General features: G+C 64.2%; 48 protein-coding genes, 1 tRNA gene and 1 other RNA gene (1 of these 50 running past the window's edge). 23 read left to right on the top strand and 27 right to left on the bottom strand.

Features of this window, described 5'->3' with window-relative positions:
- Window positions 1-82 precede the first annotated feature (82 nt).
- The 8 genes from NFJ07_RS16900 (at window position 83) to NFJ07_RS16935 (ending at window position 7156) form a co-directional block, all read left to right on the top strand.
- Complete coding sequence (locus NFJ07_RS16900; protein WP_269996029.1) at window positions 83-1267, top strand: Gfo/Idh/MocA family protein; 1185 nt, start codon at window positions 83-85, stop codon at window positions 1265-1267.
- 71 nt (window positions 1268-1338) lie between these two features.
- The gene (locus NFJ07_RS16905; protein WP_269996030.1) at window positions 1339-2337 is read left to right on the top strand and encodes a sugar phosphate isomerase/epimerase family protein; all 999 of its coding nucleotides are present in this window, start codon (window positions 1339-1341) and stop codon (window positions 2335-2337) included.
- Between the two features lie 163 nt (window positions 2338-2500).
- Window positions 2501-3376, top strand: a complete 876-nt coding sequence (locus NFJ07_RS16910; protein WP_269996031.1) for a TolB family protein — start codon at window positions 2501-2503, stop codon at window positions 3374-3376.
- Window positions 3373-3681 (top strand): Dabb family protein, encoded by a 309-nt coding sequence (locus NFJ07_RS16915; protein ID WP_269996032.1) that lies wholly within the window; start codon window positions 3373-3375, stop codon window positions 3679-3681. Before NFJ07_RS16910 ends, NFJ07_RS16915 begins: the two co-directional genes overlap by 4 nt.
- 8 nt (window positions 3682-3689) lie before the next feature.
- Window positions 3690-4163 carry a heme-degrading domain-containing protein gene (locus NFJ07_RS16920; RefSeq protein ID WP_269996033.1) on the top strand — a complete coding sequence of 158 codons (474 nt, stop codon included), beginning with the start codon at window positions 3690-3692 and terminating at the stop codon, window positions 4161-4163.
- Between the two features lie 115 nt (window positions 4164-4278).
- The gene (locus NFJ07_RS16925) at window positions 4279-5613 is read left to right on the top strand and encodes an MFS transporter (protein WP_269996035.1); all 1335 of its coding nucleotides are present in this window, start codon (window positions 4279-4281) and stop codon (window positions 5611-5613) included.
- A 122-nt stretch (window positions 5614-5735) separates the two neighbouring features.
- Entirely contained in the window at window positions 5736-6266 is a 531-nt protein-coding gene (locus tag NFJ07_RS16930; RefSeq protein WP_269996036.1) for a GNAT family N-acetyltransferase, read from the top strand.
- Window positions 6267-6457: 191 nt separating this feature from the next.
- Window positions 6458-7156: a DsbA family oxidoreductase gene (locus NFJ07_RS16935; RefSeq protein ID WP_269996037.1), complete on the top strand. Its 699-nt coding sequence runs from the start codon at window positions 6458-6460 to the stop codon at window positions 7154-7156.
- Window positions 7157-7251: 95 nt separating this feature from the next.
- On the opposite strand, the gene NFJ07_RS16940 is transcribed toward NFJ07_RS16935, so the two are convergent.
- The 4 genes from NFJ07_RS16940 to NFJ07_RS16955 form a co-directional block, all read right to left on the bottom strand.
- Window positions 7252-9063: a glycoside hydrolase family 3 protein gene (locus NFJ07_RS16940; RefSeq protein ID WP_269996038.1), complete on the bottom strand. Its 1812-nt coding sequence runs from the start codon at window positions 9061-9063 to the stop codon at window positions 7252-7254.
- Between the two features lie 90 nt (window positions 9064-9153).
- The gene (locus NFJ07_RS16945) at window positions 9154-10662 is read right to left on the bottom strand and encodes a carboxylesterase/lipase family protein (RefSeq protein ID WP_269996039.1); all 1509 of its coding nucleotides are present in this window, start codon (window positions 10660-10662) and stop codon (window positions 9154-9156) included.
- 10 nt (window positions 10663-10672) lie between these two features.
- Window positions 10673-11992, bottom strand: coding sequence for an MFS transporter (locus NFJ07_RS16950; protein ID WP_269996040.1), 1320 nt, complete (start codon window positions 11990-11992; stop codon window positions 10673-10675).
- A 111-nt stretch (window positions 11993-12103) separates the two neighbouring features.
- Window positions 12104-13345, bottom strand: a complete 1242-nt coding sequence (locus NFJ07_RS16955; protein WP_269996041.1) for an ROK family transcriptional regulator — start codon at window positions 13343-13345, stop codon at window positions 12104-12106.
- 55 nt (window positions 13346-13400) lie between these two features.
- On the opposite strand from NFJ07_RS16955, the gene NFJ07_RS16960 reads away from it, so the two are divergent.
- Entirely contained in the window at window positions 13401-14042 is a 642-nt protein-coding gene (locus NFJ07_RS16960) for a TetR/AcrR family transcriptional regulator (RefSeq protein WP_269996042.1), read from the top strand.
- A 59-nt stretch (window positions 14043-14101) separates the two neighbouring features.
- Here the strand turns inward: NFJ07_RS16960 and NFJ07_RS16965 are convergent, their stop codons facing one another.
- Window positions 14102-14743: a LytR C-terminal domain-containing protein gene (locus NFJ07_RS16965; protein ID WP_269996165.1), complete on the bottom strand. Its 642-nt coding sequence runs from the start codon at window positions 14741-14743 to the stop codon at window positions 14102-14104.
- Between the two features lie 76 nt (window positions 14744-14819).
- Window positions 14820-15119 (bottom strand): type II toxin-antitoxin system VapB family antitoxin, encoded by a 300-nt coding sequence (locus NFJ07_RS16970; protein ID WP_184741705.1) that lies wholly within the window; start codon window positions 15117-15119, stop codon window positions 14820-14822.
- 210 nt (window positions 15120-15329) lie between these two features.
- Here NFJ07_RS16970 and NFJ07_RS16975 point away from each other — a divergent pair, with 210 nt between their 5' ends.
- Both NFJ07_RS16975 and NFJ07_RS16980 read left to right on the top strand, forming a co-directional pair.
- Window positions 15330-16238 carry a hypothetical protein gene (locus NFJ07_RS16975; protein WP_269996043.1) on the top strand — a complete coding sequence of 303 codons (909 nt, stop codon included), beginning with the start codon at window positions 15330-15332 and terminating at the stop codon, window positions 16236-16238.
- A 52-nt stretch (window positions 16239-16290) separates the two neighbouring features.
- Window positions 16291-17874, top strand: a complete 1584-nt coding sequence (locus tag NFJ07_RS16980; protein ID WP_269996044.1) for a stealth family protein — start codon at window positions 16291-16293, stop codon at window positions 17872-17874.
- A gap of 4 nt (window positions 17875-17878) precedes the next feature.
- On the opposite strand, the gene NFJ07_RS16985 is transcribed toward NFJ07_RS16980, so the two are convergent.
- The 8 genes from NFJ07_RS16985 to NFJ07_RS17020 form a co-directional block, all read right to left on the bottom strand.
- On the bottom strand, window positions 17879-18820 hold the full coding sequence (locus NFJ07_RS16985; protein WP_269996166.1) for a phosphodiesterase: 942 nt from the start codon (window positions 18818-18820) through the stop codon (window positions 17879-17881).
- A 366-nt stretch (window positions 18821-19186) separates the two neighbouring features.
- Window positions 19187-21706: a histidinol-phosphate transaminase gene (locus NFJ07_RS16990; RefSeq protein ID WP_269996045.1), complete on the bottom strand. Its 2520-nt coding sequence runs from the start codon at window positions 21704-21706 to the stop codon at window positions 19187-19189.
- On the bottom strand, window positions 21703-22470 hold the full coding sequence (locus NFJ07_RS16995; protein ID WP_269996046.1) for an amino acid ABC transporter ATP-binding protein: 768 nt from the start codon (window positions 22468-22470) through the stop codon (window positions 21703-21705). Before NFJ07_RS16995 ends, NFJ07_RS16990 begins: the two co-directional genes overlap by 4 nt.
- Window positions 22467-23447, bottom strand: coding sequence for an amino acid ABC transporter permease (locus NFJ07_RS17000; RefSeq protein WP_269996047.1), 981 nt, complete (start codon window positions 23445-23447; stop codon window positions 22467-22469). Before NFJ07_RS17000 ends, NFJ07_RS16995 begins: the two co-directional genes overlap by 4 nt.
- Window positions 23444-24352, bottom strand: coding sequence for an ABC transporter substrate-binding protein (locus tag NFJ07_RS17005; protein ID WP_269996048.1), 909 nt, complete (start codon window positions 24350-24352; stop codon window positions 23444-23446). Before NFJ07_RS17005 ends, NFJ07_RS17000 begins: the two co-directional genes overlap by 4 nt.
- 324 nt (window positions 24353-24676) lie before the next feature.
- Window positions 24677-25762: a PDR/VanB family oxidoreductase gene (locus NFJ07_RS17010; RefSeq protein ID WP_269996049.1), complete on the bottom strand. Its 1086-nt coding sequence runs from the start codon at window positions 25760-25762 to the stop codon at window positions 24677-24679.
- Window positions 25743-27443 carry an HAL/PAL/TAL family ammonia-lyase gene (locus NFJ07_RS17015; protein WP_269996050.1) on the bottom strand — a complete coding sequence of 567 codons (1701 nt, stop codon included), beginning with the start codon at window positions 27441-27443 and terminating at the stop codon, window positions 25743-25745. Before NFJ07_RS17015 ends, NFJ07_RS17010 begins: the two co-directional genes overlap by 20 nt.
- Entirely contained in the window at window positions 27421-28212 is a 792-nt protein-coding gene (locus tag NFJ07_RS17020; RefSeq protein WP_269996051.1) for an IclR family transcriptional regulator, read from the bottom strand. Before NFJ07_RS17020 ends, NFJ07_RS17015 begins: the two co-directional genes overlap by 23 nt.
- Before the next feature lie 224 nt (window positions 28213-28436).
- Between NFJ07_RS17020 and NFJ07_RS17025 the strand changes: the two genes are divergently transcribed.
- Entirely contained in the window at window positions 28437-29654 is a 1218-nt protein-coding gene (locus tag NFJ07_RS17025; RefSeq protein ID WP_269996052.1) for a cytochrome P450, read from the top strand.
- Window positions 29655-30080: 426 nt separating this feature from the next.
- On the opposite strand, the gene NFJ07_RS17030 is transcribed toward NFJ07_RS17025, so the two are convergent.
- Genes NFJ07_RS17030 through NFJ07_RS17060 form a run of 7 tightly spaced genes read right to left on the bottom strand, consistent with a single transcriptional unit; the run spans window position 30081 to window position 36445 of the window.
- Window positions 30081-31163 (bottom strand): C45 family autoproteolytic acyltransferase/hydolase, encoded by a 1083-nt coding sequence (locus NFJ07_RS17030; RefSeq protein WP_269996053.1) that lies wholly within the window; start codon window positions 31161-31163, stop codon window positions 30081-30083.
- Window positions 31164-31169: 6 nt separating this feature from the next.
- Window positions 31170-31997 (bottom strand): ABC transporter ATP-binding protein, encoded by an 828-nt coding sequence (locus tag NFJ07_RS17035; RefSeq protein WP_269996054.1) that lies wholly within the window; start codon window positions 31995-31997, stop codon window positions 31170-31172.
- Window positions 31997-32959: an ABC transporter ATP-binding protein gene (locus NFJ07_RS17040; protein ID WP_269996055.1), complete on the bottom strand. Its 963-nt coding sequence runs from the start codon at window positions 32957-32959 to the stop codon at window positions 31997-31999. The genes NFJ07_RS17035 and NFJ07_RS17040 overlap by 1 nt, the downstream gene beginning before the upstream one ends.
- Window positions 32956-33846 carry an ABC transporter permease gene (locus tag NFJ07_RS17045; RefSeq protein ID WP_269996056.1) on the bottom strand — a complete coding sequence of 297 codons (891 nt, stop codon included), beginning with the start codon at window positions 33844-33846 and terminating at the stop codon, window positions 32956-32958. The genes NFJ07_RS17040 and NFJ07_RS17045 overlap by 4 nt, the downstream gene beginning before the upstream one ends.
- 5 nt (window positions 33847-33851) lie before the next feature.
- The gene (locus NFJ07_RS17050) at window positions 33852-34271 is read right to left on the bottom strand and encodes an ABC transporter permease (protein WP_269996057.1); all 420 of its coding nucleotides are present in this window, start codon (window positions 34269-34271) and stop codon (window positions 33852-33854) included.
- Window positions 34163-34798: an ABC transporter permease gene (locus NFJ07_RS17055; protein ID WP_269996058.1), complete on the bottom strand. Its 636-nt coding sequence runs from the start codon at window positions 34796-34798 to the stop codon at window positions 34163-34165. Before NFJ07_RS17055 ends, NFJ07_RS17050 begins: the two co-directional genes overlap by 109 nt.
- 9 nt (window positions 34799-34807) lie before the next feature.
- A complete protein-coding gene (locus NFJ07_RS17060) occupies window positions 34808-36445 on the bottom strand; it encodes an ABC transporter substrate-binding protein (RefSeq protein WP_269996059.1) in 1638 nt (545 codons plus the stop codon).
- A 153-nt stretch (window positions 36446-36598) separates the two neighbouring features.
- Here NFJ07_RS17060 and NFJ07_RS17065 point away from each other — a divergent pair, with 153 nt between their 5' ends.
- The 4 genes from NFJ07_RS17065 to NFJ07_RS17080 all read left to right on the top strand — a co-directional run bounded on the left by NFJ07_RS17065 (window position 36599) and on the right by NFJ07_RS17080 (window position 41821).
- Window positions 36599-37621, top strand: coding sequence for a LacI family DNA-binding transcriptional regulator (locus NFJ07_RS17065; protein ID WP_269996060.1), 1023 nt, complete (start codon window positions 36599-36601; stop codon window positions 37619-37621).
- 301 nt (window positions 37622-37922) lie between these two features.
- A complete protein-coding gene (locus NFJ07_RS17070) occupies window positions 37923-39395 on the top strand; it encodes an APC family permease (protein WP_269996062.1) in 1473 nt (490 codons plus the stop codon).
- A 22-nt stretch (window positions 39396-39417) separates the two neighbouring features.
- The gene (locus tag NFJ07_RS17075; protein WP_269996063.1) at window positions 39418-40056 is read left to right on the top strand and encodes a TetR/AcrR family transcriptional regulator; all 639 of its coding nucleotides are present in this window, start codon (window positions 39418-39420) and stop codon (window positions 40054-40056) included.
- A 49-nt stretch (window positions 40057-40105) separates the two neighbouring features.
- Window positions 40106-41821 (top strand): amidohydrolase, encoded by a 1716-nt coding sequence (locus NFJ07_RS17080; RefSeq protein ID WP_269996064.1) that lies wholly within the window; start codon window positions 40106-40108, stop codon window positions 41819-41821.
- Here the strand turns inward: NFJ07_RS17080 and NFJ07_RS17085 are convergent.
- From NFJ07_RS17085 to NFJ07_RS17095, 3 genes are all read right to left on the bottom strand, one after another.
- Complete coding sequence (locus tag NFJ07_RS17085; protein ID WP_269996066.1) at window positions 41818-42303, bottom strand: glutathione peroxidase; 486 nt, start codon at window positions 42301-42303, stop codon at window positions 41818-41820. The two genes, NFJ07_RS17080 and NFJ07_RS17085, sit on opposite strands and share 4 nt — an antisense overlap.
- A gap of 97 nt (window positions 42304-42400) precedes the next feature.
- Complete coding sequence (locus NFJ07_RS17090; RefSeq protein WP_269996068.1) at window positions 42401-43837, bottom strand: M23 family metallopeptidase; 1437 nt, start codon at window positions 43835-43837, stop codon at window positions 42401-42403.
- A 131-nt stretch (window positions 43838-43968) separates the two neighbouring features.
- A complete protein-coding gene (locus NFJ07_RS17095) occupies window positions 43969-44349 on the bottom strand; it encodes a MarR family winged helix-turn-helix transcriptional regulator (RefSeq protein WP_265980997.1) in 381 nt (126 codons plus the stop codon).
- A 96-nt stretch (window positions 44350-44445) separates the two neighbouring features.
- On the opposite strand from NFJ07_RS17095, the gene NFJ07_RS17100 reads away from it, so the two are divergent.
- Together NFJ07_RS17100 and NFJ07_RS17105 are read left to right on the top strand one after the other, a co-directional pair.
- Window positions 44446-45912 (top strand): MFS transporter, encoded by a 1467-nt coding sequence (locus NFJ07_RS17100; RefSeq protein WP_269996070.1) that lies wholly within the window; start codon window positions 44446-44448, stop codon window positions 45910-45912.
- A 107-nt stretch (window positions 45913-46019) separates the two neighbouring features.
- The gene (locus tag NFJ07_RS17105; protein ID WP_269996072.1) at window positions 46020-46931 is read left to right on the top strand and encodes an oxygenase MpaB family protein; all 912 of its coding nucleotides are present in this window, start codon (window positions 46020-46022) and stop codon (window positions 46929-46931) included.
- A gap of 60 nt (window positions 46932-46991) precedes the next feature.
- Here the strand turns inward: NFJ07_RS17105 and NFJ07_RS17110 are convergent, their stop codons facing one another.
- On the bottom strand, window positions 46992-50483 hold the full coding sequence (locus NFJ07_RS17110; protein ID WP_269996074.1) for a bifunctional proline dehydrogenase/L-glutamate gamma-semialdehyde dehydrogenase: 3492 nt from the start codon (window positions 50481-50483) through the stop codon (window positions 46992-46994).
- A 125-nt stretch (window positions 50484-50608) separates the two neighbouring features.
- Here NFJ07_RS17110 and NFJ07_RS17115 point away from each other — a divergent pair, with 125 nt between their 5' ends.
- Window positions 50609-51508 carry a LysR substrate-binding domain-containing protein gene (locus NFJ07_RS17115; protein WP_269996076.1) on the top strand — a complete coding sequence of 300 codons (900 nt, stop codon included), beginning with the start codon at window positions 50609-50611 and terminating at the stop codon, window positions 51506-51508.
- Between the two features lie 214 nt (window positions 51509-51722).
- On the opposite strand, the gene NFJ07_RS17120 is transcribed toward NFJ07_RS17115, so the two are convergent.
- Window positions 51723-51807 (bottom strand) — tRNA-Ser (locus NFJ07_RS17120).
- 334 nt (window positions 51808-52141) lie between these two features.
- Here NFJ07_RS17120 and NFJ07_RS17125 point away from each other — a divergent pair.
- Window positions 52142-52465 carry a hypothetical protein gene (locus NFJ07_RS17125; protein ID WP_269996078.1) on the top strand — a complete coding sequence of 108 codons (324 nt, stop codon included), beginning with the start codon at window positions 52142-52144 and terminating at the stop codon, window positions 52463-52465.
- A gap of 10 nt (window positions 52466-52475) precedes the next feature.
- Here NFJ07_RS17125 and NFJ07_RS17130 read toward each other — a convergent pair whose 3' ends face one another.
- Window positions 52476-53522 (bottom strand): virulence RhuM family protein, encoded by a 1047-nt coding sequence (locus NFJ07_RS17130; RefSeq protein ID WP_269996079.1) that lies wholly within the window; start codon window positions 53520-53522, stop codon window positions 52476-52478.
- Window positions 53523-53901: 379 nt separating this feature from the next.
- Between NFJ07_RS17130 and ffs the strand changes: the two genes are divergently transcribed.
- The 3 genes from ffs to recR form a co-directional block, all read left to right on the top strand.
- Window positions 53902-53998: signal recognition particle sRNA small type (gene ffs / locus NFJ07_RS17135), an RNA gene on the top strand.
- A 33-nt stretch (window positions 53999-54031) separates the two neighbouring features.
- The gene (locus tag NFJ07_RS17140; protein ID WP_269996080.1) at window positions 54032-57376 is read left to right on the top strand and encodes a DNA polymerase III subunit gamma and tau; all 3345 of its coding nucleotides are present in this window, start codon (window positions 54032-54034) and stop codon (window positions 57374-57376) included.
- Between the two features lie 160 nt (window positions 57377-57536).
- Window positions 57537-57671, top strand: partial view of a recombination mediator RecR gene (recR, locus tag NFJ07_RS17145; protein WP_028265726.1) — the 5' end (the start) only. The gene runs 465 nt beyond the window's last position; the window shows 135 of its 600 coding nt (coding positions 1-135); it begins with the start codon at window positions 57537-57539; its stop codon lies beyond the right edge, outside the window.

The raw sequence follows: 57671 nt of genomic DNA on the forward strand, positions 1-57671 counted from the left end.
AGGCGTCGACAGCTCCGCCGCGATCTCCCAGGCCCTCCCCGAGGACTGGGACCCGATGGCCGCCACCCTCTAGGAATAACTCATGACCAGCTCCTCCCCTACCCCCACCAATCCTCAGAACAACCAGCCCGGGAACATGACCCTTGGTGTTGCCGCGATCGGCTACGCGTTCATGGGCAAAGCCCATTCGAACGCGTGGCGGAACGTGGCCAGCTTCTTCGACGTTCCGGCCTTCGAGCAGAAAGTGCTCGTGGGCCGGGACCCGGAACAGGTTGCCGAGGCCGCGGCGAAGTACGGGTGGAGCGAGTCCGCCACGGACTGGCGCGCCGTCCTGGAACGCGATGACATCCACATCGTGGATATCTGCGCCCCGGGCTGGATGCACGCCGAAATCGCCATCGCGGCGCTGGAAGCGGGCAAGCACGTGCTCGTGGAAAAGCCGCTCGCGAACACCCTGGCCGAGGCCGAAGCCATGACGGAAGCCGCGCGCGCCGCCCGTGCGCGCGGCATCCAGTCCATGATTGGCTTCAACTACCGCCGCGTACCGGCACTCGCCCTGGCCCGCGAGCTCATCGCGGAAGGCAGGCTCGGCACGGTCCGGCACGTCCGGGCCGCCTACCTGCAGGACTGGCTCGTGGACGCCGATTCCCCCATGACCTGGCGGCTGCGCAAGGAAACCGCCGGATCCGGGGCCCTGGGCGACATCGCCTCCCACGCCATCGACCAGGTCCTGTTCCTGCTCGGGGACACCGTCACCGAGGTCTCAGGCCGGCTGCACACCTTCGTGGACAGCCGCCCCGGCAAGGACGGACCGGAACAAGTAACGGTCGACGACGCCGCCTGGGCCACCCTGACCCTCGCCTCCGGGGCCGTCGCCTCCGTGGAAGTCTCCCGCATGGCCACCGGGAAGAAGAACTCACTCACCATGGAAATCTACGGCGACAAGGGCTCGCTGCTGTTCGACCTGGAATCCATCAACGAGCTCGGTTTCCTGGACGCCACAGTGCCGGTCCGGGAGCAGGGCTTCCGCCGGATCCTCGTCAACGAACCCGAACACCCCTACATGGACGCCTGGTGGCCGCAGGGCCACGTGATCGGCTGGGAACACACCTTCACCCACGAAATCCGCGACTTCCTCTTGGCTGTGGCGGACGGGACCCCGCCCTCGCCCTCGTTCGAAGAAGGCCTCGCTGTCCAGCAGGTCCTGGCCGCCATCGAGGAATCCGCCGACGCCAAGTCCGCCATCATCCAGGTCGCCGGCCACTGATCAACCCGGCCACTGAAAACCGCCGGCCCTCCGGCCTTCCCCTCCCCTGAAACTTTTCCCAAGGAGAACCAATGCCCCGCCCGTACACCCTGTTCACCGGCCAGTGGGCCGACCTGCCCTTCGAGGAAGTCGCGCGCCTGGCCTCCGGCTGGGGCTATGACGGCCTGGAAATCGCCGTGTCCGGGGACCACCTGGACGCCTGGCGCTGGGACGAACCCGGCTACGTCGAGTCCAAACTCGCCATCCTGGAAAAGTACAACCTGAAGGTCTGGGCGATCTCCAACCACCTCAAGGGCCAGGCCGTCTGCGATGACCCCATCGACTTCCGCCACCAGGCCATCGTCGGGGCCAAGGTCTGGGGCGACGGGGATCCCGAAGGCGTCCGCCAACGCGCCGCCGAGGAAATGAAACACACCGCCCGCCTCGCCAAGGCGCTCGGGGTGGACACCGTCGTCGGGTTCACCGGCTCCTCCATCTGGCAATACGTCGCCATGTTCCCGCCCGTCCCCGAAAAAGTCATCGAGGCCGGCTACCAGGACTTCGCGGACCGCTGGAACCCCATCCTGGACGTCTTCGACGAGTGCGGGGTCCGCTTCGCCCACGAAGTCCACCCCTCCGAGATCGCCTACGACTACTGGACCACCGTCCGTACCCTGGAAGCCATCGGGCACCGCGAGGCGTTCGGGCTGAACTGGGACCCCTCGCACTTCATGTGGCAAGGCATCGACCCCGTCTCCTTCATCTGGGACTTCAAGGACCGGATCTACCACGTGGACTGCAAGGACACCAAGCTGCGCCCCACCGGCCGCAACACGGTCATGGGCTCCCACCTGCCCTGGGGCGACCCGCGCCGCGGCTGGGACTTCGTCTCCGCCGGACGCGGCGACGTGCCTTGGGAATCAAGCTTCCGGGCCCTCACCGCGATCGGCTACACCGGACCCATCTCCGTGGAATGGGAAGACGCCGGCATGGACCGCCTCCACGGCGCCCCCGAAGCCCTCGCCGCCCTCAAAAAATACGACTTCCCGCCCTCCCAGACCAGCTTCGACGCCGCCTTCAGCCAGGACTAAGCGTCCACTACAGTTCGCGCGAACTGGCAGCAGATGACCTCAAAATTCGATTTTGCGGGCATCTGCTGCCAGCTCGCGCCCCGGTTTCTCCCACACGACGAAAGGACATCCGCATGTCTCGGACCACAGCACCTGACGAGGGCGGATTCGTCGAGGAAGCGCAGTGATACGGACACTTCGGCCTGGCCAGCGCTGCGAGGTATGGATCGTCTCCCCCACCGGCACTTCGGAACTGGCCTTCACCACGGACAACATCCTGCTGGAGGCGCCGAACTGGACGCTCGACGGCGGTGCCCTCATCCTCAACGGGGACGGCGCCCTGTGGAGATTGGATCTTTCCGGAGGAGGACTCGAAAGGGTAGCCATCAACGGCATCCCGGACCTCAATAACGACCACGTCCTCGCACCCGACGGCGCCAACATCTACCTCTCGGCGAATGACGGCCACATCTACCACGCAGCCCTCGACGGCGGAGAAGCCACGAAGATCACGTCGGATGATGGGTGGTTTCACTTCCTGCACGGCGTCAGCCCGGACGGACAGACGCTCGCCTATGTGGGAATAGAAGCCGGGGATTTCACCCAGCCGGGCCGGCTGATGACGATTCCGGCAGGGGCCGGCCCAGCTACCGCAATCGACGTCGACGGGCACTGCGATGGCCCCGAGTATTCGCCCGACGGCGAATGGCTGTACTTCAATACCGAGGCCTTCACGGACCGGCCGGGCCACGCACAACTCGTCAGGGTGCGGGCCAGCAAGGAAAGCACGGCAGAACGCCTGCTCCAAAGCGACACCGTCGACTGGTTCCCGCACCTCTCGCCCGACGGGCGCCTGGCCAGCTACATCCGCTTCCCCAGCGGCACGGTAGGCCACCCCGCGGACCTGCCGGTCGACGTCGTCGTTGTTTCCACTAGCGATTGGGCTACGCCGCTCCATACGTGGCCCCTCTTCGGCGGCCAGGGAACCCTCAATGTCAACAGCTGGTCCCCCGACTCCACCCGCTTCGCGTTTGTCGCCTATCCAGAAAGAACGCCATGATCCGTCACACGGTTACCTTCTCCCTCATCCACGAGCCCGGATCCTCCGGGGAAAGGGAATTCCTGGACGCAGCAGTCGCCACGTTGACTGCAATACCAGTGGTGCAGGACTTCCGGGTATCCCGCCAGATTTCAATGAAGAGCCCGCTCAATTTTCAGTTTGAAATGACGTTCGACGGCGCGGAGGCCTTCAACTCCTACAATGACCATCCTGCCCACGTCGGATTCGTGGAGACCCGATGGGCGAACGAAGTGTCCGATTTTCAGGAGTTCGATTTCGAACCCTACGGCCGGGAAGAACGGTAGGAGGCTTCATGGCTGACATCGCCGCTCTTGAAGCATTGGAAGCGCTTAAGCGACAGGAAGAGGAGCTGATCTTCACCTCCTTCGACCACGGAGACGCGTGGAGGCTCGGCTCGCGGCTGACCGGCATGGCACAGGCGGCCGGTCACGCGATCGGCATCGACATCCGGCGCCCCGGGCTCATCCTTTTCCGCGCTGCGCTGCCCGGCATCACCCCGGATCAGGAATCGTGGATCGCACGGAAATCCGCACTCGTTTTGCGGATGGAAGCAAGCAGCGCACTTGTCGAAGCCCGGCTGTCCTCGGCCGGTATCGATCCGGTGGCCACAGGGTGGCTCGGCGCCGACTATGCCGTGACAGGGGGCTCGTTTCCCGTGCGGGTCCGTGGCGTCGGCGTCGTCGCGGCCGTCACGACGTCGGGCCTTTCATCGAAGGAGGACCATGACCTCATTGTCGAAGGGATCCGTCAACATCTCACAGCCTAAGCAAGAACTCCCGCCAAAAAATTGTTGAACAATTCCTCCATGTGATGCATCATTGGGTGTAGGCCCCGATTGAGATCGGGATCACAAAGCCCGCCCAACGTTCCATGGAGGAACCATGTCCGCGACCACTTCGCCAAGTTCAACAAGGCGCAGCAAACCCTCGGCAGGCGCCATCAAGGCCTTCATTGCCAGCGTCACAGGCACCTCCTTGGAGTACTACGACTTCGCCATCTACTCCGTCGCCTCCGCGCTCGTCTTCCCCAAGATCTTCTTCCCCACGAACGACGAAACCACGGGCCTCCTGCTCTCCTTCTCGGCCTTCGCGGTGGGTTACCTCGCCCGGCCCATTGGCGGCGTTGTCTTTGGCCGGCTCGGGGACAAGATCGGACGCAAGAACGTCCTGGTCATCACCCTCATCCTCATTGGCGCGGCCACGGTTCTCATCGGCGCCTTGCCGGACTACCACACCATCGGCATTGGAGCCACGATCATCCTGGTCCTCCTTCGCTTGGCCCAGGGCATCGGGGTAGGCGGCGAATGGGGCGGCGCCGTACTGCTGTCCAGCGAGTACGCCAATCCCAACAAGCGCGGATTCTGGTCCTCCGCAGCCCAAATCGGGCCGCCCGCCGGGAACCTGTTGGCCAACGGCGCACTTGCCGTCCTCGCCGCCGTCATGAGCAACGAAGCCTTCATCGCATGGGGTTGGCGCGTGGCCTTCCTCAGTTCGGCCATCCTGGTTGCCTTCGGGCTCGTTATCCGGCTCAAGCTCGAGGAAACCCCGGTATTCAAGGCGATCGAGGCCACCGGCGAACGGCCCAAGGCTCCCATCAAGGAAGTCCTCACCACCCAGGTCCGCCCCCTGCTCGCCGCCGCATTGTGCCGGATCTGCCCAGACGTCTTGTACGCCTTGTTCACCGTCTTTATCGCGGTCTACGCCACCAAGGAACTGGGGATGACCACCGGCAACGTCCTAGGCGCAGTCCTGGTCGGATCAGCTTTCCAACTGTTCCTGATCCCGGCCGCGGGAGCCGTCACCGACCGGTTCAACCGCCGGCTGGTCTACGGCATCACCGCCGCGGCCACGGCCGTTTACATCCCGCTGTTCTTCCTCATGATCCAGTCCCGCTCCGTCCTGGTTCTGACTGTCGGCGTCGTGATCGGCCTCGGACTGCACGCCTTCATGTACGGCCCGCAGGCGGCCTTCATCACCGAACAGTTCCCGGCCCGGCTCCGTTATGCCGGCAGTTCCGTGGCCTACACGGTGGCGGGCGTCGTGGGTGGAGCAGTGGCACCGTTGATCTTCACGGCCCTCTACGCCGCCACCGGGAACTGGCTCCTGATCGCCGCATACTTGCTCGCCACGGCGGTGGTCACCATCATCGGCCTTGTCCTGGGCAGGGATCCCGAGCCGGATGAGGATCTTCGCCTGCTTGAGGGAGCCCGCGCTTAAGCAGCCCCGCGGCACCGCAGCCGGAACCCTCCGGCAGGCCACCGCCGTCGCTACCTTCCTGAAATGCCCCTTAAGATCAATCTTGAGGGGCATTTTTGCGCCCGCTTGCCAGAGAGGACCGCATGAGCCAGACAATCCGTGAAGCAACAGCGGACGACGCCGGACGGCTGGCCGAGCTTGCCGCCGTCACCTTTCCGCTCGCCTGCCCCCCGGACTCCTCGCCCGAAGACATCGCGGAGCACCTGCGCAGGACGCTCAGCGCGGAGAAGTTCACGGAATACCTTGCCGATCCGGACGTCACCATCCTGGCCATCGACGCCGCCGGGGAACTCCGCGGCTACAGCATGCTCGTGGCCCGCCCGGCCACCGATACCGACGTCGCTTCGGCCCTGACGCTGCTACCTTCGGCGGAACTGAGCAAGTGCTATGTGCATCCGGAACACCACGGCCTGGGTGCTGCCGCGGAGCTCATGAAGGCCACCTTGGACCGCGCTGCCGGCTCGGGTGCGGCTGGCGTGTGGCTTGGCGTCAACAGCCAGAATGCCAAGGCCATCCGCTTCTATGAGAAGAGTGGATTCAGGAAGGTCGGGACCAAGTCGTTCCGGCTGGGCGATGCCGTGGAGCACGATTTTGTGATGGAGCGGGCGGTCTAGGACGCCTAGACGCGCATTCGCGACGCGGAAATGGACCCGCGACGCGCAAACAGTTTCACGCGGCGTGGATTCGGGTAGCGCCTGCCAGTTTCTGCGTCGCACACCATTTTGCGCGTCGTGAACGCCGGGCTGTGACCAGTCCAACAGGCCGTTCCGGGAATGACCGACCTCCACTTCCGGTTGTCGCCATCATGAAGATTGAGATCTGGTCAGACGTCGCTTGCCCGTGGTGCTACATCGGAAAGCGCCGGTTCGAAACGGCCCTCGCCGAATTCCCGCACCGCGACTCGGTCGAGATCCAGTGGCGCAGCTACCAGTTGGACCCGAGCATCCCGGAACACTACGACGGCACAGAGCTCGATTACCTCAGCAAGCGCAAGGGTATGGACCCCGCACAGGTCAGCCAGATGTTCGAGCACGTGGCGTTGCAAGCAAAGGGCGAGGGCCTCAACTACCGTTTCGACGACGTCGTGGTGGCCAACAGCTTCACGGCACACCGCCTCATCCACTTGGCCGCCGCCCACGGCAAGCAGGACAAAGCCAAAGAGCAGCTCCTGAGCGGCCATTTTGAACACGGCAAGGACATCGGAAACCAGGAATACCTGGCCAAGCTCGGCAGCGACTTGGGCCTGCCGGAAGCCGAAATCGCCGAGTTGTTCAGCACGGACAAGTACGCAGAGGACGTCCGCGGCGACATCGCCGAAGCCCGGATGCTCGGCGTCACCGGCGTGCCCTTCTTCGTCATCGACCGCAAGTATGGCCTCTCCGGCGCGCAGCCCTCCGAGGTCTTCACCCAGGCCCTCACGCAGGCATGGCAAGAAGCGAATCCACTGGTCGCCGTCGGCAGCCCCGACGCCGAAGCCTGCGGCCCGGACGGCTGCGCGATCTAAGATTTCCGGGCGAACTGGCAGCAGATGACCCCAAAATCGCCTCCAGGGGTCATCTGCTGCCAGCTCGTGCCGGGCACGGGCGGTGCCGTAGCGCTTTATCGTCCTGCACTCCTTTCGTAGCGGAGACCGTGCCCAAACCGGAAGAGCGGCGCGGCGGTGTCAAAGGGCACATCGGGGCGGCTTGCCTCGATTGCTGCCATGCTTGAGGGGAGCTCGATCGGAAGCGATCCCTGTGGCTGCACTTCGCCAAAGAGCACATCGAGCAGGGCACTGCCACTCGCGCCGAAGTTCACGACGGCGGCTGCAACTTCGTCGATAAAAGGTGTGAGGATCGCCGGCCGGTCGAGGAAGACGTCCACAACCGTCGGCACAGTCGCGGCGAGAGCACGCAGTCGATCCACTTGCTCGGCCGGGAAGTCCAATGAACCCGAGTGGAAGAAGTTCTCGAACGTTGTAGCGCGCGGTTCAAACGGCGCCTGCAAGCGCAAAATCGCAACGTCGGCCTCCTGAGGGGTCTCGACAACCGTCCCGTACGGGGCGGCAATAGCCGGGTCGACGCCCTCAAGATAGAGTTTCATTCCCCGGGCCAGTGGGAGCGTGGGGGTCTCCCCCGTGTTCGTGAGCAGTGTGATCGCCGCCCGCTGCGCGGCCTCACCCGCTGCGCGGAACCCTGCGTTTCCGACGACGGATTCCGCCCGTTCAACGTCAACAAGCGGCGCATCGAACAGGCCGAGGACAAACTTTTCGCGCAACAGCCTGCGAGCAGAGACGTCGATGCGCTCTTCGCTCACGTCGCCGCTGAGCACCAGCTCGACCAGCAGCTCCGGGATGGCCTCGCCGCCGAACTGGTCTGCGCCTGCCTCCAGGACCTTGAGCATGCGCTCACGCGTCGAAAGATGCTCCACGCCCCACGCCCGTGCGGGGAATGGCTCGCCCATGATCGCCGCATCGCTGAGCAGGCCCCAGTCGGTGCAGACAATGCCATCAAAGCCGTAGCGCCCACGCAGCAGGCCGGTGATGACGCTCTTGTTGAAACCGAAGCCCACCTCCTCATGTTCAGTACCGACGGGCATACCGTAGTACGGCATGATCTGGCTCGTTCCTGCCTCGAATGCGGCCTCGAACGGCTTCAGGTGGTGGTCAAAATTGTCCCCGGGGTAGACCTGTTCCCGGCCATAGGCGAAATGTGGATCCTCCCCGTCCTTTTGGGGGCCACCGCCGGGAAAATGCTTGGTCATGGTGGCAACGGATTCAGGGCCGAGCCGTTCCCCCTGGAACCCTCGGATGTATGCCGCGCCGAGTCGTCCGGCGAGGTCCGCGTCTTCGCCGAAGGTGCCGATCTGGCGCGACCAGCGCGGTTCGGTCGCGAGGTCGATCTGCGGGTGCAGCGCGACACGAAGCCCGACGGCGGTGTATTCCTGGCGGGCGATGTCGCCGAATCGCTCCACGAGCCCCTCATCACCGATCGCGCCCAGCCCGAGCGGCTCTGGCCATCGCGAGAACGGACCGGCCATCATCGCCGTCCCCGGATTGTCGGTGAACGAATGCCGCGGGTCTGTCGAGAGCGTCACGGGAATGCCCAGACGCGTGGAGGCCGCGAGTTCCTGCAGGCGGTTGTGCCACTCGGCCATCTGCCGGGCCGTCGGCGCTGCACCCAGCACATTGAAGTGCGTCATTTGTTTGCCGAGCACGTACTCCTGGGTCGACGGTAAGCCAAACATCGGATCCGCGCCGGCAAGCTCCCCATCTTCGCCAATCGTGATCATGGTCTGAAAGAAGAGCCCGGCTTTCTCCTCAAGGGTCATCTGCCGGAGGAGACGCTCAACGCGCTCTTCCACCGGGACGGACGCGTCACGGAAACTCGTGTCGACGTCGTTCGAACTCAGTTTGGCTGTGGTGTCGTTCATAATTCGGTTCATTCCTTTGGTGCTGTGGGCTGGTGCGACGCGCGAAGGGGCGTCGAGCTGCCTGAAAGGGGTATCGGTAGCCAGCAGGGGTTATCCAGCGATGGGGGCGGTTTGGAACGTCCGCACGTCCGCATATCCGTCGGCGATGTTGGAAGACGGAACGTCATACATCCGCGTCTCGCGAGTATCTGGATCCCATGCTTCCCAGCCGGGCTGCCCGTCGCGGATAAACGAGACGGCGGCGCCGTGCACATCGGCGGCCAGGCTTTGGGGAGGTTCGGATCCGGTGATCGCGTGGACGCGCTCGGCTGCGAGCACATCGAAGAAGAACGGCACGTCGAGGCAGTGGCCAGCGTCGCCGGTGATCGGGGATCGCCAGCCGAAGCGGTAGAGCCAGGTCGGCGCGGTGGACCCCGCGCGCGCTTCGGCCAGGTGTAGCGCCGGTGCGCGGAACATCCGGTCCGTGACGAACTGGCCGAGCATCTGCGCGGTGCCAAGACCGGGGTGTCCTGCGTTGTAGCTTTCCGCAGCCTCTGGGGAGACTCCCAGCCTGAGGAGGATGGCAGGCTCCGCCACCGACGGCAAATGGTCCTTGGCACCAGCGAGCATCATGTTGAACTCGTGGTCCGTGGCGCCGAGCAGGAGCGCCTTGTCGGCGCCTTGACCTGCACGCAGGGCGTCCATGGTTGATCGCGGAACGAGGTCACCGTCAATCACCGGGCCAAGTACAAGGCCGTCACCGAGAAGCGCAGTGAGCCCTGAGAGCGGGTCCGCGCTTTCCTGCTCCTGACCCACCGAAGAGACCTGCGCCTGCAGTTCAAGCACACGCTCTTCGGCGAGTGCGGCAAGACCAGCCCTTGTCGCCTGGACCCCGCCGAGCCAGGCCAGGCGGCGGCCGGTTGCCTCCGACTGGTCTAGAGACATCTCAGTGGGAGGACCGGAGAGCGAGATGACCTGACTAAACAATGCCTGTGCGCGTGGAACGGAGAGCAGCGTGAGTACTGCACCGCCGCCTGCGGACTGGCCCGCGATAGTGACCCGGGACGGGTCGCCGCCGAAGGCCCTGATGTTGTCGCGCACCCACTCCAGCGCGAGGATCCAGTCAAGGACGCCGCGGTTGTGCGGGGCATCGGAAATCCAACCGAATCCGTCGAATCCCAGGCGGTAGGAAATGCTGACCGTCACGACGCCGTCGCGGTTGAACGCCGCGCCGTCATACCAAGGGCTTGCAGGCGATCCGGCAACATATCCGCCGCCGTGGATCCACACGAGCACGGGAAGCCCTCCGTCCGCGGGCTCGGCTGGGCTCGGTGTGAAGACGTTGACGTTCAGGGTCGACTCACCCGGGATGGAGGGTTCGGGGATGATCGTCACTTCGGAGAGGGCAACACGCTGCGGCGTCGCTGCGAACTCCAAGGCGTCGCGCACACCGTCCCACGGCCGGTGCGGTACCGGCGGAGCGAAGCGCAGATCGCCGACGGGCGGCTCAGCGAAGGGGACGCCGAGGAAGGCAGCAGAGCCTTCCCGCCAGCGGCCGCGAACGGCGCCCGCCGTCGTCGTAATTTCAATGGTCTGCAGGGTATCAGAGGTGTTTGTCACGGTAAGTCTCCTAGCGGACGCTCTTGATCGGGACGATCACGAATGCGGCAATGGCGACGGCGACCATGCCGAAGATGAACAATGCGGGGTATCCACCCAAGGATCCGATCAGCACGGCCGCGATGGCTGGGCTGAGTGCCTGAGGGATGTTGGTGGCCACGTTGAGGATGCCTAGATCCTTGGCAGCCGCCGTTCCCCCGCCGGGAAGGACCTCGGTCATGAGCGCGGTGTCGCATGCCATGTAGAGGCCGAAACCGAAGCCGTTCACGGCGGACATAATGATCATTCCGGTGAGCGTGGGCATGACGAGCGGGATGACGAGGCTGGCAATCATGATGGCCGAAGCAACGTAGATGAAGATCTTCCGCCTGCCGAGCTTGTCGCTGAGCCAGCCGGCGAGCCATACCGAGACGAGGGTGGTGACAAGCGACGCGATACTCAGCAGGCCGATGGCGCCGTTGGCCTCGTCCATGCTCATCCCCACGTAGTCGGTAAGAATGAACAGCTGGTAGGTGAAGGTCACGAAGTAGCCGAGGATGAACAAGAAGCGCGCGGCGAATGCCCAGGCGAAGTCCGGGTGCCGGCGTGGGCTGATCCAGAATCCGGTAAAGAAGTCCTTCCAGCTGAACTTCGGGTGCACCGTGTTCTTGCTGGAGAAGTCCCGGTTGAAGAGCACAAACAGCAGCGCGCTGATGAGGACGGCAGCTCCGAAGACGGTGTATCCCAGACCAACGTTGTTGGCCAGCTGCCCGGCCAGGATCACGCCGGCCGTGCCACCAATAGTTGTACCAATTCCGACCATGGCGGACGCCACACCACGTCGGCTGCGCGGAAACCGGTCGGGTGTTATGGCCGAGAGCGGTCCCTGGAGTGCGTTGAGCGAGACCTGGATGATGACCCAGAGGATCGCGATCCACAGGATCGACTGCAAACCACCGAGCCCGGCAAGGAAGATGGCGCCGATGGCCGCTCCGATAATCATCCAAGGTGCCCGGCGGCCCATCCGGCTGCGCGTGCGGTCGCTGAATGCGCCGACCACTGGCTGGGCAAAGAGTGTGAAAACAAACGATACGGTCGTCACGATCGCGAGATTGCTGACCTTGTTTGCCGGGTCGATCGCGGTTACTTGATTGGGCAAGAGGACCACGATGAGCCCCGAGTATGCGGCGAACAGCGCGAGCGAAGTGATGGCGATTGAGGGCAGCAGCGTGCGCGACGGTGGCGGGCTGGTGGCTGCCGATGTTGCGACGGCAAACGGCTCGGTACTTGGGTAGGCGGCTGCGGTTGTGGACGGATCGGCGGAACCGGTCCTGGTTGATGGAGTGGGCACAACTCTCCTCTTCATTGAGAAAGTTACGGCGTGGGGGGTCGTGCTGCACGAGAACCGATTAGCACTTGGGAATGAGTATGCGCCGCTCCCACATATAATTCAAGGGTTAAATTATGTATTCATATGAAGGGGATCCTGTAGCAGCCTGTCGCGTGCGGCCCATACCGCCCCGAGGAGCGCCGCATCATCGCCCAGCTGGCCCGACACAATCTCCGGCTCATCCCAGGGCTGGGTGCCCGCAATGATTGGACGGTTGCCGGCAAAGGCCTTCCTGACCGGCCCGGTCAAACCGGCCCAATACCCTCCGAGCATGACCACCTGGGGATCAAGGGACATGGTGAGTATGTGCAGAGTGCGGGCGACCCAAATCGCTGCTTCCTCCCACGCGGCGGTGGCCTGCTCATCAGCGCTTGCGATGCGACGCGTCAACTCCGCCAGGGCACTGGTCAAGCCGTTCTTTTCCAATTCCCCGCCGAGACCAGCCGCTTCGAGCACAACGTCGGGACCGGCAACCGTGACAAGGCAACCGCGCTGGCCACAGGGGCACTGGGCGCCGTCGTGATCCACGGGTAGGTGCCCAAACGCGCCGGCGAGACCATGGGCTCCTTCGACGAGCCGCCCGTCGACGATCATTGCCCCACCGATACCTGAATTGCTCTTCAGATAGAGCATGTCCCCCACACCGGTCAGCCTGCTGTGTTCCGCCAGTGCCGCGACAGGGGCGTCCGCGCTAAGCCGGGCAATGTCCGGCATTCCGGGGACACGCTTCCCGAGCCCGCCAAGCACATCGACCGTCCCCCAAGCGAGATCGGTGTCCGCGATCACCTGGGCAGGGTCCCCTCCCACAGGGGCAAACACGACGACGGTCAGGTCGGCAATCCGACGGCCGGCTCCGGCTGCCGCCGCCAGCGCGCGATCAAGCACCCTCGCAAGCACATCGAGCACAGGCTCAGGATCACCCATCGGCCTGCCGTGGTGTTCAGCAAACCGGAACAGGGTGTCGCCCGCGAGGGAGACCAGCAAAGCGGTGGCTTGATCGGCGTCGAGCTGCAGCGCAAGGATCGCAATGTCAGCCGCGGCGAGTTCGAGGAGGGTGAGTGGCCGGCCCTTTCCACCGTCGGCTACCGTCTCCGTCGCACGCAGGACGCCTGCATCTGTGAGCAACTTAGCCAGTGCGGTGACCGCCCCGCGCGTCAGCCCCGTGCCGTCCGCGATCTGGCTACGGGAGCTCGGCCCGTTCGAGACGAGGTAGCTGGCCACAATGCCGAGATTGTGACGGCGCACGTCACCACTGACGAGCGAGTTTGCGGAGTCAATGGCCGGGCCACTGGAGCCTGATGTTTGGGTGCTCATGTGGCTAGCTTCGCACACACCCAACTTTGCTGACAGATCCCTGTAAAGTGTCTGTATGCCTAGGATTACGGCCGCCACCAACGCGGCGCAACGCGCTGAAACCCGACGCCGGGTCCTGACAGCTTTCGGCGAACTGCTCTTCACCCACGGCCTCCCCGGCTTGACCATGACCGACGTCGCGCGGCATGCTGGCGTCGGCCGGACTGCGGTGTACAACTACTACGCCGACATGGAACAGCTCCTCATCGCGTACGCCTTGGACGAGACCGAGCGATTCTTGGGCGACCTGCGCGAATCCCTCGCCGCACTACAGAACCCGGTGGACCGTCTGGCCCTTTACGTGCGCGCACAGGTGGAAGACCTGAGCCGACGGCACCTCCCGCCGGGCCCTGCGATGGCGGCTGTCCTCTCCCCCGCATCCTTTGCGAAATTGGCCGATCACGTCGGCGAACTCAACCTGCTGCTCCAGGACATCCTGCGCGACGGAATCGCCGCCGGCTACCTCCCGCCCACCGACGTCGGCCAGCTCGCCAGGCTCATCCACGGAACTCTTTCCTCCAGCGCGGCACGCGGCAATGCCGCGAACGGAGCGGAGCTGGACGAGCTTGAGGAGCGGCTGGTCCAGACCGTGCGGTTCATCCAGTTGGGCGCGGGAGCAAGGTTCGACGACGACGGCCGGCCCGCGCGCTTGGCGTGACTCTGCCGCCGGGGGCTGGCGCAGTTCGCGGGGGCTGGCGCAGTTCGCGGAAGCCGGGGCTAAGGCGTCGGAATCACCGGAAGCTTCGCATTGTCGGCAATCCGCTGCTCCTCGCGGGGACAACTGAGCTTGCCCGGGGTATTGTCCACGAGTTCCGGTGGAACCAGTGCCGAGAAGCCGGGGGCGAGGATGACGTCCACGGACGCATCCGTGCGTTGGTCCTGGAAGTAGTCGGTGCCGGCGAGGTTCCTCTGGATGTTGAACGCTGCCGCTTGCCCGCTGGATCCCGAAACCACTACGGCCGGGCCGGTGTAGCTGGTGGTGGAGTTATCGACGCTGCCCACGTTGTATCCCCGGGCCTTCAACTGGTCTGCCACGCTCTTGGCCAGGCCGGCCCTGCCGGCGGCGTTGTAGACATTGACGCTGACCTTGTTGTTGGGCGTGTAATCGAAAACAGTCGTCGGACACACGGCCGCCGGCGCCTTGCTGGCAACGGCGGAGGGGAATCGGATCACGCCGTTCATGACCGCCCAGGCGCCCACGAGCCCGGCAACGATCACTCCGACGAGCAGCGCGAGAACGATCCCGTGCAAGAGGCGGCGGCTGAACCACCCCGGATGGCTCTCCGGTCCAGGAGCATCGGCAAAAGTTGCCCGGAGTTCCGGCCCCGTGACAACGCGATGACCGTGCAGGCTCGTCACATCTTTGGGACGTTTCCGGCGCTTCCTCGGATCCGCGTTCTCGGGCACTGCCACCTGCTCTTCCGGGATTGTTTCGTTAACCATCTATCACCAGGACCCGGGCGTGGATGGCCGTCCGCTGGTGGAGCGCAGTCCGGACGGCACGGTGCAGCCCGTCTTCGAGATACAACACACCTTGATACTGCACCACATGCGGGAAAAGGTCGCCGAAAAAGGTCGAATCCTCAGCCAGCAGCGCTTCCAGGTCAAGGGTGCGCTTGGTAGTGACAAGTTCATCAAGCCGGACCGGACGCGGGGGCAGCGAAGCCCAGTCCTTGGGCGTGGAAAAACCATGGTCAGGGTACGGGCGTCCCTCGCCCACAGCTTTGAATATCACTGTGCAAGCCTAAAGAAGTAAGGCGTCCAAGGGAACTTGTGAGAAGTCGGCCACCAAGGTTGTGGCCAAAAGGTAACCGTTGGCGAACGGTACGCGCTGAAACGGTGCCGCCTACCGCCGTCGGCCGCCGCCTGCCGCCGCCTGGTGCCGCCTACCGCCGTCGGCCGTCACACCGCTGCCGCCATGACGCCGGACTGACAGAATGGGATCATGACTGCTTCAACGCCAGGCACGCACCCGGCTGCTCCCGCCCTCGCACTTCTCCTCGACGTCGACGGCCCTGTCGCGAGTCCAGTGACGCGCGATGTGAAGCCGGAAATCATCGCCGACCTTGTGGGCTTGGCATCCGCAGGCATCCCCGTCATTTTCAACACCGGCCGCTCAGACGCTTTCATCCGCGAGCAGGTCATGGTGCCCATGATCGCCGCCGGAATGCCTGCGGGAACGGTGGTCCACGCGATCTGCGAGAAGGGCGCTGTGTGGTTCAGCTACACTTCGGGCGGCCCGGGACCCATCCATGTGGACCATGACCTTGCTGTTCCGAAGGCCTACGGCGACGACGTCCGCCGCATGGTGGCAGAGGACTATGCGACGCACATGTTCTTCGATGAGACAAAGCGCGCCATGGTGTCGGTGGAGCAGCATCTGGACGTCTCAAGTGACGACTACCTGGCCGAGCAGAAGCTCTTTGACGCCGATGCTTTGGAACTCATGGGCAGGCACGGGCTCTCCGCCGCGCTCCTGGATCACCACGCACCAGGATCCGACGACGCCGCCGACTACCGCCTGGATCCCACCATCATCTCCACGGACATCGAGTCCATCCGGCTCGGTAAGGATCTCGGCGCAAGCCGCGCGGTGGAGCTCCTTGCCGCCCAAGGCATCACCCCGCAGGCCTGGCGGACTGTGGGCGATTCGCGCACAGACTACGCCATGGCGGATTGGCTCCACCACAATGACCACAGCGTCAAGCACGTCGACGTCCGGCCCGCGGACGGCGTGCCCAACAAGCCCTACGATGTTCTTACAGCCACAGACCTCGGCTTGGGCGAGGACGTCATTCACGACGACGCCGGAGGCGCATTCCTGCGCAGTTGGCGTGAAGCCTTGGTGGGCTAAGTTCACTGAGGCCGCGCCAACCACAACCTTTCGGAGAAAAGCCATCACAGACATGGACCAGCAAGCAATCTACTTCGGTAGCCCCGCCTCCGACGACGATGCGGTCGTTCCTGAACCGACGTCGCCCGCAGTCGAAGCGCGCCTCAAGCACCGCGCCGACGTCGTCCGCCATCGCGGCCGTTATAGCTTGCTGAACCAGAACCGTACCCCGCAGGAGGTGATGGTCGAAGACCTTCTCGTTATTCGCGCTGCACTGGACGCGGCCGGGCTGGACGTCATCCTGGTCCGCGGCAACGATCACCGGCCTGTGATCGCCGTCGACTGGAAGCTCCGGAAGAAACTGCGCCAGGCTTTGGTCAACGCTTTCCGGAACGAACCGTTCTACTCCATGACCGTGGATGCGCGGAAGAAATCCACGTTGCTGGTGGCCGACGGCGAGCTCTCCAGCAACCGGAAGGCCCGGATTTTCCGGCTCTTCCGTCCGCGCGTGGAACCCGGGGGCGGGTTGACCTACGGTCCATCGCTGGGCGTGCAACTGGAATTGTGGGAGTTCGACGGCGAACAACTCGTGTTGCCGGTGGAAAACTCCCTGACGCGGCGAACCATGCTGCGCCAGGACGCTGTCCGGGGCACGGTGGAACGCCACGGGCTGAGCTGGCCGACCATCGAGAACATGTTCGCGGACCACGCGAGCGACATCGACTTCGACGTCGACATCGTCTTTTCATGGGTGGACGGCAACGATCCCGCGTACATCGCGGCCCGCCGCGAGCAGATGAAAGACGCAGTCGTGGGCGAGGGCGATGCCCACGAGGCCCGTTTCCGGCAGATCAACGAGCTCAAATATGCCCTGCGCTCGGTCTACATGTATGCGCCCTGGATTCGCCGGATCTACATCGCCACGGACTCCCCCGCGCCAGAGTGGCTGGCCGAGCACCCGAGCGTCAAGATCATGCGCAGCGAGGAGTTCTTCAAGGACCCCACGGTGCTGCCCACCCACAATTCCCAGGCCGTGGAATCCCAGTTGCACCATATTGAGGGCCTCTCCGAGCACTTCCTGTATTCCAACGACGACATGTTCTTCGGCCGGCCCGTAGCACCGGACATGTTCTTCACTCCCGGCGGAATCACCAAGTTCATCGAAGCTTCCACACGGATCGGACTGGGAGAGAACGACGCCGAACGCAGCGGCTTCGAGAACGCTGCCCGCGTCAATAGGAAGCTCCTCTGGGAGCGCTTCGGGCGGATCACCACACGCCACTTGGAGCACACCGCCGCACCCCTTCGCCGCAGCGTGATCTCCGAGATGGAGCGTGAGTTTCCGGCCGAGTTCGCCAAGACGGCGGGCAGCAGGTTCCGTGCGGCGGACAACATCTCCGTGACCAACTCGTTCTACCACTACTACTCGTTGCTCACGGGCCGGGCAGTGACGCAGACGGCAGCCAAGGTCAAGTATGTGGACACCACCCTGTGGTCCGGGCTGCACTATCTGCCCACGTTGCTCGCCAAGCGCAACGTGGACTTCTTCTGCCTCAACGATGGCAGCTTCCCCGAGGTGGCTGCCGACGAACGGGCCGGGCTCGTGACGGACTTCATGGAGAAGTACTTCCCGGTCAAGGCACCGTGGGAGAAGTAGCCCTCTAGCGGCGGGTCATCTCCGGGCGCTTCGCGTCGGCCCTGGCACCGCGTTCGTGCGTGGGCCGCTGGGGAATCCGGACGCCTGCTTCAGCGAGCCGGCGCCTGGTGGCTTCCGGGCTGACGTACTCACCGACAGTCGGCGACTTGCCCAACGGCACCACTGAATGCACGATCGTTTGCTCGTAAACGTGCACCAGGTTGAATGCCTGGGCGCCATCCCGGCCGCGGGTACCTCCCTGCGGAACGTTGAGGTCCTGCGTGTAGCAGCTCGCGGAGGCAACCGATACCGGGACGCCGGCGAAAGTGGCCGTGGTGGAGTAGTGCAGGTGACCGCCCAGGATGGAGCGGACATCCGAATTGCGTACGACGTCGGCCAGCGCCGCTTGGCCGCGTAGCTCCACGAGGATGGCGAGGTCGAGGACGCTCGGGACCGGCGGGTGGTGGAGGGCAAGGATTGTGCCGTCCGGAGCTGGTGTTGAAAGCTCCGATCCCAACCAGTCGAGCTGGCTCTGGCTCAGCTCGCCATGATGGAAGCCGGGCACGGAGGTATCCAGCGTGATGATCCGCAACCCGTTGACGAAGTAGCTGTGATCCACCGGGGCGTCATTGTCGCTCTGGTCGAAGAGGCCCGCACGGAAATTCGCCCGGTCGTCGTGGTTTCCCATCGCCCAGATCACCCGCGCTCCCATCTCGCGACAGGCAGGCTCGACGATCGACCGGAGTTTGGCGTAAGCACCCGGCTCGCCTTGGTCGGCGAGGTCACCAGTGAAGATCACGGCGTCGGGGCGGACCTTTGACGCGTGCACTTCCGAAAAGAGTTGTCTGAGATGGGCTTCGCTGTCTACCGCGCCGTAAAGGGGTTCCGACCCTCCCACCAGATGGGAGTCGCTAAGGTGCAGAAGTACGTGTCCTGGCCGCGGGTGCTCGGCCTCGATGAGCTCCATTACTACCTTCGGGTCGGTAGGAGACGGCGCCTCCAGTTTCAGTCCCAATAGACCCAATCCAACCAGACAAAAGGCTAACGCAGGGTAACTTACGGACGGAATGTTGGAAAATTACTCGCCCACCCCGGCGATCCTCGCTCACTTTTAGGGCACTTTTCCCCGACGCTCGCTCACTTTTGGCTTATTTTTCCCCGACGCTCGCTCACCAAAGGTGAGCGAGCGAGCGTCCGCCCAAAAGGCGACAAAGGTGAGCGAGCGTCCGCCCAAAAGGCGACAAAGGTGAGCGAGCGTCCGCCCAAAAGGCGACAAAGGTGAGCGAGCGTCCGCCCCAAAAGGGGCCAAAGGTGAGCGAGCGTCCGCCCCGCTTCAACGCCGGAGATGCGAGTCCACCGCTGCCAGCACGGCCCGCGAGGCCTCACGTCCGCCGATGGTCACACGCACCCCCTCGCCGTCGAACGCCCGGACGGAAACGCCGTGGCGCACACAGGCTTGCTCCAACTCCGCTGCCCGCTCCACCCGAATCCACACGAAGTTCGCGCCACTTTCCGGCACCTGAAAGCCGCGGCTCCGCAGTTCCCCGGCCAGGAATTCCCGTTCCGCCACGATTGCCGAGACAGTCGCGTGCAGAAGATCTTCTTCGGCCCAGGCTGCAACAGCCCCTGCCTCGGCTACCCTGCTTAGGCCGAACGGCGGGGCCGATCTCCGCAAGTTGCCAACAATTTCCGGGGCCGCTGCCAGGTATCCAACCCGCGCGCCGGCGAGCCCGTAGGCCTTGGAGAAGGTCCGAAGGACCACCAAATTAGGGAACATTGCCAACAGGGCTACTTCGTCCTCTTCCGGCTGGGTGAATTCACGATAGGCCTCATCGAGCACCACCAGCACGTTTCCGGGCACCTGGCTCAGGAAGCGAACCAGTTCATCGTGCTGGATCACGGTTCCCGTGGGGTTGTTCGGGTTGCAGACAATCACCGCTTTCGTGCGCTCTGTGACCGCGCCCGCCATCGCGTCCAGCCGATGCCCGAGCCCGGCGTCGAGCGCCACCCGAACGCTTGACGCCCCTGCCACGGTCACCAGAATGGGATATGCCTCGTAACTGCGCCAGGCATGAACTACCTCGGAGCCGGGCCCGGTGTATGCCGTGAGCAACTGCTGGAGAAGGGACAAGGAGCCTGCCCCCACCATCACTTGCTCATCCGCGAGCCCCAAGCGCCTTGCGATTGCTGCCACCAGCTCGTCGCCAAAGAGGCTCGGGTAGCGGTTCAGCCCGGCGGCGGCCGCCGCGATGGCGTTCCGGACAGCGGACGACGGCGGCACGGAAGACTCGTTGGAAGACGCCACCCAGGTGACGCTGCCCTGGCCTGAAGCCCGAGAATAGCTCGGAAGCGCCGCGATTTCGGACCGCGGCACTGGGAACGACGGCTGGCCAACGAAAGCCACCGAATCTTCCCTGGAAGCACCACCGGGTACCAGGACCTTGCCCGGGTTCATCAGGTTGTCCGGGTCCAAGGCTGCCTTAATGGCGGCCATGACGCCCACCCCGGCAGGATGTTCGGCGCGGAGTGAGTCCATTTTGCCGGCACCGATGCCGTGCTCGCCCGTGCAGGTGCCTCCCATCGAGAGAGCACGGGCCACGAGCCGTCGATTCAGGGCCGAGGCCTCTGCCAAGGCGTCGTCGTCCCCGGGTTTGAGGACAATCGCAAGATGGAAATTTCCGTCGCCCGCATGCCCGGCGATCGGGGCCACCACTCCCGAGGCGACGATGTCTTCCTTGGTGGCGGCGATGCATTCGGCCAGCCGTGAGATGGGCACGCACACATCCGTCGACCAGGTGTGCGCGCCGTCTACGAGGGCCTGGCAAGCCGGCAGGACATCGTGCCGGGCCCGCCACAACCGCTCTCGGTCCGTCGCCTCCGTGGCGAATTCGAAGCCGCTGCCACCGTGCCTGACGGCGATCGCTTGGATTTGCCCCGTCTGCTCCTCCACTGCGCGTGGAGTCCCATGGAACTCGAACAGCAAGCTGGCAGTTCCGGGCAATTCCAGCGCGGAGTAGGCGTTGACGGCGGCGATGGTGGTGTCGTCCAGCAACTCCACGCGAGCCACCGGAATCCCCGCTTGGATGGCTTCCTGCACCACCAGGGAAGCCGCCTCGATCGAAGGGAAGCCGCAGACGGCGGCGGAGATCGCTTGCGGTTGGCCGTAGACGCGGAGCGTCACCTCGGTAATGATCCCCAGCGTGCCCTCGGCGCCGACGAAGAGATGCGTGAGGTCGTAGCCAGCCGCCGACTTCCTCGCCCGGCCGCCCGTACGCACAATTTCGCCACTCGCAAGAACCACCGTCAAGCCCAGGACACTTTCCCGCATCGTCCCATAGCGGACGGCCGTGGTGCCACTGGCCCGGGTGGAGCACATGCCACCGACGCTCGCGTCCACGCCCGGGCCCACCGGGAAGAACAGGCCAAAGGGATCCAGCTCAGTGTTGAGGGCGCTCTTCATCACTCCGGCCTGGACCGTAACGTCCAGATCCGCCGGGCTGAGGCGCAGGATGCCGGTCATGCCGGAAAGATCGATCGTGACCACCCCGGCCCGGGCGTTGGCACCTCCTTCGAGTCCCGTTCCGGCCCCGATCGGCACCACCGGCACGCCGTGCGCGGCGCAAATCCGCACCGCCGACGCAACGTCTTCCGTGGAGGACGGACGCACGACGGCGTCCGGCAGGCCTGACGGAAGATGCGAACGGTCACGTGAACGGGCAGTGCGGGCGGCAGTATCGACGGCGACCTTGCCGCCCAGCGTCCGCTGGAGTTCGACGACGACGGCGGGGACCGTCGTCGGGCGCTCGGCTTCACTGCCTTCCAGCAACGCACCCAACTGTGCCGGATTGCTCATGCAAGGACCTTGGACAGGAATGCCTGCGTCCGCGGCTCACGCGGGTCTTCGAGGACCTGGTGCGGATCGCCGCTCTCCACGAGCTGCCCGTCGGCCATGAAGTGGACCACGTTGCCGACTTCCTTGGCGAAGCCCATCTCATGGGTGACCACAATCATCGTCATCCCTGAGTCCGCCAGCGAGCGCATCACGTCCAACACCTCACCCACGAGCTCGGGGTCCAGCGCCGACGTGGGTTCGTCAAAAAGCATGACCGAGGGCTTGAGCGCGAGCGAGCGCGCGATCGCCACCCGCTGCTGCTGGCCGCCCGAGAGCTGGCCCGGGTAATGGTCCGCCTTGTCCGCCAGTCCTACGCGTGCCAACAACTGCCGGCCTTCCTCGACGGCCTGCTCCTTGGGGATGCGCTGGACCACTGTGGGACCCTCGATCACGTTTTCCAGTGCGGTGCGGTGTGGAAAGAGATTGAACTGCTGGAAGACCATTCCGATCGAAGCGCGTTGCTTCGCGGTCTCATGCTCCTTGAGTTCGTGGAGCTTGTTGCCGGAGCGCCGGTACCCGATCCGTTCACCCTGGACCCAAAGCTGGCCGCCGTCGATCTTTTCCAAGTGGTTCATACAACGGAGGAAGGTGCTCTTTCCCGAGCCTGACGGTCCCAGCAGGCACGCGACCTCGCCCGCATTGATATCCAGGCTGATGCCTTTGAGGACCTCCAGATGACCGAAGGACTTGCGGATGTCCCGGGCCCGAACGATTGGTTCCTTCACTTGGCCTTCTCCAGTTCTTCTGCGGGTCCGCTGACCGTCGCCAAAGAGGCACTCGACGCCGGCGGGAGACCGGACTTCGAGAGGGCGTTCGCTGCGGTTTTGGGGAGTGCTTTGGCGGCTTTCATCGGGGTGAAGCCCCGTTCAAAATGCCGTTCCACGTAGTATTGGCCCACGGATAGGACCGCCGTGACAGCCAGGTACCAAAGGGCCGCGACGATCAGCAGCGGAATGGTCTGGAACGTGCGCGAGTAGATGATCGAAACCGACGTCAAGAGCTCGCTGTAGCCGATGACGATCACCAGCGAGGTGTACTTCAGCATGCCGATGGTCTCGTTGCCGGTGGGCGGGATGATGACGCGCATGGCCTGCGGGAGGATGACGCGGCGCATGGTCTGCAGCCGCGTCATTCCCATGGCCTTCGCTGCCTCGGTCTGCCCCACCGGGATGGCCCGGATACCGGAGCGGACAATCTCACCCATGTACGCGCCTTCGTTGAGGCTCAGGCCCAGGATGGCCGCGGTGAACGGGGAGATCAGCGTGTTGGTGGAGATCTCGAAGAAGCTGGGGCCGAACGGAACGCCCAGCACCAGCTTCGGGATCAGCGCCGCCATGAAGAACCAGAACAGGAGTTGGACCATGAGCGGGGTGCCGCGGAAAAACCAGGAGTAGGCCCACGCGGCGGAGGAAAGTATGGGGTTCGGGGAAAGGCGGCACACGGCCACAGCGATTCCCAGGACGATGCCGATGGCCATCGAAACGGCGGTCAGCATCAGTGTGTTGCCCAGGCCGGCCAGCACCGGAGCCGCGAACAGGTACTCTCCCACCGTGCCCCACTGGAACCGTTGGTTGGTGACCATGCCATAGGCCATGAGCGCTACGCCGAGTACCACCACTCCTGCCATGACCCAGCGCCCGCGGTAGCGGGCAGGGACGATTGAGAGATTCTGTTCCTCCTCCGTCGCCGTGTACAGGGTCATTTGGTGGCTCCGTTGATGGTGAACTTCTCGATGACGTGGTCATCCATCTTGTACTTGGTGAGGATCGACTCATAGGTACCGTCTGCCTTGATCTGCTCCATGGCCTTCTGCACCACGTTGATCAGGTCCGTGCTGTCCTTGGGGAACACGATTCCGAAGAATCCCTCCTGGTACGGCTTACCCATCGCCAAGTCACCGTTGCTCTCGGCGGCAACCACGGAACCTGACGTCGTATCAAGCAGGAAGGCGTCCACCCGCCCGCTCTGCAGCGCCAGTACTGCCTGGTTCTGCCCGGCATAGATGGTGATGGCGAGGGGTTCCTTTCCCGCGGCCTGGCATTTGCCGGATTGGGCCGATGCGTCGGCATCTTCGGTTGTGCCCTTGACGATGCCCACCTTTGCCCCGCACAAATCGTCGAGCGACTTCACATTGCGCGGGTTCGCCTTGGTGGTCATGATGCCCGCACCTGCCGAGAAGTAGTCCAGGAAGCTGACCTGCTTCTGGCGCTCGGGAGTGTCCGACATCGCGGACATGCCCATGTCATAGCGGCCGGACGCCAGGCCCGGGATGATCGCGTCAAAAGCGATGTTGTCGAAGGCGAGGGTAACGCCGAGCTTCTTCTCGAGGGCGTCCGCGAGCTCACGGTCGATCCCGACGATGGTCTTCCCGTCCTTGTCGATGGACTCGAACGGAGGGTACTCGACGTTGCTGGCCACCTTGATGGTGCCTGCGCCTTGGATCTCTTTGGGCAACTGGCTGAAGAGCGGCGCCTTTGCCGCATTTGCCGCCGCGCTTGCGTCGCCACCTGCACTGGCCGGGCCGCCACAAGCGGTCAGTCCGACGACGGCGGCGAGTGCAATGGCCGCGAGGGCCGGCTTACGGAGTGAGAATGCAGAAATACTCAATGTGTGCTCCTTGGGTTATTACGGCCCCATGCGAACTACGGGACAACTGCTGCCGGAATGGAAATTCAGAAAGAGTCTGTGCGATCTTGGATCAGCATAGGGATTAATTGCGCACACCACAATAGTAATTCAACATGAATTCAAAAGTGCCATTAAATGAAAAATGCCGGACCCGAAGGGCATCGGACCCGGCATTTAAAAATGGGCAAACTAAATCGCAAAACGTTAAAATCCCGGCCCCCAGGCGGGCACATGGACCCTCGATAGCGAGCAGATACGGCCCGCCCGGCCCGCAATCAAAGGGGAAGAACGCCACCGCTCCACCTAGAGTTCCAGCACCAGCCTCTCCCCGCGGCAGCGTGAAACACAAATCATCATCGTTTCGTTTGCAGCCCGTTCTTCGTCACTGAGAATTTCATCTCGATGATCGGGAATTCCAGCTAGAACCACCGTTTCACACGTCCCACACGTTCCCTTTCGACAGGAATTCAACGCGGGAACTCCTGATCGCTGCAGGGCATCGAGAATTGTCTCGTTTTCCGCAACATCAATTTCAATTCCGTCAACGGTTTCCACCACGAAAGGCGAGTTATCGCGAACAGCGTTCCCGATTTCCTGCCCCATCCCTGCTTCCCACCTGGAACCGGCGGGGGCAGAACCGCCCGGGCCGGCCCCGGCGTCGGACTCGTCGTGACCGAAGTCCTCAAAGAGCAGCTGCGGAACCACTCCGGTCCTGTTGGCCGAGCGGAGCTCACTGAGCAACCGCCGCGGGCCGCATGCGTAGACCGTTGAGTCCGCGTTGAGCCCTTCTTCCCGGAGGTAGCCGATCAAGTCCAGGGCGCCGGATTCCTCTTTGGCATGGAGCCTGCTCTTGGCCCCTGCGGGGTCGAGGCCGGCGATCTCGTCCAGGAAGGCCATGGAATGGACGTTGGACCCGAGATACAGCAGTCGCCACGGCTCACCGTTCATCTGCGCTGCACGGATCATCGGCAGGAGGGGCGTGATTCCGATCCCGCCGGCGATGAAAACCTTCTTCCCGGAACCCGCCGTTCCGCGGAAATTATTCTTGGGGCCTCGGACATGGAGGACATCCCCGGCCCGCAACACCTCATGGACAAAGCTCGAGCCGCCCCGGCCGGGTTGCTCGCGCAACACCGCGATACGCCACGCGGATCGATCAGCAGGCTCCGAGCACAGGGAGTACTGGCGCAGTATTCCGTTGGAAAGCAGCACATCGACGTGGGCGCCCGGCTCCCATACCGGCAGCGCACCGCCGTCGGGATCTCTGAGAATTACCGAAACGACGCCGTCCGCCTCCCTCCGCAGCTCGCTGACGGCTAGCTGGAAAAAGCCTTTTGCGGCGAGCACCGCAGTGCCCGGCGTGGCGGCGTCAGTGGCCTGGAGAGTCATCGCTGCCTCCGCCGATCGCGGCGTTCACCGCGGCCACCACGGCCCCGGCGTGGACCAGTTCCCCGGCTTTGCGTAGCCGCGGATACAGGACAACGTCCTGCTTGATATGGTCGATTACCCGGCCGTCAGCCGCGGCAGTGGAACGCAGGAGGGCCAGTGCGGCCAGGCTCGCTGCGGCAGGCTTTGCACCTGCCGTGGCGGACATGTCCATTCGCAGTTCCAAGGCCTGCGCAGCCATCAGCAGCTCCACGGCCACTACAGACTCGATGTTGGCAACAATCTGGCGCGCGTGCCGCCCGGCGTTGTTGGCCATGGACACGTGATCTTCCTGGTTGGCGCACGTCGGGATTGAGTCCACGCTGTCCGGGTGCGCGAGGGTCTTGCAGTCGGATACCAAGGCTGCGGCAAGATACTGGGGCAGCATGTAGCCGCAGTCCATACCGATCTGCTTGCTGGCAACGAGCATGTCCGGAAGGCCCCGGTTGAGGGTGCCGTCGTCGAGCCTGAAGAGCCTGCGCTCCGTGATGCTGCCGATTTCGGTCACCACAATCGAGATGAAGTCTGCCGCGAATGCCACATACTCGGCGTGGAAGTTCCCGCCCGAGACCGCCTTGAGCGTGCGGGTGGAAGGCAGCGACGGGAAGATCAGGGGGTTGTCGGTGGCGGCATTGATCTCGTTGTCGATGATGCCGGCGGCGAACTCCAAAGTGTCCTTGACGGGACCGAAAACCTGCGGAATGCAGCGCAGCGAGTATGCGTCTTGGGGCGGCTGGCGCACAGGGTCCCGCCCGGCGTCGCCGTCCACCAAACCACTGCCGGAGAGGAGCTCGCGCAGCCGAGCAGCCACCTCGATCTGGCCGCGCTGGCCACGGGCCTGGTGGAGCTCGTCAATGAAGGCATCTCCAAAGCCCAGGAGTGCCTCGATGGTCATGGCCGCGGTGATCTGGGCGGTTTCGAGGAGGTTCTGAGCGTCGTACAGGGCCAACGCGGCCTGGGCACAGGAGAAAGAGGTGCCATTCAAAAGCGCCAGGCCGTCCTTGGCACCCAGCGGCAGCCGCTCGATTCCCGCATGGGCCATGGCCGCGATCCCGGACACCACCGTACCGTCCACAAAAGCCTCGCCGGAGTCGAGATCCTCGTCATCGCCGATGTGGGAGCGCGACATGACAATCGCCACGTGGGCCAGCGGGATGAGGTCGCCGGAAGCGCCCAGGGAACCATATTCCGGGATCGCCGGGTACACGCCGCGGTTGAGCATCTCGGCCAACGTCTTCACGATGTCTGCCCGAACGCCGGAATAGCCCTGCGTGAGGCTGACGATGCGGATGAACATGGTCGCCCGCACCACTTCTTCGTCGACGTAGCGGCCGACACCGGCGGCGTTGGAGAGGACCAGGCGTCGTGAGAGCTCGGCGGCGTCGGACGGTTCATCGAAGGCCTTGCGGCCGGCGAGGGAACCGAAGCCGGTGTTGATGCTGTAGATCGGCGCGGTTTCCTTCCCGGCCCGCATGTCATCCATGATGCCGTTGAGCCAGTCCTCGCTGGGCTTCATCCGGGCCAGGGCTGCCGGATCCACCACGACGGGACGCCGGTAGCGCGCAACCTGGATCAGATCCTGCAGGGTTGCACGGTGAGTCCCCAGCACCACTGGTGCTGTATCAAGCAGAGTTTCGAGCGTCATCGCTTACCTCTCGGGTTGTTCTGCGGCTTGCGAGGGAACCAAGCGACGCCGCCAGGTTCTCCGCTGCCTCGTTCATTGTCTTCAAAGTCGAATTCAGCCAAGCCCGGGACCCGCAGCGGTTCTCCGGGCCGGCCACGTTGAGCGCGCAAACCGCCTCGCCGTCCAGCATCACCGGTACGGCCACCGAGACGGCGCCTGGATCCAGCTCGCCCCGGGAAACCGCCCAGCCGGAAGATCGGATCTGCGCAAGGCTGAGCAGAATCTGCTCAGCGGACGGCGAGTTTTCAGTGAAGCGCGGAAGGTCGCCGTCGAGCACTTGGCGTACGACGTCGGACGGAGCCCAAGCGAGCAGCGTCCGGGGGCCGGCGCCCGCCGTCAGCGGCAGGAGTTCATTGACAGCGAAAGTGTATTTGAAGGCTTTGTCCGGCTCTGCGCGGCGCAGGCACATGGCCTGCGTACCCACCCGGATCACCATCACGGCGGTTTCCCCGACGGCATCCACGATGCTTTTTAGCACAGCCGTGCCAACTTCTGCGAGATGGCTCTGCGTGAGGTGCCGCCCGGACAAAGCCAACAGCGCGTGCCCCGGCCGATAGATGCCCGCGTCCTCCTGGACGAATCCACGCTCGCGAAGCTGGCGAAAATAGCGATAGGTGGTGCTCACGGGAATGCCCAGCTTGAGCGCCACACCCTCCACGGTGGCATCTCCGCTGTCCGCGATTTCCGAGAGGATCATGAGGCCCCGCTCAAACGAAGTGTGGGTTGCCACGGTATGCCTCCTTCCTGGATCGATCACCCTGTGTCGCGGGTCACGAACTGATCGTGCAGGGTGCCAAAGCATTGCGACAAACCAGATTCCCACAGAGTGAGAATGATGTTTAGCCGCTGCTCTTTGAGACCGATACTTTGATGCCACGAATCCGCTTGTCCAGTCCTGCAGGAGTTGGCCCGCAGATTGGATCTCAGCAAAAATCGACAGTAATGAGGCCCACGATGTCACTCAGCACGCCCCCGCAAACCATTCCCGTCTTGTCGGGCTTGCAGGACGATCCCTACACGGACGAGAACCTCACCAACCCGTATCCCCTGTTCGAACGCATGCGGGCGGCCGGACCAGCAGTGTGGCTTGAGAAATACGGGGTCCTGGCCTTCGCTGGCTTCGAGGAATGCAAGGAGATCCTGGAGGACTACCGCACGTTCATCTCAAGTGCTGGCGTCGGCCCCAAGAACCTGCACCACGAGCCCGCTTGGCGTCCGCAAGGCATCCTGGAATCGGATCCCCCCGTACACGGACCCATGCGCGCGGCAATGGCGGGTGTCATTTCTCCGCGCGGCGTGCGCTCCCTGAGGGCCCGGTTTGAAGAGTTCGCCGAAGAGCTGGTGGACAGCCTGATCGAGCGGGAAACGTTCGACGGCGTCACCGACCTCGCCGAGTTGTTTCCGATCCGCGTCTTTGGCGACGCGGTCGGAATCCCCCGCGAAGGCCGCGAAGCCAATCTGCTGCCGCACGGAGCCGTGAACTTCAGCTCCTTCGGGCCCGACGACGAACGGTCCCGCGAGTTCTTCGAAAAAGGCGAACCCACCCACCGCTGGGTCATGGACAACTGCGCCCGGGAAAGCCTCTCCCCGGATGGCTTGGGGGCCCAGATCTGGGAATTCGCGGACCGCGGCGAGATTACCTCTGAACAGGCAGCGCTGCTGGTGCGGGCCATGCTCTCCGCCGGCTTGGACACCACCGTGTTCTCGATCGGGAACACCCTGCAGGCCTTGGCAGCACACCCGAAGCAATGGGCCGGCTTGCACGCCAACCCCCGGCTGGCCAAGTTCGCGATAGACGAAGCGCTCAGGTACGAATCACCGTTCCAGTCCTTCTTCCGGACCGTTGCAACGGAAACCGTGTTCCGGGGCATCCCGCTGGCGGCAGGCGCCAAGGTACTGCTCTTCATGGGCTCGGCCAACCGGGATGTTGCGCATTGGGGTGCCACGGCCAACGAGTTCATGATCGACCGCAACGCCGGCGGCCACCTGGCCTTCGGCATGGGCATCCACCAATGCGTGGGCCAGCCGATATCCCGGCTTGAGATGGATGTGCTGTTCACGGCCATGGCCAAGCGGATCAAGGCTATCGAGCTGGTGGGCGCGCCCCTGCCGTACCTCCACAACACCCTCCGGGGATGGCGCTCCCTCCCGCTGCGCATCAAGGCGGCATAGCTTCGATCCCAGCTCACTTTTGGGGCAATTTTCCAGAACGCTCGCTCACCTATGGGGCATTTTTCGACAACCCTCGCTCACCTATGACCGGATTCCACCCGACGCTCGCTCACCTATGGGGCATTTTTCGACAACCCTCGCTCACCTCTGACCGGATTCCACCCGGCGCTCGCTCACCTCTGACCCGTGAGAGCCGAACGCTCCTGCACGCCCGGCGTCGCGCCGCCGTAAAAGTGAGCGAGCGTCCGCCCAAAAGGCGACAAAAGTGAGCGAGCGTCCGCCCAAAAGGCGACAAAAGTGAGCGAGCGTCCGCCAAAAAGGCGACAAACGTGAGCGAGCGTCGGGGGGGGTAGTGCGCGACGGCGGTCTGCCGCACCGGTGCGGCAGACCGGCCGTCGGCGTCGGTGCTGTTCCGCGAAGGCTTGCTCAGCCGGCCGGCGGCGTCATGACGAACCACTCCTGGGCGCGGGCGTCGATCGGCGTGCCGTTGGCGACCCGCATTTCCCGCTTGCGGTTTTCCATGGTGACGGTGGCCAGGGTGGCCCAGCGGTTGCCGAACGTCGCACCGGGCTTGGGGACGCAGCAGATTCCGGGCTGGTCAGGATCGGAGTACAGGAAGGGCAGGATGTCGTCGACGCCGGTCGATTCCGGATACCTGCCGAGCCGCGAATGTACCAACGCCAGCCGGTCCTGCGAGTCGGGGTCGTACAGGCCTGGCTTTTCGCCTTTGCCCAGGGCGTGATCCAGGAAATGGTTGGTGTGTGCGAGGGTTCCCTTTTCCGGCAAAACAACGACCACCGAAGCAGGACTGATTTCCGCAGTGACAGCCTTTGTTTCGTCCATGATCGTCAACGCGCTGGAGGTAGTGACGCGAGCGGAGCGCACAATCTCCACGGCTTCCTCCACCGAGGACGCGTTGGCCAGTATTTCTGCCGTGAGCAGGTGTATCGGCACCCCGCTCGGCCGATCATCGACGTGACCCAGGATGTTTAAGAAGACTGACACTCCGGCGTCGTTCATTCCGATCTTGCTCAGCATGCCGTGCTCCGTCAGCCCTACGAAATTCCGTTTGGTTCCGGCCACGCTCTGGAGGTGCCAGTGCGGGTCGAGCTCTTCGTGCCAGTCCCAGGTCTGCACGCCGAAAACATGATCGGCCACCCTGCCTATGGTGGAGCATTCGCCCGGCCTGGTCCCGAGCGCCTGCGACAGGACTTCGGTCCGGGCGTTGAGGGCACCGATCTGCCAGAGGTCCACGCCAGCACCGGAGGCGACACCCCTCATCTCATCGAGCAGTCCGGGCGACCAGTCCGCCACCTCATCCATGATCCGTTCCGCGTCGGCGCGCACGGTTTCCTGCTTGACGCCGACCGTGTGGAAGAGCTTCCGGTAGAGCTCGAGGCCGCCCAGGAGGCGCTCTCCCAGCGCTTCGCTGCGTTGGACTCCCCGTTCAAAGGGGCTCAAGGCATCGATGGCGATGATGGCACGTCGGGTCTCGATTTTCTGGTTCATGGATGACTAACTCGCGATCTCTGAATTGAGGTGTTCTATGACTCCGCGCCGCGGCTTCCAGCCGGGCTTCGGCGCGCACTCCAAAAGGAGCTGGGTGTAAGGGGACTGCGGACGGTCGAGCACGTCGTCGGCAGTTCCCCGTTCGAGGACCTGTCCGTGGCGCATGACAATCACGTCGTCTGCAAAGTTGCGGACCACTGACAAGTCATGGGTGATGAAAAGGTAGCTCAGGCCCCTGTCGCGCCGCAGTGCATGCAGGAGTTCCAGGACCTGCGCCTGCACTGAGACGTCGAGGGCGGAGACCGCCTCGTCAAGCACGATGATTTTGGGTTCAGCGGCGAAGGCTCGTGCGATGGCAACGCGCTGTTTCTGGCCGCCTGACAAGGCAGAGGGCAGTGATTGAGCGTGGGAATCAGTCAGGCCCACGCTCTTGAAGAGCTCCGAAACCCGTTGCTTGCGCTGCGAGGCAGTGAGCGGGAAATGGGCACGGAGGACCTCGTCAACGGCGCTGCCCACCGGCAAACGCCGGTTCAGGGAACCGTTGGGGTCCTGGAAAACCATTTGCACTGCGCGGGCACGGGCACGCTGTTCCTTTCGCTTGAGCGACGCCGTGACAAGAGTGCCGGCAATGGCCACCTCGCCCGAATCCTTGGTCTCGAGCCCGACAAGAACCCGCGCCAGGGTGGTCTTGCCTGAACCGGATTCGCCCACCACCGCCATGCAGCTGCCTTCCCGCACCGCCACGGACACGTCGTCCAGGGCCCGGACCGGCTCGTGTTTTCGGCTGGTCCGGAAGGTCTTGTTGAGGCCTGATATTTCGATGATGTTCGCCATCACAGGGTGCTCCCAATCTGTGTCTCGGCGGAAAGTTCCGCGACCGCGGGCCCGCCGGAGGTGAGGGTCCCGACGCCGGTGCTGCCGCCGTCGTGCGGCCCGCCGCCAGTGAGGGGCCCGCCGGAGGTGAGGGTCCCGACGCCGGTGCTGCCGCCGTCGTCGTGCGCTTGCGGTGGGGCGCCGTTCAGCGTCGGCCGGATGCTCATCAGCATCTGGGTGTACGGGTGCTGGGGGTTGTCGCGGATCTGCTCCGGAGTGCCGATTTCCACGATTTCCCCGTATCGCATGACCGCCAGGCGGTCCGTGACCGCGGCCGCCAGATCGAGATCGTGCGTCACGAAGATCATGGACATCCCGAGGTCCCGCCGTTTTTCGTCGAGGATGGCCGCAACCTCAGCCTGTGTGGTGACGTCGAGGGCCGTCGTCGGTTCGTCTGCCAGCAGCAGCCGCGGCCTGCCGGAGATGGCGCCGGCGATCACAACGCGTTGGAGCATGCCTCCTGACAATTGATGCGGAAACGCCTTCAGAACGCGGTCGACGCTGCGGATTCCCACTTGCTCAAGCATCTCGCCCGCGCGGATTCGCGCAGCTTTGGCGTTGCGGCCATGGGCATCCGCCATGCCTTCGAGCAGGTAGGTCTCGATCGGCAGTACCGGATTGAGCGAGGCATGTGGATTCTGCGAAATCAGGGCGATCTTGCTCGCGCGAAGCCTGCGCATCCGCTGTCCGGGCAGGGTCCTGAGATTCTCCCCGTCGAAAACAATATCCCCGGTGACCGCGGAGTTGCGCGGCTCGATCCCAAGGATGCAGCGCAGGGTCATCGACTTTCCGCTGCCCGATTCGCCCACCAAACCGATTGCTTCACCGCGCTCGATGGTGAGCGATATTCCCTTGAGTACGGGCTTGTTGGCCCCGGACTCGGGGTCGATGATGCCGAGCTCCAGGTTGCTGATGTCAATCATTGCTTGCTCCTTCCTGCTGCTGCGCGCCCGCCCAACCGTTCGCCGAGGTAAGCCATCGCCGCGACCGTGGCCACGATGCACAAACCCGCGTAGAGGCTCTGCTCCGGGAAGCCCTGCTGAAGCGATTCTTGGCCATTGGAGATCATGAGGCCCCAGTCGGCCGCTGGTGGTTGGATGCCGAGGCCCAGGAAGGACAGGGCGGCCAAGTCCACGATGGCGTAGCCGAAATTGATCGTGGATCCCGTGAGGATCTGCGTCCACACATTCGGCAAGATGTGGCGGAGGGTGATGGTGAAGCCGTTGATTCCCTGCAGTTCGGCGGCCTTCACGTACGGAAGGTTCCGTTCCCGGAGGGCCACACTGCGGATGACCCGGGCGCTGTAGGGGATGTACGCGACGGCGAGGGCAATGGAAGCGGTCACCAGCCCCGGCCCGAAGATGGCAACCCCAAGGATCGCCAGCAACAAGCTGGGGAAGGCGAAGAGCACATCGAGGACCCGGCCGAGGAAGGCATCCATTCTCCCGCCGAACCACACTGCGGTGAGTGCCAGCATCGATCCGGCAACCGCCGTGGCGACGACGACGATCAGCGGGCCGACGAGGCTGGTTCGGGCGCCCGCGATCAAGCGGGAGAATATGTCGCGCCCGGCCTGGTCCGTGCCAAGAAGGTGCTCAGCGCTGGAACCGAGGTGCCGCTGCACGACGGAGCCGACCGTGGGGTCGTACGGCACGAGAAACTGGCCTACCAGGGCCGCCAACACCACGACGGCGACGATCCCGGTGCAGACCATGCCGATCCAGCCGAGCCGGTGCCGGACCGAGGCGAGGCGTCCTGGGGCTGGAGTACCGGGTGCGGTCGCCAAGACCGCGGTTTCGCTTGCTGCCATGACGTTCACTGTCCTTTCTTCAGGCGGACGCGGGGGTCGATGACGGCGTACAGCAGGTCGACCACGAGGTTTACGACGCCGAACGCCACCACCATGATGAGGGCGATTGCCTGGACGACGGCGCAGTCCTTGCGTTGGACCGAATTCACCAGCAAGGCTCCGATCCCGTCCAAGGTGAAGGCGTATTCGACCACGAAGGCACCAGCGATCAGCCCGGCAATCTGCATGCCGACCGCCGTCGTTACCGGCAGCAGGGAGTTGCGGACGGTGTGGCGCCAGAGGACGATCCGCTTCGGCAAGCCGCGCGCGACGGCGATCAGCACGTGCTCCGATTCGCTCTCCTCGACGATCGCCGTCCGCGTGATCCTCGCGACGACAGCAATAGTGGCAGCGACAACGCCAAGGCAGGCAGCGTGAGGTGCCATACCCGGTCGACGAGACCGCCGTCGTCGCCGGCACCGAAGACGGGGAACCAGCCCAGCCCCACGCTGAAGACCGACATGAGGACGAGCGCCGCGAAGAACGTCGGGACGGCTATCCCCAGGTTCGACCCGAAGATCACGATCCGCTCAGCCATTCCTCCGCGGGTTCCGGCAAGGATGCCGAGCCCGATTCCGGCGACGATGATCAGAATCGCAGCGACGGCCGCGAGCGCAAGAGTGGTGGGAATCCGGCTGGCGATGAGGGTTCCTACATCTTCCTGGGTGAGCAATGAGCGGCCCATGTTTCCCGTGAAGACTCCGGATAACCAGTTCCAGTAGCGGACTGGAAGGGGGTCGTCCAGGGAGTACTGGCTCCGGATTGCCGCCAGTACCTCCGGGCTGACAGTGCGTCCCTGGACGAGGAACTGTTCGGGGCTGCCCGGGGCGAGGTACAGGCCGCCGAACACGATCATGCTTGAGGCGAGCAGCACTCCACCGAGCGCCAAGAGCCTACGGACTAAGAATCTCAAGACTGCCGCCTATTTTCCCGTGCCGCCCAGGTCAGCGGCCCAGGGGTAGTAGAGGTAAACGAAGGAGGCCGGAACACCAGTGACGCGCTTGCTCATGAAGAGCCGCGTGGAGCTGTCGACCACCGGTAGCCATGGTTCCTTGTCCATGATCAGGGCTTCGGCCTGCACCGTGAGCTTCGCACGGGCATCGTCGTCGGACGTGGCTTTGGCCTTTGCCAACAGATCGGTGATCTGGGGATCGGAGAATCCGGAATAGTTCTGTATTCCGTTCGGGCCAGCGATGGCGCCCAGGTGGATGAGGGGGTCGGCCACGTTCATGTAGTTCGTGGTGACGAAGGCGTCAGCTCCTGCACGTGCCTTCGGATCGGAGAAGAATGCGCCGAACTGCGCACCGGGCACACCGCTGGGTTCGATCGTCAGGCCGAGTTTGGCGCCCGCGTTGGCGAACTCGGAGATGATGTCGGCGTAGAACGTCCGGTCAATCGGGTAGACGATCTTGATGGGCTTGCTCAAGTCGACCTTGGCGTCCTTCAGGACTTTCTTGGCTTCATCGAGGTTCGGCGTCGTCGAAGGAAGGTTCTTGCGTGCATCTTCGAAGATCGTCCCGCTGTAGTTCCATCCGCCGTTTGGCACTAACGATTGGGCCGCCGTCGACGTTCCTTCAAATACCGTCTTGGCGATCGCTTCTCGATCCGTGGCGAGGGTGAGTGCCTTGCGAACTGCCGGGTCGCCGAGAGTCCCGGTACCGGTGCTGATGATGGCCATGTTTTGCAGGGACTTGCCGTAGAAGAGCTGGCCGTTGGTGGACTTTGACAGCTGACTGATGGCGCTCAGGGGAACGTCGTAGCTTCCATCAATGGCACCCGTGGCGAGGGCGTTGGCGATCGAGCTCGGGTCGGTAATGAACTGGATTTCGATCTGCTTGGTCTTGGCCTTCTTGGCGGTGTTCCAGTATCCGTCGTAGCGGTTCAGCGTGATCGAGGCTCCCTGCTTCCACTCGCCCACAGAGTAGGGGCCGGTGCACATTACGCCGGCGCCGGGGTTGCCATAATCGACGCCGGCCTTCTCCCGCTGGGCCTGTTCCACGACGGCGCCGATCGGCGTCGCAAGCTGGTTGTTGAAGGTGGCATCAGGGGTCTTGAGTTTGACCGTCACGTCGTTGGGACCGGTCTTGTCCACCGAGGCGATATTTGCCGTGACATCGGACGCCCAGTAGCTGATCTCCTTGGGATCAAGCTGGCGTTTGAGGCTGAAGACGACGTCGTCCGCCGTCATCGGCTTGCCGTCCCAGAACGTCACTCCGCTCTGCAACTCGTAAATGTAAGTGCTGTTGTCGACGTTTTTGACGCTCTTGGCCAGGTTCGGTTTGATGGAAAAGTCCGGCTGGATCTGGAAGAGGCTCTCGCACAGGTTGGAGACCACCGCGCTTGCGGGGTAGTCGGCGCTCTTGATGGGGTCGATCGACGGCGGCTCACCGAAGTTGTTGTTCCAGACGATTTTGTCCAGGTTCGTCATGGCCGCCGGGGTGGTGACGAGCAGGTCCTTCGGGTTGAGTGCATCGGGAGCTTTGGCGGCGGCGCCACCATTGCACCCGGTAAGGAGGAGCAATAGGCCGGCGGCTCCTGCGCTGATGAGTTTCTTATTCAATGGATCTCCCGTACTTCGTTTGGTAGGGGGCCGCCCCAATCGGCTGCTGATTGCTGTAGTGACGCTAATCACCCAAAACGTTTTGGGCAACACCCTGGCGAAAATTAACAAAACGATTTCGGTAGGGCTTCCGGGAGGCATAACCTTGCAGCTATGACGCAGCGAAACGCACGCTCCACCATCCGCGAGGTAGCCCGCGAAGCGGGGGTCTCAGTGACCACCGTTTCCCATGCGCTCAGCGGAAAGGGAATCGTCGCTGAAGCCACCCGTGCGAGGGTGATCGACACGGCGCGAAGACTGCGCTACCGGCCCAACGCCGTCGCCAGCGGACTTCGAAGCAATCGGCTGGGAATCCTTGCGCTCGTGCTTCGTCCATTGGACACCCTCGAGTCGTTCCTCCCGGAAGGCGTGGACTACTTTCTGCGCTTTGCCGGAGCCGCTTCGCTCAGCGCCCTGGAACACGGCTACGGACTCATGCTGCTCAGCGACCCCACCCTGCCGGATGCGCCCAGCGTCTCGTTGGCGGCCGACGGCTTCATCATTACGGAACCAGTGGAGAACGATCCCGTCATCGACCTGCTTCAGTCCGAAGGAATCCCCTTGCTTACGGTCGGCAAAGACCTCGGCCGCGCCGACTACGCTGCCTGGATCGAGCCCAGCACCGCCAAGATCACCAAGCAGGTGCTCGATCACCTCGAGGAGAACGGGGCGCGGCGGGTGGCGATCGCCATCGGCACCGACCGCAACTCCTGGAACATCACCACGGAAGCCAGCTACCGCGACTGGTGTTCCGCGCGAGGCCAAGAGCCAATCATCGTGACCCAGATGGAAACGAGCGGCACCCTTGGCGGAAGGGCAATCGGCGAAGAGCTCCTCTCCATGACAGACAGGCCCGACGCCGTCTATTGCCTCACGGGGCGCCATGCGGCCGGGCTGATGGCGCGGCTTGCGGAAGCGGGCGTCGCCTCCCCCGCGGACATCCTGATCGTGGCCGGCTCGGACTCCGAGCAGACCCGCAACAGCGTCCCACCAATCAGCGCCATCGACCTCGAACCCGAAGTTCTCGCAAGGGCCGCCGTCGCCGCATTGGTGGAACAGCTAGGCGGGGTCCCAAAGAACGACGGCGGGGCGGGGACCGACGGGCGCTTCATCGTTCGAGGCTCCAGCAGCCGCTAACGCTCGCTCACCTATGAGGGCCTTTTCCCCAACGCCCGCTCACCTATGAGGGCCTTTTCCCCAACGCTCGCTCACCTAAAGTGAGCGAGCGTCCGCCCAAAAGGCGACAAAAGTGAGCGAGCGTCCGCCCAAAAGGCAACAAACGTGAGCGAGCGTCCGCCCAAAAGGCAACAAACGTGAGCGAGCATCCGCCAAAAAGGCAACAAACGTGAGCGAGCGTCGGGCGTTTGCATGGGCCCGGGAGCAAGCCCCAAAACAGCGCCTCTTGACTCAAACATGTGCCGCCCCTCACAATAAGCGAATGGCTTTCACTAAAGAAGAGGCGGCACTCATGCCGTCCGCGACCGTCAGCGTTGACGGCGGATTGAAGAAGAACGCAATCGGAACTCGCGACATTGTGTTCATGTTGGTGTCGGCGGCCGCTCCGCTGACCATCGTCGTCGGCATCGCCCCGCTCGCCCTCGCGGTGGGCGGCGTCGGCGCTCCCTCCATCTACATCGCCGCTGCCATCGGTCTGGGCCTGTTCGCCATCGGTTTCATGGCGCTCACCCGCCATGTCCGGTCCTACAGCGGCTTCTACGGCTACATCTCGAAAACCCTCGGCCGCGTGGTCGGCCTCGGCTCCGGCCTCACCGCCTGGATGAGCTACAACGGCCTGCAAATCGGCCTCTACGGACTGCTAGGGATCCAGGCCAACCTCGCCGTGAAGTCCTTCACCGGCGTGGAACTTCCATGGTGGCTCTACGCCATCGTCTCGATCGGGGCCGTCTGGTACCTGGGCCGGCGCGGGATCGACGTCGGCGCCAAGGTCCTGGCCGTGCTGCTCACCCTCGAAACCGCGATCGTCGCCATCGTCGCCGCGTTCGTCCTGGCCCAAGGCGGCGCGCACGGCATCAGCTTTGAATCATTCAGCCCCCAGGCCATCTTCTCCCCGCAGTTCGCCGCCGTCCTCGGCCTGGGCTTCTCTGCCTTCATGGGATTCGAATCCGGAGCCCTCTACCGCGAAGAGGCAAGGGACCCGGACCGGAGCGTCCCGCGTGCCACCTACATCTCCATCGCCTTCATCGGCGCGTTCTACGCCTTCGCCGTCTGGATCATCGTCCAGGCCTTCGGAGCGGACACCGTCCAGGCATTCGCCGCAGGCCACCTGGACGCCGGGGACACCGCTTACATCGCAGCAGGCAACTTCGCCGGCGGCTGGTGCGTGAACCTCATGAGCGTGCTGATCGTCACCAGCATCTTCGCCGCCCAGCTCTCCTTCCACAACACCATCAACCGCTACACCCTGTCCCTGAGCCGCGAGGGCATCTTCCCGAAACGCGCAGGCCGCATCAGCCCGCGATACCGCACCCCGTCCGCGGCCGGCTTCGACCAGACCCTCCTCGCACTCGCCCTGGTGATCGGCGCGGCCCTGTTCCGCCTTGACCCGTTCACCCAGTTCCTCGTCTGGACCAACACTCCGGGCGTGATCGGCATCCTCCTCCTTCAGGCACTCACGGGCGTCGGCGTGGTGGTCTTCTTCACCCGCCTCAAGGACCACGGCCTGCGCTGGTACGTCATCCCCTCCGCCGTGGCGGCCACCATCATCATGTGCGCAGTGACCTACCTGATGGCCACCAACGCCCAACTGATCACCGGCCTTCCCGCCGGGGATCCGATCAACACCACGCTCCTTGTCTTCGCGCCGCTCCTGTTTGCCGCCGGAACTGTGCTGGCGCTCGTGCTGCGCAAGGTCAACCGGGCCGCATACCAGCGGATCGGCCACGCCGAGTGATCCCGGAGCCTAGTCTTGAGGGATGCAGACTCCCAGCAAAACCAGCCAGCTAGGGCGGCCCCGGACACCGAGGCTCTCACGGAAGGCGATCGGCCGCGCGGCGCTTGAGATGTTCGAAGAGGAAGAGAGCCTCTCCATCCCGCGGCTCGCGGAGCGTCTGGGCGTCAGGCAGTCATCCTTTTACAAGCACGTCACGGGCCGGCAGGAGATCATCGAACTGGCCCGTGGCGCGCTCGTAGAGAGAACGCCGATGCCCGAGCTGCCGTCCGGCAGCCTTGACGATGTCATCCGCCAGATCTTCGACTCCCTCCGCAAGGCCTACACCCTGGTCCCCGCGCTCCTTCCCCTCCTACTCACGCAGCCGGTGTCACATCCGGCAGCCTTGGAGCGCTACGACCAGTTTGTCGAAGTGTTTGAGCTCGCGGGGACGCCCAGTCACCTCGTCATTCCCGCTCTGGAAGCCCTCGACAGCGCCGCGATCGGCGCGAGCCTCGACGCTATGACCATGGAATCCGCATGGAGCATCAACGAAGAGGAGCAAGGCACGTATCCCCATCTGTTCGCGGCAAAGAAAGCCGTGGCAGATCACCCTGTAGACCGCTTCGCGTTCCTCGCCGATGTCCTCTCGGCAGGATTGAGGGCGGCCATCGACGACGACTGATCCTCACCGGGCCGGCGTCGGATACCCGAATACAACAAGGAGTTACACCTTGACCACGCCCGAGCCCATCGATCTCGTCATCTTCTCGTCCAGCATCCTCCACGGTGAGGCGCTCACAGGGACGGCGGGTTTCGTCGCCATCTCAAATGGCCGCATTGCGCACATCGGCTCAACGCACGACGTCGGCCCCGCCGACGGCGAGCAGGCAACCGCCCCCTCAGACGCCCCCGCCGCCGAATGGACCGCACGAGCCAAACAGGTGATCGACGTCGGCGACGCAACAGTCTGCCCCGGCCTGATTGACGCCCACATCCACCCCATCCTCGGGGCGGAAATCGCCCGTGGCCTTGACCTGGGCGGGATCACCGAGCTCGACGACGTCCGCGCCGCCCTTGTGCAGCACGCCGCTTCCACGCCTCACGCCGTCGGCTCCGATTGGTTGTTCGCTTGGGGCCTCGACCCTGTCATCTTCGGGGATGCGAGCTTCAACAACTCCCTCTTCGAGGGCGTCCTCGACGACGAACTCGTGTTCATCACCCTGTTCGACGGCCACGCCTCACTCGTCTCCGACGCCGCCCTCAAGCTCGCCGGCGTCACCGGAACGGAAGAGCTGCCCAGCACCGGCTATGTCGGCGTCGACCAACACGGCAGGCCCAACGGCATGCTCTACGAAATTGCCGCCCAAGACCTCGTCCGCAGCATCCTCCCCCAGCTCTCCTTCGAGCAGCGCGTCGACGAACTCGGGAAACTCCTGCGTTCCATGGCCGAATCCGGGCTGGTAGCAGGCCAGATGCTGGACTTCGGGGCCCCGGACACCCTGGAAGTGCTGGAGGCCTTGGAGCGCCGAGGCGAGCTCGCCATCCGGCTGCGGATCTCCCCGTGGGTCATGCCCGGCGCCACCGAGGAGGACCTGAAGGCCATGCTGGCGATGCAGGGCCGGCACGGCAGGCGCTGGCACGTTCACGGCATCAAGCTCATGATGGATGGAACCATCGACAACGGAACGGCATGGCTCTTTGAACCAGACACTCACGGGGAATCCCTCCATCCACTCTGGCATGATCCCGAGGCCCTCGCCGCAGCCATGCAGTTCTTCCACGAACACCGGATCCCCACCACCACCCACGCTATCGGCGACAAGGCCGTTTCCTTCGTGGCGCAGACCATCGGAACCCTTCCGAAGAACGGCACGGTCCACCGGATCGAGCACATCGAGTCCATCCCGGATTCGGTCTTGGCGGAAATTATCAGCGCAGGCGCTGCAACGAGCCTGCAGCCGACGCATTGCGCCCTCTACAGCCGCGCCGACCACACCGACAACTGGTCCCGCAGGCTTGGCAGCGAACGGGCCAACCACGCGTGGCGAACCCGCGATCTCCGCGACGCCGGAGCCATCGTCGCCCTCGGGTCGGACTGGCCTATCGCTCCTTTCGACCCGCGGGCGATCATCGCCTCAGCCCAGACGCGCCGCCCGGCGGGACGGCCCGACGTCGAGCCCGTCCAGCCGCAGCAGGCGCTTTCCGCGCGTGCCGCGCTCGAAGGCTACACGAGCCAATACTGGCTGTCGGTTGGTGAAGAAGGCGGAATCGTGGAGAGTGGGGCACGCGCCGATCTGACGGTGGTCCTGCACAATCCTCTGACCACGGCGCCGGACGAATTCGCGCAGACGCCAGTGATCCTGACGGTTGTTGACGGAGAAGTGGTGGTTGACAACCGTCAGGCCCTCGCGACGGGAGTCGGTCAGGAATCGCTTCAGCTTGCCTAGGCGAGCGCCACTTCGAGTGCCTCGATAAGCTTTTCGGAATCGGGCTCGACGGCGGACGAGAAGCGGGCGAGCACCTCACCTTCGCGGCTCACGAGGAACTTTTCGAAGTTCCACTTAACCTTCTGCGGTTTGGAGCCGTCGGCCGTCCGGGTCAGCTCGGCATACAGGGCGTGCTGCTGCTTGCCGCGGACCTTGGCCTTGCTCGCGAGCGGGAACGAGACTCCGAAATTGCGCTGGCAAAAGTCCGCGATCTCGGCGTCGGAACCCCTTTCCTGGCCACCGAACTGGTTGCATGGCACACCCAGAATCTCGAATCCACGGTCGCGGTATTTGCCGTAGAGCTCCTCAAGTCCTGAGTACTGGCGCGTGAAACCACATTTCGAAGCCACGTTGACAACCAGTACGGCTTTGCCCTCGAAACGCCCAAAGTCGGCCTGGGAGCCGTCGTTGAATGTCAGGGGGATGCTGTAGAGCGGGGACATTGAATCGCTTCCTTACGACGTGAACCTTGGCAAACTGCCGCACTCGAGTCTACGCGCGGAAGGGCGGTTGGGCGGGGTCCAGGGAAAGCGATGACTTCTACGGCTGAGGGGCCGTCGTTTTGGTAGTTGCGGTAGCCGACGGCGTCGGGCTGGTGGGCGCCGACGGCGTGGGCTTGGTGGGTGCCGGCGTCGCGGGCACGGGCGCGGGCGACTGGGTGTGCGTCACGGTCGGCACCGGAGCGGGGAGGCTCGACGCCGGCGCCACCGTGGGCGGTACGGTCACCTCAGGAGGGACTGTCGCTGTGGGCTCCTGCGTCACCACAGGAGTTTGCGTCACCACAGGAGTTTGGGTCACGGTAGGGGCTTGCGACGGCGTTTGGTTCGGGGTGCCGCTCGCTGTCTTGCTTGGCGTGGGGGTAGCACTCGGCGAGGGCGTCGGCGTCGCGGTCGGAGTGCCCGTCGGCGTCGGACTCGGCGTCCCGGTCGGCGTCCCTGAACCACTCGGCGTCCCCGTCGGGCTCGGCGACGGCGTCTTAGTCGGCGTCCCGGTGGGTGACGCCGTCGGCGTGTGCGTGGCCGTAGCAGAGGGGCTCGGCGTCACAACCTTCGTCTCCTGCACCCCGCCGGTCACCGCCTGTCCGGAGGGAACGGCCCCCGGGTCAGTCGGCACGGCCCCGGGGATGGACCAGACAGACCCAGCCGAGGTCGCGGTGGCGGAACCTGGCTGGTAGCTGACCATCGGGATATCGCCGAGGGGATCCACTTGCTTGGTGGGCAGGAAAGTCCAGTTCATCGGGTTGGTGTAGACGCCGTTGAGAATGGTCTCGAAGTGCAGGTGGCAGCCTGTCGAGGAGCCCGTGGTTCCCACCCTGGCAATGACCTCGCCTACCCGGACCGATTGCCCCTTGACGACGGCGATGCCCTGCAGGTGGTTGTACGTGGTGACCAGGCCGTTGCCGTGATCAATTTCCACGCGATTGCCGCCGCCCCACGGGTGCCAGCCCACGGCCCGGACCACGCCCGAATCGGCTGCGTAGACGAGTGTGCCGCAGGCCGCGGCGAAGTCCTGGCCCCAGTGGAACTCCCCCGGCAATCCGGTGATGGGATCGATCCTCAATCCGAAGGGAGAGCTCGGAACCAGCATTTCAAGCGGCGCGTAGAGTTTCCCGGCAGGGGGCCGGTCGAGAGAACTCGACGAGACACTAAGAGTGCCTACGCCGTTCTTGTCGAGGGTTTGGACCGGGGAACGTTCAAAAGACACCGTGGCTTTGTCGCCTGCAACGACGGGGGCCGACGACGGGCTCTGAGGCACGGTCCCCTGTGCGCCGGCAGTGGCACCGTCCGTGGGTAGCATGCCTGGTTCAACCTGACCCATGGCCAACGATCCGTCGCTTGCCGCTCCGCCCAGACCCGGTCCCTGGAACCCAAAAGCGAGGATCACCATGACCGCGAGGAAACAAGCCGAAAGGACCCGGCCAAATTTTCTTGAGAGCACCAGATCGACAATCTGGCCAGACTCATGATGCTTTCCCACAGCCACTCCTGAGACGGGCGCTCCTCCCCAGTACGGGCGCGCTCGTCCCATTGTGGCCGCTATGAAATCGAATGGGAACACTCGACTTTTTACTTGGCCCGCTCGCTAACCACTCGCCGGACCGTGGCGGGCTACTCGCCGAGGTTCTCTTTCAGCAACGCGCGGTGCTCGACGGCGGCATCCGAATGCAGCGCGCGGCCGGCGTCGGTCAGCTCGAGGTACAGCGAGCGGCGGTCATCCGAGCAGGTTTGGCGGGAGACGAGTCCGGCTTTCTCCAAGCGGTCAACAACTTTGGAGACGGCGCTCTGGGTCATCGGAGTCCGCTCCCCGAGTGCCTTCATGCGGCAGGCAGAGTCAACGCTTTCCGCAACGAGATCGAGGATTTCGAATTCGTTGAGGCCGATGTCGAACTTGGCTTCGAGGGCGCGGTCGATCGCGGCCGCGGTGCGGAAGTACGAGTTCTGGATGCTGCGCCATTGCTCAACCAGCTGGCGATCCTGCGTTGTTGCCATGGCCCGATTCTAGTCGAAACCAAAGATGAAGTCCACGTCATAAGATTCCTAGTCATATTCCTTGTCATTGAATGACGTGTCATATAGATTAATTCCATGACTTCACCAAGCACCCTCACTAGATCTGCCGAGCAGCTCCATACAGCCGTCCGCTGGACCCGGGCCCAGTGGCTGCTGCTTATGGTGGTGTGCACAGTTCTGGCCCTCGACGGCCTGGACGTTTCCATGGTGGGCGTAGCCCTTCCCTCCATCGGCCACGAACTCCACCTCGGAACCGATTCCCTGCAGTGGATCGTTTCCGCCTACGTGCTGGGCTATGGGAGCCTGCTGCTCCTGGGCGGGCGGCTCGCCGACCTGCTGGGCCGGCGTCGGATCTTCCTGATCGCTTTGACCGTGTTCGCCGCGGCATCGCTCCTCGGCGGCCTCGTGAATGATCCCACCCTCTTGATTGCCACGCGATTCGTGAAAGGCCTGGCCGCGGCATTCACTGCCCCTACCGGGTTCTCCATCATCACCACCAACTTCGCTGAGGGCCGCGAGCGGAACAAGGCGCTGTCCATCTTCACCACTTTCGGCGCGAGCGGCTTTTCGCTCGGACTGGTTGTTGGCGGGCTCATGACCAGCTTGAGCTGGCGCTGGACCTTCCTGGTGTCGGTCCCGATCGCCGTCGCGGTGGTGCTTCTCGGCATGTTGTTCATCCCCCGGGACAAGCCGTCCACGCAAGAAAGCGGCCACGATGTCTGGGGCGCAGTCACCCTCGCGCTCGGCATGCTTGGCCTCGTGTACACCTTGGTTTCAGCGCCGGAGAAGGGTTGGGGATCTGTGGCAACAATCGCCGGATTCGCCATCTCTGCTGCCGTGCTGGCAACTTTCGCCGTCATCGAAAACCGCGTCAAGCACCCGCTCATCCGCTTCGGCATCCTTCGTGAAGGCTGGGTGGCCCGCGCCAACCTGAGCGCCGTTGGATTGTTCGGCTCCTACCTGAGCTTCCAGTTCATCCTCACCATGTACCTGCAGTCGGTGCTCGGCTGGTCTCCCTTGGGCATGGCGCTTGCCTTGCTTCCCACCGGGCTCCTGGTGGCAACGAGCGCCCCCTTCGCGGACAGGTTCATCGAGAAATTCGGGGCCCCGAAGCTCATCCTCACCGGCCTGACCTCGCTGGGACTGGGCTACGTCTTGTTCCTCCGCGTTGGAACCTCACCCAACTACGTCCTGGACATCCTTCCCTCGGTCATCCTGCTGGGCATCGGTTTCGCTTTGGCTTTCCCGTCCATCAATGTCCAAGCCACCGCCGGCATCCGGGATTCTGAGCAAGGGCTGGCCGCCGGACTCATCCAGACCAGCACGCAGGTTGGTGCGGCTTTGGTCCTTGCTGTGACCACTGCGATCGTCAGCGGCCACGACACCGCCGCAGGGGCAAGCGGCACGGTCAGCGCCGCCGCGATGCTCGATCAGTATCGGCCCGGCTTGGTCCTGAGCGCTGCCGTGGCAATCGCGGCCCTGCTGGTGGCAGCGTCCCCGGCGCGCCGCCGTCGGGCACTTGCCGAGCAACCCGCAAGCTAAGGGGACTCGCGCGAAAGGTGCCGGCCCGCTGTTTCCACAGCGGGCCGGCACCGCTACTTAAACAAGGCGGCACCTTGCGCGAACGCGACGCTGCGCAACAATAGACCATGGTCAACTTCCTCAAGAAGTGGCAATCGGAACTGCGGATGACTTTTACGGGTCACCCGCAGTCCACGCCTGACTGGGTGCTGCGGCTTGCGGAGGGGAACGACCCCGGATACCACCTTCCCGGATCGGCCGTCTGGGCTGTCCACGGGTCCATGTCCACGATCGTCGCCGGAATCCGGGTGCTGCTCATGCAGTCCCTGCACCCCGGCGCCTTGGCGGGGGTGTACGACCATTCAGGCTTCAAAAGGGACCCCCTCGGCCGGCTGGCAAACACCATCCGTTGGATATTCACCGTGAGCTACGGCTCCATGGACGCGGCCCACACGGCAACCCATTTCGTGCGGCGGGTCCATGACTCCGTCAAGGGCAACTACGTTGACGCCCAGGGACAGACCCGCGAGTACTCAGCCAATGATCCCGAGCTTCTCCGCTGGGTCCACGTTGCGTACGCGGATTCCTTCGTGGCGGCACACCGGATCTGGGGTGGTCCGGTCCCCGGCGGTGCCGACGCCTACATCCGCGAGTGGGCCCAGGCCGGCCGCCTGATGGGAGTCGAGGACCCTCCCCTGAGCCTGGCCGAGGTGACCTCGGAAATGGACCAGTGGTACGCGTCCGGCCATCTCCGCGCGGACGAACGGCTCAGGGAAACCATCGATTTCATCAGGTACCCCCCGTTGAAAGCGTCGCTGCAACCGGGTTACCGGATCTTGTTCGCCGCGGCCGTGGCCAGCCTGGAGCCAAGGTATCGGGAACTGTTAGGGCTGGAAAAAGCCCGTTTTGGCCCCATCCCGCTGCCATCGATTCTCGCCGCGCGGGTGGTCCTCGCCGTCGTCCGCCTGACTTTGGGCCGCAGTGGCCCCAGCGAGCAAGCCGCCCGGAAACGGCTGCGGCGCTTGGGGTACGAGGCATAAACGCAAAGAAGCCCGGCGGAACGGCTTGTGGCCGTCCCGCCGGGCTTCTTTGACGAATCGCTAGATCAGCGCGTCCGACAGGTGGTTCGGAGTGCCGAAGCGGTGCGCCGTGATGCTGATGGCCTGCTCGTGCAGGAACGGCAGCATCTCGATGCGTCCGGCCGGGGTCACCATGCCGTGGTAGATCGCGACGTCGGGACGACCGCCGGTCGCGGCGCTCAGCGCGCTGCTGTCCCCGCCGATCAGGCGGATGCGGCCACCGTTGATGCCTGCAGCGGAAACCAGCCATTCGGCGTCGTTCTGGATGCGGGTGCCCACGCCGAGCCCCGCGAACGCCGCGATAACAGCCTCGGGAAGCTCGACGGCGGAGGACACCGTGAGTGCCGAACCCGCCACTGCCCCGGCTGCTACGACGCGAAGCAAGTCCACGAGCTTCCCGTCCTCGGACAGGCGGATGGTCACGGGGACGGCCCTGTACCGGAAGACGTTACGCTCGGCGCTCAGGCCGGAGACGTCCTTGCGGGTGCCGAATTCCGTGGCCCATGCCGCGGCGTCGCTGAAGAGCGCCTTCTGCAGGGCCTCCGCGTCGCTGGCCTCAACAAGCGGGCCTGCGGCCTTGGCCGCGGCCAGGATCGAGGCTGCCGCACCCTTGAGCGTGGCACCGCGCTTGGCTGCGGGCTCGGCCGGGAGCCAGCTGCCCAGTCCGAGCAGATAGTTGGGTCCGCCGGCCTTGGTGCCCGCGCCCACGGCGGACTTCTTCCAACCGCCGAACGGCTGCCGCTGGACGATTGCGCCCGTGATGCCGCGGTTCACGTAGAGGTTGCCGGCCTGGATGGTGTCCAGCCAGACGCCCATTTCATCGGAATCGAGCGAGTGCAGTCCGGCGGTGAGGCCGTATTCGATCTCGTTCTGGATGGCGATGGCTTCTTCCAAGGTGGACGCGGTCATGACGCCCAGGACCGGGCCGAAGAACTCGGTCAGATGGAAGTAGGAGCCGCGCTTGACGCCGAAGCGGATGCCCGGGGACCACAGACGGCCGGTCTCGTCCAGCTTCTCCGGCTTCACGGCCCAGGTCTCGCCGTCGCCGAGGGTTGTCAGTGCGTTGAGGAGCTTGCCGTTGGCCGGCTCGATGATCGGGCCCATCTGGGTAGTGGCCTGTTCCGGGTAGCCCACCTTGAGCGAGCGGGCAGCGTCCACGAGTTGGTTGTGGAAGCGCTCGGACGTGGCAACGGAACCCACCAGGATCACCAGCGAAGCGGCGGAGCACTTCTGTCCGGCGTGTCCGAAAGCCGAATACACGACGTCCTTGGCGGCGAGATCGAGGTCCGCGTGCGGGGTGACGATGATGGCGTTCTTGCCCGAAGTCTCCGCCAGCAGCGGGAGGTCCTGCCGGAAGGAGCGGAAGAGCTCAGCGGTCTCGTAACCGCCGGTGAGGATCACGCGGTCAACGCTGGGGTGCGAGACCAGCTGGGTGCCCAGCTCGCGTTCTTCGAGCTGCACGAGCGCCAGCACCTCACGCGGCACACCGGCCTCCCACAGCGCGTCCACCATGACGGAACCGGAGCGGCGGGCCTGCTTTGCGGGTTTGATCACGACGGCGGATCCCGCCGCGAGTGCCGCCAGCGTGGAGCCCGCAGGAATCGCCACCGGGAAGTTCCACGGCGGGGTGACTACGGTGAGGTTCGCTGGGACGAACGTGGCGCCGTCGACCGTTTCCAGGTCCTTGGCGCGCTCAGCGTAGTAGTGCGCGAAGTCGATTGCTTCGCTGACTTCGGGGTCGCCCTGTTCGATCGTCTTGCCGGTCTCGGAGGCCATGACCTCGAGAAGTTCGGCGCGGCGGGATTCCAGGATGTCGCCTGCGCGGTGCAGGATGGCTGCGCGCTCGGCGGCCGGCATGGCGCCCCATTTTTCGCCTGCCTCGACGGCGGCGGCGATGATGCGTTCCAGTTCCTGGGGCTCGCTGACCTTACTGGCTTCAACAATCGCGTTGCCGGCGGTGGAGCCCGGAATGCGTTCCAGGATGGCGCGGCCCCAGGCCCGGTTGGCGGGCAAGGCAGGGTCGGTGTCCGGCGTGTTGGCGAAGCCCTGGCTTGGCGTGGAGGCCTCGGGCTTGTTGCGGTCCTGCGTGCGGTTGGGGGCCGGAACGGCGTCGTCCAGCTCCGCGAGCGAGTGAAGGAAACGCTGCTTCTCGCGTTCGAACAGCGATTCGTTCTCGCTGAGTTCGAACACCGCCGACATGAAGTTGTCCTGGCTTGCACCCTCTTCGAGGCGGCGGATCAGGTAGGCGATGGCGACGTCGAACTCGCCCGGGTGCACCACCGGCGTGTACAGCAGGAGGCTGCCGACATCCTTGCGGACGGCCGTGGCCTGGCCCGTGGCCATGCCGAGGAGCATTTCGAACTCAATCGCGCCTTGCCCTTGCGAGGCGATCCCGCGCTCCTTGGCCAGCAGCCACGCGAATGCAACGTCGAAGAGGTTGTGGCCGGCGACGCCAATGCGGACCGCATCGATGTGCTCGGGGGTGAGGGCGTAGTTGAGGACGCGCTTGTAGTTGGTGTCCGAATCCTGCTTGGTGCCCCACGTGGCGAGCGGCCAGCCCTGGATGGAGGCCTGGACCTGTTCCATGGGCAGGTTGGCGCCCTTGACGACGCGCACCTTGATGGGAGCGCCGCCATTGGCCCGGCGGGCCGCAGCCCATTCCTGCAGTTCCTGCATGGCCGAGAGCGCGTCCGGGAGGTAGGCCTGCAGCACGATGCCGGCCTCGAGGTTCTTGAATTCGGGCTTGTCCAGGATCCGGGTGAACACGGCCATGGTCAGGCTGAGGTCCTTGTATTCCTCCATGTCCAGGTTGATGAACTTGGGTTTGGGGAACGATGCAGCCAGCTTGTAGAGCGGGGTGAGCTTCTCCACCACGTGGTCCACGGCTTCGTCGAAGGCCCACAGCGAGTGCGGGGCCACTGTGGAGGACTCCTTGATGGAGACGTAGTCGACGTCGTCACGAGCCAGGAGCTTGAGGGTTCCCTCGAGCCTGCGGCTGGCTTCGCGTTCGCCCAGGACGGCCTCGCCCAGCAAGTTCACGTTCAGGTGTACGCCGTTCTGCTTGATCTTGGCGATGGCCGGGCCGAGCTTGGCGTCCGTGGCGTCCACGATCAGGTGGCCCACCATGTCACGGAGGACTTTGCGCGCGATCGGGATGACCACCTGCGGCAGGACCGGAGCCATCACGCCGCCGGTGCGCACAGCAGCGCGCATGTACCAGGGCAGGAAGGCCGGGACCTTCGGGGCAAGCTTGGCCAGGTTGCGGCCGGCGACGGACAGATCCTCGGGACGGATGACGCCGTCGACGAATCCCACCGTGAAGTCCAGGCCATTCGGATCCTTGAGGACGCCGGCGAGGCGCTGTGCGGAGACGTCAACGGGCACCTTCGAGGCTTCGGTGAGCCAGTGTCGAACCAGTTGGATGGCTTCGTGGGCCAACTCCTGGAGGTGTCCGGATTCCGGGGTGGACTGTGTCCTGGCGTCGATGCTCGAATCCCGGGTTGGTGTGCTCATGCGCTTCGTTCCTTTTGGTGCGGAGAGGGCTTTGTTTCCACCAGTATGGATCTACAATCAGATTAGGAAAAGCGATCTTTTCTGAAGAATATTCATTAGATTTCTCGACCCTTCCGGAGAGCTGAATGCTGGATGTCCGCAGGCTGCGCTTGCTGCACGAATTAAAGATCCGCGGAACGCTCGCAGAAGTGGCCGACGCGATGAAGTACAGCCCGTCGTCGGTGTCCCAGCAGTTGACCTTGCTGGAGAAGGAAGCCGGCGTGAAACTACTGAGAAAATCCGGCCGGCGAGTGCAGCTCACGCCGCAGGCCGAGATCCTCGTGGAGCATGCGGCCGCGTTGTTGGCCACCTTGGAGCGGGCAGAGACGGATCTCGCGGCGTCTCTCTCCACGGTGACCGGCACAGTCCGGCTGGCCGTATTCCAAACCGCTGCCTTGGCCCTCATGCCGGACTTCCTCACCATCATGAAGGGCGAGTATCCCGAAGTGCGCGTGGAAATGATCCAACGCGAACCGGAGACTGCGCTCTATGAAACCTGGGCCCGCGACTTCGACATCGTCGTGGCCGAGCAGTACCCCGGACACGCGGCACCGCATCATCCCGGCCTGGACCGGGCCACCCTGACCAGCGACGCCATCAGGCTGGCCACTCCCCCCATTGGCCTGGGTGGGGAATCGATCTCCTCGCTGGCGGACACGGCCGCTCTGCCGTGGGTCATGGAACCGCGCGGTGCGGCGTCCCGGCACTGGGCGGAGCAAGCATGCCGCTCTGCCGGGTTCGAGCCCGACGTCCGCTACGAAACCGCGGACCTCCAAGCGCAAATCCGGCTTATCGAATCCGGCAATGCCGTGGCCCTCATGCCTGACCTCGTCTGGACGGGGCGGACCCCGCCAGTCCAACTGCTGGACCTTCCCGGACTCCCCAAGCGGACAGTCTTCACCTCAACGCGCACCGCCGGCCGGATCCACCCTGCGATTCTGGCGTGCCGGGAAGTGCTGGAACGGGTGGCTGCGGAACGGATGTAGGGCGTGGGTTGGGGGTCGCGGGGCGTGGGTTTTTGGGGGGTTTGGGTTGGGGTGCCGTCGGATTCTGCACGATCATTCCGCTCGTATGGCCCGCCCACCGCGTGATTCCGTGGCCTTGGAGTTCGCCCATTCGAATGATTGAGCGGAATCCGACGCCAATTCGAATAGACCCGTAACGCAAAAAGGCCCCGGTCCATAAGACCGGGGCCAACCGCGGAGAATGGGGGATTTGAACCCCCGAGGGCGTTAACCCAACACGCGTTCCAGGCGTGCGCCATAGGCCGCTAGGCGAATTCTCCATTGCTTCTGAATCAAAAGCAGACTCCACTGTACCCGAGAATTTCGGCATCGCCCAATCGGGACTTTCATGGCGCCGGGTTGGCCCTCAGTGCGCTTAAACGTAAAAATGGACGCCCCCAATGCGTCCATTCCTCCGGCACTCCGTTGAGCTGCTGGGTCCAGCCCCTGAAACCAGGCCCTGCAGCTCACAATCTTGAGATTGCCCCAATCGGTGTACATACCCATAGTCCGCTGCGTTCAGCAGTTTGGCAATGGAGATCAAGAACCATCCTTTGACCTGTTTTTAAACCATCCTCTGACCTGTTTTTAAGGGACGACTGGGAGGATGGTGCCATGAGCCAACTGCACGCCCTCGTTGTCTACGTCCCGGCATCGCACAGTGAGAACTTGCTGGCCGCAATCGGCGATGCCGGGGCAGGCAGAATCGGCGACTATTCGCATTGCTCCTTTACCACTCCGGGCACCGGACGCTTCACTCCATTGCCCGGAGCGGAGCCGTTCATCGGAGCCGTAGGACAGGGTGAAACGGTGCCGGAAATCCGGGTTGAGTGCGTGGTTGAGGAGGACGTGCTCGGCGCCGTCGTTCGAGCCCTGCGCTTGGCCCACCCTTACGAGGAACCGGCCTTCATGACGTGGCCGGTGAACGGGTGGCGCTAACCTCGGGAGGTCAACTGTCCGGCCGTTGCTCATTGTTAGGGGCAAGCCCCTCAGCAGCGGCAAGGAGCACACTGAGGTCCGCGGCTTCATCTTCGTTAGCCTGTGAGGCTTCCAAGACCCGACGACGCTGAGCGTAGTCGTCATAACGCTGAGCGACTGATTCTTTCATTTGGGCGCTGGAAACAGTGCCCGCGCCCATAAGCAAAGACCGTTCGTTGAAGTCGATGAAGCGATCCGCCTGAACGACCCAATCTGACATCAAAGTCTGCTGCCTTCGCCGTGCACGATCCTCGGCAAAATCCAAGAACATGACCGTCAGTCTGTCGAGTTCTCTGAGCTCGGACTCCTGAAGGTAGTTCTTGGCGACTTCAATATCAGCCTTCTTGACCTTGCTTCCGGGAAAGGTCGTGAGCCCGAAGTTGGGCTTCGACGCATCACACCTGGCCAGAACTAGTTCCGCAGCGGTCATCTCTGTCACGGCATAGATCAGCTTGTTCTGGATAGTGGCAAAGAACGTCCGGGCAACGGCGGATTTGCCATCGTAGTCCGCGCTCGTCTCGGCGAAGATCTCACGCACTTTTTGGTAGAACCGCTTTTCCGAGGCGCGGATGGACCTGATTCGCTCAAGCAGTTCGTCAAAGTAGTCGACTCCGACGGGGTCCTTCAGGTAAGCGTCATTCATCGCGAACCCCTTCACCAGATACTCCTTGAGTACGGTGGTGGCCCATTGACGAAACTGAACTGCCCTAGGCGTAGTGACCCGATAGCCAACCGCCAAAATCATGTCCAGGTTGTAAAACTTGACCTCCCGCTGGACTTGCCTGGTTCCCTCAGTTCGAACTATTAACTCTGAGTTAACAGTTGCCTCCGTCACTTCTCCGTCAGCCAAGATTCTCGCGATGAGCTGGGAGATGTTTGGCACAGTGGTTCCATAGAGATCAGCCAATTGGGCCTGTGACAGCCAAACCGTGCCCGCAACTGCACGCAATTGCACGACCTGTCTGCCATCACTGCTCGCATAGACGATGAACTCACCAGCACCGGGCTGTTCTGGCACGGGGAACCTCCAGTTGTTGGTAGCGCCTAGGGAAATAAGCGTTTCCACGATCGTATTCGTCACCACCGACACGGCAGCACCGGATCTATGGAAGCTGAAACGCGGGGACGCGAGTTCCAGTGGGATGCCGCAGACGTCGTTAGGCGTCCGGTTGGCGCTAACCCACTGGACATGCCCTCCCCTACACGCGAGCACTGGACATAATCCCAATATGTCCAGTCCTTGGCTCTCACAGGGGACATGTCCAGTGGAACCAGGGGCAGGAGGGGGACATGTCCACTGGAACCACCGAGCACCGAGGGGACATGTCCATTTCTTGGCTCTCACAGGGCGCATGTCCGCAAATTCGGAGGGCCCGATAACTTCGGGTAAGCTTGTCGACGGCCCCTCATGTGGCGTCATCCTGTTGAACTCCCCCAGGACCGGAAGGTAGCAAGGGTAGATGGGCTCTGGCGGGTGCATGAGGGGTCTCTTATTTAAATGTCAGTCCCTATAGGTAGGTTTCCCCTGTGACTGTTACTACTGCTCTTTACCGCAGATATCGCCCCGATTCTTTCGCGGACGTTATCGGGCAGGAACACGTCACCGAGCCGCTCATGACGGCCCTGCGCAAAAACCGGGTCAACCACGCCTACCTCTTCTCGGGCCCTCGCGGCTGCGGAAAAACCACGTCCGCCCGCATCCTCGCCCGCTGCCTCAATTGCGCCGAAGGCCCCACGGACACTCCTTGCGGCAAATGCAACAGCTGCGTTGAGCTGGCTCGCGGCGGCTCCGGCTCCCTCGACGTCATCGAGATCGACGCCGCCAGCCACGGTGGCGTGGACGACGCCCGCGATCTCCGCGAACGCGCCACCTTCGCCCCGGTCCGGGACCGCTACAAGATCTTCATCATTGACGAAGCCCACATGGTCACCTCTGCCGGTTTCAATGCTCTGCTGAAGATCGTCGAAGAGCCGCCGGAACACATCAAATTCATCTTCGCCACCACTGAGCCGGACAAGGTCATCGGCACCATCCGCTCCCGCACGCACCATTACCCCTTCCGGCTGGTGCCGCCCGAGCCCCTGATGCAGTACCTCGAGCTTCTCTGCCAACAGGAGAACGTGCCCGTGGCTCCGGGCGTGCTCTCCCTCGTCATCCGGGCCGGCGGCGGTTCCGTGCGCGATTCCCTCTCCGTACTTGACCAGCTCATGGCCGGCGCCGGACCCAACGGCCTGGACTATGAACTCGCCGTCGCTCTGCTCGGATACACCCACGCTTCACTGCTCGACGACGTCGTGGAGGCAATCGCAGCGTCCGATTCCGCCACCGTCTTCCGCGCTGTTGACCGTGTCATCCAAACAGGGCATGATCCCCGCCGCTTCGTCGAGGACTTGCTGGAGCGGTTCCGCGACCTCATCATCGTCCAAGCCATGCCGGAAAGCGCCCAGGCCATCCTTCGCGGCATGCCGGCGGACCAGATCGCCCGCATGCGCAGCCAGGCCAACAACCTCGGTGCCGCTGAGCTCTCCCGCGCCGCCGATGTCACGAACACCGCACTCACTGAAATGACCGGCGCCACCTCGCCCCGGCTGCATCTCGAACTGCTCTGCGCCCGGATCCTGCTGCCCAGTTCCGAGCAGACCGAACGTGGCATCGCGGCCCGGATCGACCGCGTCGAACGCCGCCTCAACTACGGCGGGGCTCTTCCCCCCGCGGAAGCCCAGACGCCGGAAGCTGCTGCGGTTCCCTCCATTTCCGCCGCGCCAACTGGCCGCCCAGCGGATCAACCGGTGGAACGCCCGACGGCGGCCGCCAGTCCCGTTCCCTCCTCACCAGGGCTCGACTCGCCCGCGCCCGCAGCAGCCACATCCGGGCCGGCCGAGGTCGCTGAGGCTCCGGCTTCCGGCCCTCCGTCTGCTTCCGTGGAACCGACCAGGGAACAACTGACACCGCCCCGGGTGTCCACTAGTGACTGGCCCGTGGATGAAACCAGGCAGCCGGTCAGCCGTCCCGGGTCCGAACAGGCAACACATTCCCCTGCCCCTGTTCCTGCGGCACAGCCCGTTGCCCAGGCGCCATCGGCTCAACCAGCGGCACATCAGGACCGGACCCAGTCCGTGGCGGCACCAGCTCAAACGTCCGCGCCACATCAAACGCCCGGACCGGCCCAGGCTCCGGCGTCAGCGCCCGCAGAACCGTCAGCGCCCGTGCAACCGCCAGCGTCCGCACAGGCCTCACGCCCCGCTACCGGTGGCGCCGATGTAGAGGTCATCCGGCGGGCTTGGCCTGAAATCCTCCAGACACTGACCAAGATCAAGCGCAGCAGTTGGGCATTGGTCGGAGCCAACGCCCAGGTGGCACAGTTCGACGGCCAGCTTCTGACTCTGGCATTCAGCACTGACGGCCTTGCGAGCGCCTTCAGCCGCGCAGACCATGCCGAGAACCTACGCCAAGCCATCCACAAGACAATCGGCATCGACTGCCAGATCACTTCGGTCGTCGGCGGCAACAGCTCGGGTAGCTCTGAACCAAACCCAAAAGCACCGGCTGACCAGACGCCCCCCGTAGGGAGTGGCGCCTCCCCAACTGTGTCGTCCGCCGTGGACAGCGCATGGGGACTTGCCCCTGCGGCACAAAGCCCTGCCGCCCCGGAAGCAGACAGGGCTGATGCGGCACCGGCACCGGTGGCACCAGCACCAGTGGCACCAACATCAATGGCACCGGCAACGTCGGGGCAGGTTCCTTCGGCGCCTGGCGAGGCGTCCGAACAGGCACGTGGATCCCAACTGGCCCCGGCCTCCGAGGCCGCTCCGACTCAACCTGTTTCCGCTGTACAGGGTCCACCCTCAGCAGCCGCCCCGGCATCGTCCGCCGCAGCAGCTGCGTCGTCCGCAACGGCGCCGACAGACCCGGCCGCGGACTACTCATATTCGGACGATGATTGGGGTCCCCCAAGGGACGAAGACGCCCCCCCGCTGGACGAGGAACCACCCATGGATTGGGTACCGTCGGCTCCTTCGGGCTTCACCGCCATGCCCACGGCCGGCCCCGGAGCCACGGCAGCCGCCCCATCGTCGGCCGCCGCTTCGGTACGCGCTCCTTCCACGCTGAATAGCTCAGTCCCCGCCAGCACCGCTCCCACGAGCAAGCGTTCCGCCCAGGCAACTTCGGAGAAGAAGTCCAACGCCCCGGAAGATCCATGGTCCAAGGCTGTCGAGCATGCGCCGGGCTCGTGGGTGGTCGGCACCGAATCCAACGTTGGTTCCGCGGCTTCGGGCACCTCTGCCGACCCTGACGGTCAGGCCACTTCATCCCAGCCAGCGACGCCCAGTCCCGTCTATGAACCCGCCGCCGCGCAGATTCCAAACCGGCATCAGGCTTCAGAGCCGGCACCAGCACCAGCCACTGCGCCAGCCGCCGATTGGTCAACGACGTGGTCGGCACCCCAGCCCGCCGCTTCCGGCCCGGCCGCGCCGCCAGTGGGCGCCTCGCCAGACGGTGCGTCGTCAGCCGGTGCACCGCCAACAACCGCGCCGTCCGGAGGCGAAACCGCGCGTTCGGCCGTAGCACTCGCACAACCCACTCCGCCAGCCCCTGCGTCTCCCCCGGCAACAGCGCCGGCGCCTTCGGGAACCGGAAAACAGAGCCTCTACCAACGGCTTTCGAACAGCCCCGAAGCCATGGCCGGGCGGGAGAAAGCACCGGCACGGGCCGCCGTCGCTCCCGGCAGCGTGGTGGAAGACATCCCGAGTGCCGACGACGAGACGATCGAGGAATCGGGAGTCTTTGGACGGGCCGCCGTCGAGCGTATTCTGGGCGGAAAGCTACTCGAAGAACGGTCGCTGGACGGCAATCCCCTGATGCGCCGCTAACAACCGGACGCCGTATCAACACCCTGCGCGGGCCCGCACGGTGTTCGGCGGGGAACCCCATGGAACCCTGCGAGAGCCCGCCGGCGCCACAAAAAGGTGCCACCAAACCGCGACGCCCGCTGAGCAACAACGGCGTCCACACCGAATGAACGAGGACATTGTGTACGAAGGCGCAGTACAAGAGCTGATCGACGAGCTCGGCCGGCTCCCCGGGGTCGGGCCGAAGTCGGCGCAGCGGCTAGCCTTCCACATCCTCGAGGCCGATCCCGAGGACATGAAGCGGCTGGTCGCGGCC

This window comes from Arthrobacter sp. B2a2-09 (genome assembly GCF_027587375.1).
Taxonomy (GTDB): domain Bacteria; phylum Actinomycetota; class Actinomycetes; order Actinomycetales; family Micrococcaceae; genus Arthrobacter.

Coding starts and splice junctions, on each gene's coding strand:
- NFJ07_RS16900 (WP_269996029.1), top strand. CDS start 83: ATGACCAGCTCCTCCCCTACCCCCACCAATCCTCAGAACAACCAGCCC.
- NFJ07_RS16905 (WP_269996030.1), top strand. CDS start 1,339: ATGCCCCGCCCGTACACCCTGTTCACCGGCCAGTGGGCCGACCTGCCC.
- NFJ07_RS16915 (WP_269996032.1), top strand. CDS start 3,373: ATGATCCGTCACACGGTTACCTTCTCCCTCATCCACGAGCCCGGATCC.
- NFJ07_RS16920 (WP_269996033.1), top strand. CDS start 3,690: ATGGCTGACATCGCCGCTCTTGAAGCATTGGAAGCGCTTAAGCGACAG.
- NFJ07_RS16925 (WP_269996035.1), top strand. CDS start 4,279: ATGTCCGCGACCACTTCGCCAAGTTCAACAAGGCGCAGCAAACCCTCG.
- NFJ07_RS16930 (WP_269996036.1), top strand. CDS start 5,736: ATGAGCCAGACAATCCGTGAAGCAACAGCGGACGACGCCGGACGGCTG.
- NFJ07_RS16935 (WP_269996037.1), top strand. CDS start 6,458: ATGAAGATTGAGATCTGGTCAGACGTCGCTTGCCCGTGGTGCTACATC.
- NFJ07_RS16940 (WP_269996038.1), bottom strand. CDS start 9,063: ATGAACGACACCACAGCCAAACTGAGTTCGAACGACGTCGACACGAGT.
- NFJ07_RS16955 (WP_269996041.1), bottom strand. CDS start 13,345: ATGAGCACCCAAACATCAGGCTCCAGTGGCCCGGCCATTGACTCCGCA.
- NFJ07_RS16960 (WP_269996042.1), top strand. CDS start 13,401: ATGCCTAGGATTACGGCCGCCACCAACGCGGCGCAACGCGCTGAAACC.
- NFJ07_RS16975 (WP_269996043.1), top strand. CDS start 15,330: ATGACTGCTTCAACGCCAGGCACGCACCCGGCTGCTCCCGCCCTCGCA.
- NFJ07_RS16980 (WP_269996044.1), top strand. CDS start 16,291: ATGGACCAGCAAGCAATCTACTTCGGTAGCCCCGCCTCCGACGACGAT.
- NFJ07_RS16985 (WP_269996166.1), bottom strand. CDS start 18,820: ATGGAGCTCATCGAGGCCGAGCACCCGCGGCCAGGACACGTACTTCTG.
- NFJ07_RS16990 (WP_269996045.1), bottom strand. CDS start 21,706: ATGAGCAATCCGGCACAGTTGGGTGCGTTGCTGGAAGGCAGTGAAGCC.
- NFJ07_RS17000 (WP_269996047.1), bottom strand. CDS start 23,447: ATGACCCTGTACACGGCGACGGAGGAGGAACAGAATCTCTCAATCGTC.
- NFJ07_RS17010 (WP_269996049.1), bottom strand. CDS start 25,762: ATGACTCTCCAGGCCACTGACGCCGCCACGCCGGGCACTGCGGTGCTC.
- NFJ07_RS17015 (WP_269996050.1), bottom strand. CDS start 27,443: ATGACGCTCGAAACTCTGCTTGATACAGCACCAGTGGTGCTGGGGACT.
- NFJ07_RS17025 (WP_269996052.1), top strand. CDS start 28,437: ATGTCACTCAGCACGCCCCCGCAAACCATTCCCGTCTTGTCGGGCTTG.
- NFJ07_RS17030 (WP_269996053.1), bottom strand. CDS start 31,163: ATGAACCAGAAAATCGAGACCCGACGTGCCATCATCGCCATCGATGCC.
- NFJ07_RS17035 (WP_269996054.1), bottom strand. CDS start 31,997: ATGGCGAACATCATCGAAATATCAGGCCTCAACAAGACCTTCCGGACC.
- NFJ07_RS17040 (WP_269996055.1), bottom strand. CDS start 32,959: ATGATTGACATCAGCAACCTGGAGCTCGGCATCATCGACCCCGAGTCC.
- NFJ07_RS17045 (WP_269996056.1), bottom strand. CDS start 33,846: ATGGCAGCAAGCGAAACCGCGGTCTTGGCGACCGCACCCGGTACTCCA.
- NFJ07_RS17050 (WP_269996057.1), bottom strand. CDS start 34,271: ATGGCACCTCACGCTGCCTGCCTTGGCGTTGTCGCTGCCACTATTGCT.
- NFJ07_RS17065 (WP_269996060.1), top strand. CDS start 36,599: ATGACGCAGCGAAACGCACGCTCCACCATCCGCGAGGTAGCCCGCGAA.
- NFJ07_RS17070 (WP_269996062.1), top strand. CDS start 37,923: ATGGCTTTCACTAAAGAAGAGGCGGCACTCATGCCGTCCGCGACCGTC.
- NFJ07_RS17075 (WP_269996063.1), top strand. CDS start 39,418: ATGCAGACTCCCAGCAAAACCAGCCAGCTAGGGCGGCCCCGGACACCG.
- NFJ07_RS17085 (WP_269996066.1), bottom strand. CDS start 42,303: ATGTCCCCGCTCTACAGCATCCCCCTGACATTCAACGACGGCTCCCAG.
- NFJ07_RS17095 (WP_265980997.1), bottom strand. CDS start 44,349: ATGGCAACAACGCAGGATCGCCAGCTGGTTGAGCAATGGCGCAGCATC.
- NFJ07_RS17100 (WP_269996070.1), top strand. CDS start 44,446: ATGACTTCACCAAGCACCCTCACTAGATCTGCCGAGCAGCTCCATACA.
- NFJ07_RS17105 (WP_269996072.1), top strand. CDS start 46,020: ATGGTCAACTTCCTCAAGAAGTGGCAATCGGAACTGCGGATGACTTTT.
- NFJ07_RS17110 (WP_269996074.1), bottom strand. CDS start 50,483: ATGAGCACACCAACCCGGGATTCGAGCATCGACGCCAGGACACAGTCC.
- NFJ07_RS17115 (WP_269996076.1), top strand. CDS start 50,609: ATGCTGGATGTCCGCAGGCTGCGCTTGCTGCACGAATTAAAGATCCGC.
- NFJ07_RS17125 (WP_269996078.1), top strand. CDS start 52,142: ATGAGCCAACTGCACGCCCTCGTTGTCTACGTCCCGGCATCGCACAGT.